Raw genomic sequence first — 57,671 nt, forward strand, 5'->3', positions numbered from 1 at the left:
AGTTTTAGATTGAAACATCCAATCACCTTTCGTTGATAAGTTACAGCTATTATAACAAATTAACGCGGTGATCTATTTAAAAAACAGAAAAAAATAAAAGCTGCCGAGACTTTCTCGACAGCCTGAGACGGCCCTTTAGGGTCGTCTGTTTTTTTGTGCCGGGATTCCGTGAGGGTTTTCGTTACGTTGGGAAGGGATTTCCGCTTCCGAAGGTAACGATTATCCCGGAATCGTGACGTTCGCGGGCAAAAGTTCAGGACGAAGGGAAGGATTCTCATCTTTTCGTTACCTTCACCCGGCGAAACGTTCTCCGAAGGTAACGATTCGGCACAATTTCCTTACCGGACAGGGCGCCTCTTCTTCACTCACGCCCTCCGGTAACGAATGTTTGTTCGCAGGAGGTTAGAATGATAAACTATTGTGGTAAACTATAGAGGAAAAGATAAGAACGGAGGTTTTTCTTCGTGGAACATACATTTGAACTGCATTCGGATTTTTCCCCGGAAGGTGATCAGCCGAAGGCGATCCAGGAACTGGTGGAAAGAATCAACAGTAATAAAAAACACCACACGCTCCTCGGTGCCACGGGTACCGGGAAGACGTTCACTATGTCAAACGTCATTCAGGAAGTGAAGAAGCCGACTCTCATTATCGCCCACAACAAGACGTTGGCCGGGCAGCTTTACAGCGAGTTCAAGGAATTTTTCCCGAACAATGCTGTCGAGTACTTCGTCAGTTACTACGACTATTACCAGCCGGAAGCTTACGTCCCCCAGACCGACACCTTCATCGAAAAAGACGCGAACATCAATGATGAAATAGATAAACTCAGGCACTCGGCGACATCTGCCCTGTTCGAACGGGACGATGTCATCATCGTATCCAGTGTCTCCTGTATCTATGGTCTCGGTTCCCCGGAAGAGTACAAAAGCATGGTACTCTCCCTCCGTATGGGTATGGAAAAAGACCGGGACGAACTGCTTCGGAATCTCGTCGACATCCAGTATGCCCGCAATGATATTGATTTTCAGCGCGGTACTTTTCGTGTGCGCGGAGATTCCGTTGAGATCATTCCGGCTTCCAGAGAGGAACACGCGATCCGGGTCGAGTTTTTCGGAGACGAGATCGACCGGATCCGGGAAGTCGACGTACTCACCGGTGACGTAATCGGTGACCGGGAACACGTCGCTATTTTCCCGGCATCGCACTTCGTAACGAGAGAAGAGAAGATGAAAAAGGCTATTGAAAATATAGAAAAAGAACTGGAAGAACAGCTGAAGATTTTCCGCGAAGAAGATAAGCTTCTCGAGGCACAGCGTCTGGAGCAGCGGACGAATTACGACCTGGAGATGATGCGGGAGATGGGTTTCTGTTCGGGGATCGAGAACTACTCGAGACATCTGACGTTCCGGGAAAAAGGAGCGACTCCGTATACACTGCTCGACTATTTCCCGGAGGATTCCCTCATTATGGTGGACGAGTCCCACGTGACTATCCCGCAGATACGCGGAATGTTCAACGGGGATAAAGCGAGAAAGCAGGTACTCGTCGATCACGGGTTCCGTCTGCCGTCCGCGCTTGATAACCGCCCGCTCATGTTCGAGGAGTTCGAAAAACACGTAAACGAAATCACTTATCTTTCGGCTACGCCGGGACCATACGAACTGGAACATACGGATAAAGTCACCGAACAGATTATCCGTCCTACCGGCCTGCTCGATCCGAAAATCGAGGTGCGGCCGATCCACGGACAGATCGACGATTTGATCGGAGAAGTCTACAAGCGGCAGGACAAAAACGAGCGGGTCCTCGTCACGACGCTTACGAAGAAAATGTCGGAGGATTTGACTGCCTATCTTAAAGAACTCGGCATTAAAGTGGCTTATCTGCACTCGGAGATCAAGACGCTTGAGCGTATCGAGATCATCCGTGATCTGCGGCTCGGGAAATACGATGTTCTCGTAGGGATCAACCTGCTGCGGGAGGGGATTGACATACCCGAAGTCTCGCTCGTCACCATCCTTGATGCCGATAAGGAAGGGTTCCTCCGTTCCCAGCGCTCGCTCATCCAGACGATAGGACGGGCTGCGAGGAACGACGATGGTACCGTTATTATGTATGCCGACAAAATCACCGATTCCATGCGGATCGCCATGGACGAAACGGAGCGGCGGCGTGAAAGACAGATCGCTTACAACGAAGAACACGGCATCACGCCGACGACGATCAATAAAGCGATCCGTGATGTCATTCAGGCTACGAGCGAGGCGGAAGAAGAGGAAAGTCCTCTATTCGATAAGAAACCGTCCGAAATGACGAAGCAGGAACGTCAGGAATTCATCGACAACATGGAAACAGAAATGAAGCAGGCAGCAAGGGACCTCGATTTCGAACGGGCCGCCGAGCTGCGGGACATACTGCTTGAACTAAAAGCGGGAGGATGACTTGCACATGCCAAGCAAATATATAAGCGTCAAAGGAGCAAGAGCACACAACTTAAAAGGTGTGGATATCGACATTCCGAAGAACAAGATGGTAGTGATGACCGGGCTGTCCGGCTCCGGTAAATCGTCTCTCGCGTTCGAAACGATTTATGCGGAAGGGCAGCGGCGCTACGTGGAATCATTGAGCGCTTATGCGAGACAGTTTCTCGGTCAGATGGACAAGCCGGATGTGGACTCGATCGAAGGACTGTCCCCGGCGATTTCCATCGACCAGAAGACGACGAGTAAAAATCCGCGGTCCACGGTCGGGACAGTGACGGAGATCTATGACTATCTCCGCCTGCTTTACGCCCGTATCGGCCGACCGGTGTGTCCGAACCACGGCATAGAGATTGATTCCCAGACGATTCAGCAGATGGTCGATCAGCTCACCTCCTACGAGGAACGGACGAAGATGCAGCTGCTCGCACCGATCGTATCCGGACGTAAGGGAGAGCATAAGAAGACGCTTGAGCGACTGCGTAAGGAAGGGTACGTGCGTCTCCGCATCGACGGGGAAATGAGAGAGGTCTCCGAAGATATCGAACTTGAAAAGAACAAAAAACACTCCATCGATGTTGTAGTGGACCGTGTAGTCGTAAAAGAAGGAGCGGAAGGACGGATCGCCGACTCTCTGGAAACGGCACTTGAACTCGGAGGCGGACACGTCACCGTCGACGTAGTCGGGCAGGAAGAAGTGAGTTTCAGTGAGCACCATGCCTGTCCGATTTGCGGATTTTCCGTCAGTGAACTGGAACCGAGGAAATTTTCCTTCAACAGCCCGTTCGGGGCCTGTGACAGATGTGACGGTCTCGGCGTGCAGCTTGAAGTGGATATAGATCTCGTCATCCCGAACTGGGACCTTTCCCTGAATGAGGGTGCGGTTGCCGCCTGGCAGCCGACGAGCTCCCAGTACTACCCGCAGCTCTTAAAAAGCGTATGCGCCCACTACGGAATCGATATGGGTATCCCGGTGAAAGATATTCCGAAACAGCAGCTGGAACGTCTCCTCTACGGAAGCGGGGAAGAGACGGTACATTTCCGCTACGAAAACGACTTCGGAAAAGTGCGGGATAACGATATATATTATGAAGGCATCATCCCGAACGTTTCGCGCCGCTACCGGGAGACTTCTTCCGACTTCATCCGCGAACAGATGGAAGAGTACATGGCGCAGAAACCGTGTCCGAAATGTAACGGCTACCGCCTCGGCAGGGAAGCCCTTTCCGTTAAAGTGAACGGCAAGCATATCGGTCAGGTGACGGATTTCTCCGTAACGGAAGCGAACAGTTTCTTTACGGATGTGCCGCTCACCGAAAAAGAAAGAACGATCGCCAACATGATTTTGAAAGAAATCAGTGAACGGTTGAGCTTCCTCGCAAACGTCGGTCTCGACTACCTGACGCTGTCCCGCTCCGCCGGTACACTTTCAGGCGGCGAGGCGCAGCGGATACGGCTGGCCACTCAGATTGGTTCGGCGCTGACGGGCGTACTGTACGTTCTCGATGAACCTTCCATCGGTCTGCACCAGCGGGACAACAACCGTCTGATCCAGACGCTGAAGCGGATGCGCGATCTCGATAACACGCTCATAGTGGTCGAACACGATGAAGATACGATGCTTGAAGCAGACTATATTGTCGATATCGGACCAGGGGCCGGAGAGAACGGCGGACAGATCGTCGCCATGGGTACGCCGAAACAGGTGATGAGGAGCAAGAAATCGCTGACCGGGCAGTACCTTGCCGGTAACCGGTTCATCCCCCTTCCGCTGAAACGGAGGAAACCGGACGGCCGGACCCTCAAAGTGAAAGAGGCGGAAGAAAACAACCTGAAGAAAGTGGACGCCGAAGTGCCGCTCGGGGTTTTCACCGCAGTGACGGGCGTATCCGGTTCCGGAAAAAGTACGCTTATCAACGACATACTGTACAAGTCGCTGTCCATGAAGCTTCATAACGGAAAACAGAAGCCCGGAGCGCACGGAACGATAGAAGGGATCGATCAGCTGGAGAAAGTGATTGAGATCAACCAGGCCCCGATTGGCCGGACGCCGAGGTCCAACCCGGCGACGTACACGGGAGTCTTCGATAACATCCGTGATATTTTCGCCGATACGAACGAAGCGAAAATCCGCGGGTACAAAAAAGGAAGATTCAGTTTCAACGTAAAAGGCGGCCGCTGCGAAGCCTGTCGCGGAGACGGTATCATCAAAATCGAAATGCATTTTCTTCCGGACGTATACGTACCGTGTGAAGTGTGCGATGGAAAACGTTATAATAGAGAGACACTGGAAGTGAAATACAAAGGGAAAAATATAGCGGATGTGCTGGAGATGACGATCAGTGAAGCGCTGGACTTTTTCTCCAACCTTCCGAAAATCAAGCGGAAACTGCAGACAGTGGAAGACGTGGGTCTCGGGTACGTAAGGCTCGGACAGCCCGCGACGACTCTCTCCGGCGGGGAAGCCCAGCGCGTGAAGCTGGCGAGTGAACTGCACCGGCGCTCCACCGGGAAGTCGTTCTACATTCTGGACGAGCCGACGACCGGTCTGCACGTCGATGACATATCAAGACTTCTGCAGGTCATCCAGCGGCTCGTAGACAATGGTGATTCGGTAGTGATCATCGAGCATAATCTCGATGTGATCAAGGAAGCGGATCATATCATCGATCTTGGCCCGGAAGGCGGAGACGGAGGCGGAAAAATCATCGCCACCGGTACGCCGGAAGCAGTGGCGGAAGAACCCGCTTCCTATACCGGCAAGTTTTTGAAACCGATTCTTGAAAGGGATCGTAAACGTATGGAAGAACGTATGCAACAGGGAGGCTGATGACATGGAACCGATTGTAAAGGAAGAAGCACAGAAAGAAATTGACAGATTCGCCGGGACACCGGTGTATGTACATCTGGAAACGACGAACGGGGCGTATGCGAGTCACTTTAACGCAAAGGCACACAACGTCGGTGCCTTCATCCGCAATGCGAACGTTACGTATGAACACGGAAAGATAATCAGCACCGGCGGCGGCTACCGCGTCGGGCTGAAGCTTGAACTCGGCTGGGTATACGCCGAGGGACTCACGGATTACGAAGTGGATGAACAGAACCGGCTGCTTATGGCCGGACATGACGAACAGGGACGGCTCATGGTAGCCCTTGAAATCAGCGAAACGCCGTTTGCCCACGAGGCTGATCACCATGAGTAAACGGGTCATCGTCATTTTTCCCCACCCCGATGATGAAACGTTCGGTGCCGGCGGGACGATAGCTTCTCTCGTGGAGGAAGGGGCACACGTCACGTACTGGTGCGGAACGCTCGGGGAAATGGGACGTAACATGGGGAATCCGGTGTTCGCCAACCGTGAAACGTTGTCCTCCCACAGGAAGAGAGAGCTCGAGGAAGCGGTGTCGGTGCTTGGTATTGACGTCGTCCACCTCGGCTACAGGGATAAGACGATCGAATTTGAACCGCTGGAGGAAATGGTGACGCATCTCCGGACGAAACTTGAAGAAGAGAGGCCGGACCTCGTTCTGACCCATTATCCGGGATATGCGGTCCATCCGGATCACGATGCTCTCGGACGGGCGGCGGTGGAAGCGGTGAAAGAAATGGAAGAGCCGCCGGAACTATGGCTGCACGCCATCTCGAACGATTCGGAGAAAGACCTCGGGGAGCCGGCCATCACCCGGGACATCAGCGACTACTGGGATACGAAATGGAAAGCGATCCGTACGCACCTTTCCCAGGCGGACGGGATGGTCGATCTGTTGAACAGGGAAGACCAGCTCGAACGGATGAAAACAGAACGTTTTTACACGGGAGATCAGCTCCGGTGATACCCGGTTCCGAAAAGGAGGAGTAGAGATGTCAGAAGAACGGATGAAAATACTTAAGATGATCGAACAGGGGGACATCAGTGCAGAGGAAGGAGCCAGACTTCTGGAATCCGTGAACGAGCCTGATAAAACCTATACGTGGAAAAGTTTTCTCGGCGACGCCGTGGATCGTGTCAAAAAAGGCGATTTCGATTTAAGCTTCGGCAATACGATCGATTTCGGGGAATCGACGGAAGTGGACGCCACCTCGTTTGAAGATATGGACATTCATATCAACAACGGTTCCGTCCGGATCCTAACGCACGAAAAAGAGACAGTGAAAGCGGAATACGAAGTGAAGATGTACCAGAGTTCTTCCGAGGAAGAGGCGAAGCAGCGTTTCCGGGAGGAAGTGCGTCTGGATACGTCCGCCGATCTGCTCCGGCTGTCGAGCCCTTCGAATAAAATCAAAGTATCCGCGACGCTGTATGTCCCGGCCCGTGCTTACGCTTTCGTGAAGACGAAAGTATTCAATGGCCGGGTCGATCTTTCGGCTCTGCGTGCGGACCAGGTGGAGACGAAAACGACCAACGGAGCCGTTACGCTGTCGGAAGTTCACGGGGAGAAAGCAAACGTGGAGACAGGCAACGGAAGCGTCGACTTTCAGAACTGTTCCTTTTCCCGGTGTGATGCCAGAACGGTTAACGGAAAAGTGACCGCCAGCGGTTCTTTCGTCAAGCTCGATCTGTCGACGGTCTCCGGCAGCATCAACGTCTCCGGGCAGGATCACCGGGCCGAACGCGGATTCTTCAAGACGTCCACCGGCTCGATCAATGTGCAGCTTCCGGAGGAGAAGCGTATCGAAGGGAATCTGTCTTCTGCTTTCGGCAAGTTGAGCTGCAAACTGGATAACTACAAACTGTTGTCCGATAAAAACGACTGGCTGACGAAAGAACTTAAATTTACGGCAAGAGAAGATTACGAGATGGTGTATTACGTGGACGCCGACGTAAAGTCCGGCGCCATAACTGTGTACTAAAAAGAAAGGAGGAGAGATGATGAAGAATGCATTACTGCACGTAATCGTAAACGCAGTCGCTCTGCTCGTCGTGAGTGTACTGTTTGATTCGATTCAGGTCGACGGGTTTACGGGAGCCCTCTTTGCGGCTCTTATCCTTTCGATTCTGAACGCCATCATCCGGCCGATACTCGTCGTGCTGACGCTGCCGATTACCGTGCTCTCACTCGGTCTCTTCCTGTTCGTCATCAACGCTATTACGCTCCTGCTCACAGATGCCCTTCTCGGAGGACTGTTCGAGATCGGAAGTTTCGGCGTCGCCATTCTGGCAGCCGTCCTTATCTCCATTGTGAACCTGGTGCTTAATAAATTGATACAGGATCTGTAATGATAAGCCTTCTCCGCGCGCTGCGGAGGAGGTTTTTTTAGTTTGGAGAGAGTTTCGTGACCTTCAGGCTGATAATCCGTGTCTGAAAGTAACGAAACAGGGGGAATCGTGCCCTTCAGCAGGAAAATGTACGGCCGAAGGGAACGATAACGCCGGAAAGGTTACGTTCAGCCGGAATACAGAGCGGTGAAGGTAACGAAAAGGAAACAGGTCGTTCACGAAAAGTACAAACCGGCCGATGAACATCATCTTCCGCTTTTCTGCCCAGTCATGCTACAATGAAAAGCAGCGATAATTGATCTAGGGGGCGATAGCGTGGCGAAGGTAATAACCCAGGAGCTGTTGGACAGATTTGAGTTAGAGTTACTGACCGGGGACTCGGGAGTACACAGAGAAATACATACGAGCGATATTTCAAGACCGGGCGTGGAGATGACAGGATATTTTAAATTTTATCCGAAAGAGCGTCTGCAGGTACTCGGAAAAACGGAAGTTTCCTATTTGAACGAGCTCACGCAGGAACAGCTGAGGGAACGGATGGATAATCTTTGCACCGATGTGACACCGGGCATCGTCGTTACGCGCGGACTCGACGTCCCGCAGGAACTTGTCGATGCTGCCGAAGCAGGCGGAGTGCCATTGATGAGCTCCCCTTACAAAACGACGCGGGTCATAAGCAGACTGACGAATTTTCTTGAGACGAAGTTCGCTCCGTTTACGGCTATCCACGGCGTGCTCGTCGATCTGTACGGAATCGGCGTGCTCATTACAGGGAACAGCGGAGTCGGGAAGAGTGAAACTGCTCTTGAACTCGTCAAACGCGGGCACCGGCTTGTTGCGGATGACAGCGTGGAAATCAGACAGGAAGATTACGATACGCTGATCGGGAACAGTCCGCCTCTCATCGAACATCTGCTTGAAATACGCGGCCTCGGGATCATCAACGTTATGACTCTGTTCGGTGCGGGCTCGGTACGGAGTCACAAGCGGATTACGATGGTCATCAACCTGGAACTGTGGAACGAAGAGAAACAGTACGACCGCGTCGGACTCGATGAGGAAACGATGCGCATCATGGATGTTGAACTTCCGAAGTCGACGATCCCCGTCCGCCCGGGGCGTAATCTGGCCGTCATCATCGAAGTGGCCGCCATGAACCTACGGCTGAAGCGCATGGGAATCAACGCTGCGGAGGAATTTTCCGAGCGGCTGACAAACGTTATAGAAACCGGGGAAGACCAGCCGCCTTCCCCCGAAGACCGTTCCGAAGATTAAGGAGGAAGAAGTATGACTTGTACGACAGACCCTCTCGACCCCATATTTCTGGAGCTGGGAGTACTTAATATTTACTGGTACGGGCTGATTATAGCGACCGGGGCCCTGCTTGGACTGTGGCTTGCGACTTATGAGTCGGAACGGCTCGGTCTAAAGAAAGATTATATGGTGGATCTTTTGATTTATGCGATTCCGATCGCGATTCTCTCCGCCCGTATTTATTACGTTATTTTTGAGTGGGAGCGGTATGCCGGCGAGCCGTTCTGGAAAGTTTTCGCCGTGTGGGAAGGCGGTATCGCCATCCACGGAGCGCTGATCGGTTCGGTACTGACGGCTATCGTGTATACGAAAGTGCGTAAATTATCGTTCTGGATGATGGCGGATATCGCTGCACCGAGTCTGATACTCGGTCAGGCCATCGGCCGGTGGGGGAACTTCATGAACCAGGAAGCGCACGGCGGCCCGGTCTCCGAAAGTTTTTATCAGAACGTCATGCAGTATCTTCCCGGTTTCATCAATCAGCAGATGTGCATCGACGGCACGTTGTATCACCCGACATTTCTGTATGAATCCTTATGGAATATTACGGGTTTCGTACTGCTTCTCCTTCTCGCAAGGAAAGTGAATCCCCGCCGCGGGGAAGTATTCTTAAGTTACGTCATCTGGTATTCGTTCGGCCGCTTCTTCATTGAAGCGATGCGGACGGACAGTCTGTATATCGTCGGCCAGCTGCGCACGGCCCAGGTCATCTCCATCGTCCTGATCATCGGTGCGATACTTGTGATCTGGTACAGACGCAGAACGAAACAGGCGGACCGGCATTATAACGGAAAAAAAGTGAGACAGTGAGGCGATAATGATGCAGGAAATTTTTAAAAGGGGGCTGAAACAGGGCCTCGTTCTGACGTGGGCCCTCGGGAAGATCATTTTCCCGATCACCCTCCTCATGACTATTGTGCAGTATACGCCCGTCTTCCCGTGGCTCATGGATAAAATAGCACCGCTCCTCAGCGCGATCGGACTCTCGGCGGAAGCTGCCGTACCGCTTGTCATCGGTAATTTCCTGAATTTATATGCCGGGATAGCAGCGATCATTTCTTTCGAGTTTACAGTGAAAGAAGTATTCATTATGGCGATTATGCTGTCGTTTTCGCATAATCTGATTCTGGAATCTGCCGTCGCCAAAAAAGTGGGGGTGAGCTGGTGGTTCGTAGTCGGCCTGCGGGTCGGGCTTGCTCTGTTCTCCGCCTGGATTATAAGCGTTTTCTGGCAGGGAGGAGCGCAACTGGCTTCTTACGGATTCGCAACTTCCGGCGGGACGGATCCGTCCGGGACTCTCGAAATCGCCTGGCACGGGGTGACAACTGCAGTGATGGGGATCGTTCAGCTCGCGCTGATCGTTCTGCCGCTGATGATCGTGATGCAGTACTTGCGCGAACTCGGCTGGATCAATACGTTCTCCTCCTGGATGGCTCCATTTATGAAAGTGCTCGGTATGAAACCGAACACGTCCACGACGGTTACGGCAGGACTTACGATCGGTCTTGCGTATGGAGCGGGTGTGATGATCCAGGCGGTGAAAGAAGATGGAGTTTCCAAAAAAGACATGTACCTCACAATGATTTTTCTCGTCTCCTGTCACGCCGTAGTGGAAGATACCCTTGTATTCATTCCGCTCGGTATTCCCGTGTGGCCGCTGCTGGCTATACGTCTGGTGACGGCCATCATACTTACGGCGGCTGTCGGACTGGTGTGGAACTGGAAACTGGACAAGAAAGAGGCCACACGTCATTCTTATCAGGGAGGGTGAGCTATGCGCCGTACAGACAGATATGTAGTAACCGGAGCGAATTCGCTGTGGCAGCTTTATAAGACCGTGCCTTTTTCGAAAGTCGCTCGAAACTTCATCGTACTGCAAATAGCCCGCTACACTCCTTTCATCCCCTGGAAAAACTGGATGTACCGCCGTTTTCTCGGGATGGAAGTGGGGAGCAGGACGGCGTTTGCACTGAAGGCTATGCCGGATGTGATGTTTCCGGAAAAAATAACTCTCGGCGCAAACTCGATCGTCGGCTATAATACGACGATCCTTACGCATGAGTATTTGACGAAGGAGTACCGGCTCGGGGAAGTGGTCATCGGTTCGGACGTGATGATCGGAGCCAACTGTACGATACTTCCCGGGGTGACGATCGGTGACGGAGCCGTCATAGGGGCCGGGTCGCTCGTCCATAAAGATGTGGCGCCCGGAAGCGTCATGGGCGGAAATCCTCTGAAACCGCTCGGGAAAGGAGAAGGCCATGATTGAACAACAGGTACTGCCGGCAGTACGCCGCATGAAAGATTTTGAAACTCTGCTCGAATCGGATACGGAGTACATGGTATTTCTGGAGACGAGGATCGGGCTGTTGAAAAGCATGGTCCGGGAAGCGAAGAAAAAGGGTAAAACCGTATTTATCCATGCCGATCTCGTTCAGGGACTGAAGACGGACGAATACGGAATGGAGTATCTGGGCCGGGAAATCCGTCCGGACGGCATCATCTCCACAAGATCCGGCGTCATCCAGCAGGCGAAACGGTACGGGATTACGTCGGTACAGCGGCTGTTTCTGATCGACAGCCAGGCCCTCCTTCAGAATAAAAAGCAGGTGCTGAAGACGGCCCCTGACTACATCGAACTCCTGCCGGGCATCCTCCCGGGGATGATCGCCGAAATAAAGCAGGAGCTTGAGATTCCCATCATTGCAGGAGGACTAATACGTACGGCGAGGGAAGTGGATGAAGCGCTGAGCGCAGGAGCCGTCTCGGTATCAACCTCCCAGCCTGAACTCTGGCGTTTTGCATAACGGTTGCTTTTCCGGAGAAACATCTGCTACAATGAACGTAAGTTAATAAATGGTCGGAGTGCAGGAGAGACCGCAGAACTTTACGCCCGGCGTAAAGTTGTCTGTGGTCTCTTTTTTTGTGGGCAGAAAAAATTCCTTTACCGCTCCTCTGCATAACTTCCGGTTTATTAGGGAATACACGTATCAGACAATGATAGCGAAGGAAAGGGGTATAATTACATGAGTTTTTCCAGTTATGAACGTAAAGAACAGTTCCGTAAACTTACAGAAGAACAGTGGGATGTATTAGTGATCGGCGGAGGTATCACCGGAGCCGGTATCGCTCTTGATGCTTCGAGTCGCGGTATGAACACGGCTCTTGTTGAAATGCAGGATTATGCAGCGGGTACATCTTCCCGTTCCACGAAACTTGTCCACGGGGGACTGCGTTACCTGAAGCAGTTCGAAGTGAAAATGGTGGCGGAAGTAGGGAAAGAACGTGAAATCGTTTATGAAAACGGCCCTCACGTAACAACTCCCGAGTGGATGATGCTTCCATTTTACAAAGAAGGTAACTTCGGTCCGTACTCCACGAACCTCGGACTGATGGTCTATGACTTTCTTGCAGGAGTGAAAAAGGCGGAGCGCCGCCGTATGTTCTCCCCTGAAGAAGCGATGGAGAGAGAACCGCTTGTAAACGGTGAGAACCTGAAAGGTGCAGGTTTCTACGTGGAATATAAGACGGATGACGCCCGCCTGACGCTGGACGTTATGAAAAAAGCGGAAGAATTCGGAGCTACGGCTGCGAACTATGCGAAAGTGACCGATTTCATCTACGAAAACGGCAAAGTGACCGGAGCCGTCGTGGAAGATACGATCACCGGCGATACGTATCAGGTGAAAGCGAAGAAAATCATCAACGCCGGAGGCCCGTGGGTCGACACGCTGCGTGAAAAAGACGGCTCGAAGAAAGGGAAATCGCTGAGACTGACGAAAGGGATCCATCTCGTTTTCGATCAGAGCACGTTCCCGCTCCACCAGGCCATTTATTTCGATAGCCCGGACGGCCGTATGATTTTCGCTATACCGCGCGACGGTAAAGCCTATATCGGAACGACCGATACGGTATACGAAGGAGATATCGCCCATCCGACGATGACAGTCGAGGACCGGGATTATCTTCTGCGGGCGCTGAAGAGCATGTTCCCTCACGTAAACGTAACAAAAGACGATGTGGAATCCAGCTGGGCCGGTCTGCGTCCGCTGATTTATGAAGAAGGGAAAGATCCTTCCGAGATTTCCAGAAAAGACGAAATCTTCGTTTCTGATTCCGGACTCATTTCCATGGCCGGCGGTAAACTGACCGGGTACCGTAAGATGGCGGAAGACGCTGTGAATCTTATCCGTGATCAGCTGGCGGAAGACTACGGTGTCTACTTTGGAGATACCGACACAGTCCACATTCCGGTTTCCGGCGGGGAAGTCGGAGGTTCCGAAGGTTTCGAGAAATTCCAATACGAAAAAGTGATCGAGGGTGTGAAACTCGGTCTTGAAAAAGAGGAAGCGGAGAGACTTGTAAGTTTCTACGGTGCCAACGTGGACAAACTTTATGCTCTGTATGAAGAGAACAAAGTGAAAGCAGGGGAAGAGGAGATCGATCCGGTCGTATTCACTCAGCTTATCTACGCTTTGAAGGAAGAACAGACGTACAAACCGGTAGATTTCTTCATCCGCCGGACCGGTGCCCTATTCTTCAACATCAACTTCGTGCGCGAGCACAAAGATAACGTAATCCGCTATATGGCGAAAGAACTTGAATGGACAGAGGATCAGACGAACGAATATAAAGAAGAACTGGAACAGCTGCTTATAGAAGCGGTGACGCCGGTGGAGTATGCACGATAACAGGAATGGACCTGCAGAGATATTATATCTTCTGCAGGTTTTTTTGTGCCGGAAGAGTCTTAGCTTTTTGCCGGAATTTTCTCTATAATGAAAGAAGAAAGGGGATGAGGGAATGGATTCGGTGGAAAGTCTCATTAAAAAAGAAGGAAGAAATCAGTGCCTGAGCGGGATCGCTCTCATGCTGGCCGGAGCCGGCATGCTCATGTTTTTTCTCATCGGTGAAGGAGGGATGGGGCTGATACTGATCTATGGAATTCCTGCTCTCGGTGTCGGTCTTTATTTCTTTCAGGCCGGATGGAAAGATCTCACGAAGATCGGCGGGTCAGCCGAACTGAAGAGGACGGGGGAACGTGCAGCATTTCCTGAAGTTCCGCGAACGATGTACCTCGGAACCGGGGAAGGAAGAGACGGCCGTTTTTACGATATGGAGGGAAACGCCATGGGGGACATTACAGAGAAAAAGACGACGATGAGCCGCACGGCCGGGCTGCTGTCACTTTCCTCGGCATCGGCCAGTCTTCCTTTACCCCGGGTGTACCAGGTGAGAGAAGATGGAGAAGTCCTTTACGAGGTGGAAAGGAAAGGATTTTCCCTTCGTCCGAAAGCTTACGTTAAAGGCAGCGAAGATACATACGTCGGACTGATGAAAGCGAAGAAAGATAAAGAGAGTAAACAGATGGTTTTTTCCTATCAGAAGAAAGATGAAACACTCTACTATACCTCGGGAGACCCTTATATCGGAAAATATTACATAAAAGACAGCCGGGACAGGACGCTTCTTACGCTGAAAAATGGTGCGATACCTGTAGGAGCTCCGGATAAACTGCAGCGGATGCACGGTTCTGTGATCGAATGGGAAACGACGGAAAACATTCCCTATACGCTGCTCTTATTCATTTTTTTCCTGTCGCACACGGAACAGTAACTATGGATTGACGCTATATCTTTATTTTGTTAGCATATTAGCATACTAAAGGATGAACGGGAGGACGGGCACGATGACGAAGAAACTCATGTTTGAGAAACCCCTGGGAATGCGCGACACGCTTCCTTTTTTCCATAATAAAAAAGAGCACGTAAGAAAAAATATGGCACAGGTCATCGAATCGCACGGTTATCAGTTCATGGATACACCTCTCGTGGAGTATCACGAAACTGTCGGGAAGATGAGCGCCACTCATGATACGCACCTGTTCAAACTTCTGGATCAGCAGGGGCACACTCTCGTCCTGCGTCCGGATATGACGGCGCCGATTGCACGGGTAGCGGCATCACAGCTGAAAAAAGAAGGGTTTCCGCTCAGGCTCGCCTACGACGGTTCCGTATTCCGTGCCCAGCAGTCGGAAGCAGGCAAACCCGCTCAGTTTGAACAGGTCGGAACGGAACTGATCGGCGACCATTCTTCATATGGAGATGCCGAGGTGATCGCTCTATTGATCGATTCCCTGAAACAGACGGGGCTCGAGGAGTTCGTGATCACTGTCGGTCACATCGGTTACGTCCGTTCTCTTTTTGAAGAACTTCTTCCCGGGGATCAGGACGCGGTGGCTGCGCTGCTTTCCTATCTGCACCGTAAAAACTACGTCGGATACGAAAAATATGTCCGGTCGCTCGGAGTATCGCAGGAAGCGAAAGATAACCTGAACGCTCTGCTTCGACTGCGCGGCGGAGAGGGAGTGTTCGAAGAGGCAAGAGCCCTATCCAAAGGACAGGCGGGTCTGAAGGCGATGAATGACCTTAAACAGCTCTACCGGACGCTTCAGGAGTATGAAGTGGCATCATTCGTACAGTTCGATCTGAATCTGATCAGCCACATGGATTACTACACGGGTATTCTGTTCGAAGGGTACGCTCCGAACGTCGGCGCTCTTCTCTGCAACGGCGGAAGATACGACACTCTGCTGCCGTCGTTTGAACTGAATGCTTCCGCGACCGGATTCGCCGTACACGTGGAACGACTCGTCGAAGCGCTGGACGGGGCATCGGATACGAAGGAAGGTCCGCTATGCCTTCTTGTCGATGACGCTACATTCAAAGCGGGACTTCAGGAAGCGGCACGTCTGCGGCAACAGGGAGAACAGGTGGTTATCCAGCATATCGACCAGGTCGCGGATGTGGAGAAATTTTCTCTGAAATTCAAAACAGCTAGAGAGATGTATAAGGAAGGGGGCGACAGGTGATGACGAAACCGTTGACGATCGCTATGCCGAAAGGCCGTATATTCGAAGAGGCAGCCGGGCTGATGCAGCAGGCGGGGTATGACATAGGTGCCGGGGCCGAAGAATCAAGGAAACTGATTCTCGAATTTCCGGAGCAGAATATCAACGTAATGATGGCTAAACCGATGGACGTCGTAACTTACGTGGAGTACGGAGCGGCCGATATCGGAATCGCCGGCAAAGACGTTCTTCTTGAACAGGACCGGGACGTCTACGAAGTGCTCGATCTTAAGATCAGTCCCTGCTACATTGCGGTGGCCGGGCTTCCGGACCAGCCGCTCAGCCGGATTGCGCCGAAAATCGCCACGAAATATCCGAAAGTCGCATCCGACTATTACCGCGAGCAGGGAGAGCAGATCGAAATCATCCCTCTGAACGGATCGATTGAACTCGCACCCCTGATCGGTCTCAGTGACCGGATCGTCGACATCGTTTCCACCGGCCGCACTTTGAAGGAAAACGGGCTCGTGGAATATGAAAAAATCACCGAAATCACTTCCCGTCTTATCGTGAATCCGGTAAGCTACCGGACGAAAAGTGAGCGGATCGACCCGCTGATCGAGAAGATGGGCGAACAGGTAGGAGTGAATTCATGAGAAGACTGACGAGAGAAGACATAAGAAAATGGAAGACGTCGCGCCAGGAGGATACGTCGGACATCCAGGGGAAAGTCAGTGACATCGTAAGTGACGTACGTAAACGGGGAGACGCGGCTGTAAAGGAATATACGGAGAGATTCGACGGTATTTCCTTATCCCATTTCCGGGTGACGCGTGAGGAGATAAGTGACGCTTATGAATCGTTGAGCGGTAAATATCTGGATATTATTCAGGAAGCGGCCGGGAATATTCGCCGTTTTCATGAAAAACAGCTGCCTGCTTCGTGGTTTGATACATCAAAAGACGGTTCGATGCTTGGCCAGAAATACTCCCCCATCGACAAAGCCGGTGTCTACGTGCCGGGAGGGACCGCGGCCTACCCTTCTTCGGTCATGATGAACATTATTCCGGCACAGGTGGCCGGGGTGGAACGGATAGCCATGGTTACTCCGCCCGGAGAGAACGGGCAGGTGCCGATCGGAGTACTTGCGACGGCCCAGATTCTCGGGGTAACAGAAATATACAAAATAGGGGGAGCACAGGCGATTGCCGCTCTTGCCTACGGGACGGAAACGATTCCTGCGGTGGATAAAATAACCGGACCCGGTAACATGTTCGTCGCTCTTGCCAAAAAGCAGGTGTTCGGCGACGTGGACATCGATATGATCGCCGGACCGAGCGAAATAGCCGTTCTCTGTGATCATACGGCCCGCGCCGGAGAAGTGGCGGCGGATCTGCTGTCGCAGGCGGAGCATGATGAAAGATCTTCAGCGGTATGCATCACTACGTCGCGTCAGCTGGCGGATGACGTGGACAGAGAAGTGAAAGAGCAGCTGAAACAGCTCCCGAGAAAGAATATAGCAGAAGCGAGCATCAACTTTTTTGGCGGTACAGTCGTCGTGGACACGATGGAAGAGGCCGTGGATACGGTGAATGAGTTCGCTCCCGAGCATCTGGAAGTGATGACGGAGAACCCTTATGAACAGCTCGGTGCCATCAGGCATGCCGGCGCTATTTTTCTCGGTCCGTACAGTTCGGAACCTGTCGGCGACTACTTCGCAGGACCCAACCACGTCCTGCCGACGAGCGGCACGGCCCGGTTCTCAAGTCCGCTGAACGTACATGACTTCATGAAGAAATCGAGTGTCATTTCCTACAGCGCAGCTGCGTGGCACAGGAATGTCGATAAAATTGCAAGTTTTGCCCGGCTCGAAGATCTCGAAGGGCACGCCCGGGCGGTGGAGAAAAGAAAGGAGCGATTTGATGACTAGATCGGGGAGCGTAACGAGAAAGACGAGAGAGACGGAGATCGACCTGAAGCTTGAGGTGGACGGAGAGGGCGAAGCGGACCTGGACGTACAGGTACCTTTTCTTTCCCATATGCTGGAGCTGTTCACGAAACACGGACTGTTCAATATGACACTCACCGGTAAGGGGGATGTGGAAGTGGATGACCATCACCTTACGGAAGATATAGGCATCTGCCTCGGCCAGGCGCTCCATCAGGCTATCGGTGATAAGCACGGTATGAAGCGGTACGGATCGATGATGCTTCCGATGGATGAAGCGCTTGTCACGGTAGCCGTCGATATGTCGGACCGGCCTCATCTCGAGTGGCACGCGGACATCCCTTCTCAGAAAATCGGAACGTTCGATACGGAAAATGTTCACGAATTTTTCTGGAAACTGGCTCTGGAAGCGAGAATGAACTTACACATCATCGTCCACCACGGTCATAATTCCCACCATATCGTCGAGGCTATGTTCAAGGCGCTCGGCCGGGCTCTTGACGAAGCGACCCGGGTCGACCCCAGGGTCAAAGGGGTGCCGAGTACGAAAGGAAGTCTGTCATGATCGGAATCATCGATTACGGAATGGGGAATCTTTTCAGCGTATCAAAAGCACTGGAACGCCTGGATGTGGAGTACTGCATAGGAGACAGGCCGGAGCAGCTTGAGCATGCGGACGGACTTATACTGCCGGGTGTCGGTGCTTTTCCGGATGCGATGAAAGCTCTCGGAGAGCACGGTTTCCGCCGGTTCATATTAGAAAAAATCGACCGGGGCGTACCGTTTTACGGAATCTGCCTCGGGATGCAGCTGCTGTTCGAAAGCAGCGAAGAAGGCGGCTTCACGGAAGGACTGGGAGTTTTCGAAGGAACGATCAAGCGCTTCCGGGGCGTGACGGATGCAGGGAAGAAGTATAAGGTGCCTCATATGGGGTGGAACCGGCTGACACTTCATCACCCCGGCCACTTCGTACTTGAAAATGTCGGAGAGGAATACGTCTATTTCGTTCATTCCTACGTAGTGGAGACGGAGGATGAAGACGTTCTGCTGGCTTCCGCCGATTATCACCGGGAGGTACCGGCCATCATCGGGCGCGGCAATGTCGTGGCCAGTCAATTTCATCCGGAGAAAAGCGGCAGGGCCGGAATCCAGCTGCTGGAGAATTTCTGCAGCAAAGTGGAGAACCGGAACGTCACCCGCAGATAAGCGGTAATTATACAGGGAGAGCAGGTGGAAATATGAGTTTTACCATTTATCCTGCGATTGATATGCGCAACGGCAAATGCGTACGTCTCGAGCAGGGAGACTTCAGCAGAGAAACGATTTATGGCGACAGCCCGTTCGACGTCGCCCGCGATTTTTCGGAAAAAGGGGCTTCCTGGATACATATGGTGGATCTGGACGGCGCGAAAGAAGGGTCGAGGAAAAATGCCCGGGACGTCATCCGTGCAGCCGGGGAGCTGGACAGCCGGATTCAGGTCGGCGGCGGTATCCGTTCCATGGAAGATGCAGCCTTTTATCTTGATGCCGGCGTGGACCGGGTCATCATCGGCTCGCTCGCTGTGAAAGATCCGGAGCTGACGAAAGAACTTCTCCGTACGTACGGCTCCCGCATCGTCATCGGACTTGATGCAAAGGACGGGTACGTCGCGACGGAAGGATGGCTTGAAACCTCGGAGATCAGGGCGGCGGACATTGGCCGGGAGTTGCAGAAATCGGGTGCTGCGACTTTCATCTATACGGACATTGCGCGTGACGGCATGCTCGCCGGTCCGAATACGGAGGAAATAGCGGCACTCGCTAAAGAGACGGGCGCCGAAGTGATCGCCTCGGGCGGCATTCAGGGGCTTGCGGATATACGGGAGCTGAAGAATCACGAAAATATCAGCGGTACGATTATCGGGAAGGCTCTTTATACCGGACGCTTCACACTTACGGAAGCGCTGAAGGAGGAAGTGTAATGCTCGCAAAGCGCATCATTCCCTGCCTCGATGTCAAAGAGGGAAGAGTCGTAAAAGGTATACAGTTCGTCGACATCCGTGATGCGGGTGACCCGGTGGAACTGGCGAAGGTATATGACGAAGCCGGCGCGGACGAGCTTGTTTTTCTTGATATTTCAGCAACGCACGAAGGACAGAAAACGATGATCGATGTGGTAAGGGAAGTAGCCTCCGAACTTCTCATTCCGTTCACCGTCGGCGGCGGAATCCGGACTATCGCGGATATGCGGGAAACACTGCGGAACGGGGCGGATAAAGTAGCTGTCAACTCGGCGGCCGTAAAAAGGCCGGCTCTCATAAGAGAAGGTACGGATTATTTCGGGTCCCAGTGTATCGTCGTCGCCATTGACGGAAGATGGGATGAAGAAAAAGGAGAATGGTTCGTCTACACTGCGGGCGGCCGTCACCGGACCGAACGGACGGTCACGGCATGGGCCGAGGAAGCGGAGCGTCTCGGAGCGGGAGAGATTCTTCTCACCTCCATGGACCAGGACGGTGCGAAGACGGGCTTCGATCTTGCAATGCTCAAAGCCGTGCAGGACATAGTGACAATCCCGGTTATAGCCTCCGGAGGCGCCGGGAACAAAGAACATTTCCATGAAGTGTTCACGGAAGTGGACGCCGATGCCGCCCTCGCAGCCTCTATTTTCCATTACAAAGAAACGTCGATTGAAAATGTGAAAGACTATCTGAGAAATAAAGGAGTGGAAGTACGTTGAAAACAGAAGATGTCGTATTCGATGAAAAAGGGCTGGTCCCGGCCATTGTCCAGGACGCCCGTTCCAAAACAGTGCTGACACTCGCCTACATGAATGAAGAGGCACTGAAACAGACGCTGCAGAAAAAAGAGACGGTTTTCTACAGCCGGTCCCGGCAGGAGCTGTGGCATAAAGGGGAAACATCCGGAAATACCCAGAAGGTGGAAGCCATTTCGTATGACTGTGACCAGGACGCCGTGCTCGTACAGGTGACTCCGGCAGGACCGGCCTGTCATACCGGCAGTTACAGCTGTTTCAATGATGCGCTGTACTCACAGGACTCGGACCGTTACCGGATGCTGACAGAGCTCGGAGAACTTCTCGCCAAAAGAAAAGCGGAACTTCCGGAAGAATCGTATACGTCGAAGCTGTTCCAGGAAGGGGTCGACCGGATCGCGAAGAAAATCGGGGAAGAAGCCGGGGAAGTCATAATCGCCGCAAAGAATGATGACCGCGAAGAACTCGCCCTGGAATCGGCCGATCTGCTTTTCCACTTATTGATGCTGCTGACAGACAGGAACGTACCTCTGGACGACGTTCTTGCCGTCCTCGAGGAACGCCACAGTAAGTGATTCACCCGTCCTTTTGCCTTAAATGAAAAAACCTCTCACCACCTGCTCCGTTTTATGATATACTGCATAATTGGTAGTATTTTTGATACGGAACGAAAAACAGGAGGCAATTTATGACGACGATGGTAGAGGAAGAAAGTAAAGTCATTCCCTTTGTCCCGACCAGCAGTTTTTATTTCAGCCACGGAGTACAGGCTTTTCAGAACCGGTATTTCGACCGGGCGGTGCGCTGGTTGCGGAAAGCGATAGAAATAAATGAAAACGAACCATTGTATAAATGCCAACTTTCCGTCGTCTATACGGAGGTTGGTTCTTATCATGCAGCGAATCAGCTGCTGACGGATGTCCTCCGCGATAAAGGGGACGCCTATCCGGACTGTTATTATCTCATGGCGAACAACTACGCTCATCTCGGGCTTTTTCAGGACGCCAGCAGGCACCTCGACACGTATATGGAGAAAGACGAAGACGGGGAGTTCCGGGAAGCGGCGGAACAGCTTAAGGAAATGATCGATTCCCTGGAACCGGAAGAACGCGAAGAATTTCAGTTCGATGAAGAGGACGAGCTTCTCGTCTACCAGGAAACGGTACATTACCACCTTGAACATCACGAGTGGCAGGAAGCCCTTGCGCTTCTCGATGAAATGATGGAACTGTTCCCTTCCTTTCCGCTGACGAAGCATCAGTATGCTTACGCACTTTTCCATACCGGGAAACAGGAAGCCGCGGTGGAGATGGAACGGGACTGGGCGGAAGAGTCACCGGAGGATATCCATTGTCATATCAACCTGGTAACTTTTTACGTAGAGATGAACCAGTTCGAACTCGTGAAACACCACATTCATCAGTTGAAAAATGTCTTCCCGATGCATGAAGAACAGCAGCTGGCCGTGGCGACGGCTCTTACGAGAGCGGGTGAATATACGGAAGCGGCAGAACGGTTCCGGAAGCTCGGTAAGAAAGCTGTGAAAAACCGGTATCAGTATATGAAATGGTACAGCATCGCCTCTTTCCACACCGGAGATCCTCATAAAGCGGAAGAACTGTGGAAGAAGGGACGAGCCCGATTCCCTGTCCTGACGGAAACGGAAGGCCCTTGGATCATCGGATAAGCAAATAAATAGACGGACTGTGACAAATTTACTATGATGATGAAAGATTGAAAGACAAAGGAGTGAATAACCATGAATGAGGAGAACATTTATGACGTTATTATTATCGGTGCAGGGCCGGCGGGGCTGACATCGGCTGTTTATACTTCACGGGCGAACATGAGCACACTGATCATTGAACGCGGAATTCCGGGCGGTCAGATGGCGAACACGGAAGATATAGAGAACTATCCGGGATACGAAAGCATTCTCGGTCCGGATCTTTCCAATAAAATGTTCGGCCACGCGAAGAAATTCGGTGCCGAATACGCCTACGGAGATATTAAAGAAATCATCGATGGCAAGGAGTACAAGACGATAGTAGCCGGAAAGAAAGAGTATAAAGCGCGCTCTATCATTCTCGCTACCGGTGCCGAATACAAAGAACTCGGCGTCTCCGGAGAAAAAGAGCTCGGAGGCCGCGGCGTATCCTATTGTGCCGTATGTGACGGTGCCTTTTTCCGCGATAAGGAAATCGTTGTTGTCGGCGGCGGCGACTCTGCTGTGGAGGAGGGTGTTTATCTTACACGCTTCGCCAGCAAAGTTACCATCATCCACCGTCGTGACGAACTCCGGGCTCAGAAGATTCTTCAGGACCGGGCTTTCGATAACGATAAAATCGACTTTATCTGGGATACGACTGTCAGTTCCATCAACGATGTGAACGGTAAAGTAGGCAGCGTCACTCTTTATGATAAGAATGAAGAAAGAGAGTACGAGATGAAAACGGACGGAACATTCGTCTATATCGGTCTCATCCCGCTCAATACTCCATTCCTTAACCTCGGAGTTACGAATGAGGAAGGGTACGTCGAGACGGATGAAAGAATGGAGACGAAGGTACCGGGCATTTTTGCTGCCGGGGATATCCGTGATAAAGAGCTCCGTCAGATTGTGACAGCTACAGGAGATGGCAGTATTGCCGCCCAGTCTGCGCAAAACTATATCGAGAACCTGATGGAAGAACTTGAAAAAGTGGGTTCCTGAGAAAAGCACGGACTGGAGTAATGGTTCTCCCGCCGCGCTGCCGCCCTTTTTAAGGTATATCTTTATGGCGCAGGTGTTTATCACCTGCGCTTTTTTGTATCAAGTTGCGAAAACGTAGTATAATGAGGAAGAATAGAAAGCAACGTACCGATAAGGGGGAAAAGTATGGATCCGCAAGCATATAAAGCGAAACTTGTCATTATCACCGGTATGTCAGGTGCCGGGAAGACGGTGGCTGTTCAGAGTTTTGAAGATCTCGGCTACTTCTGCGTGGACAATCTGCCTCCGGCTCTTCTTCCGAAATTTCTGGAACTGATGAAGGATCCGAGTAACAATATCCAGAATGTCGCTCTCGTCATGGATCTTCGCGGAAGAGAATTTTTCGACTCGCTGATCGAGTCACTTGATGCTCTGAGCCAGGAAGAGTGGGTCGAGGATCATATACTTTTCCTTGATGCCGAAGATCAGGAACTGGTGTCGCGTTACAAAGAAACGAGAAGGAGCCACCCGCTCGAGCCGAAAGGGCTTCCGCTTGAAGGCATAAAAAAAGAAAGAGAAATGCTGGATGAGCTGAGGGGAAGAGCGCAGACCATATTCAATACGACGGATCTGAAACCGAAGGCGCTGCGCGGAGATATACTCCAGACGTTCAAAGAGAAAGAGCAGCAGGTGTTCTCCGTGCAGATGGTGTCTTTCGGTTTTAAACACGGGGTGCCGATTGATGCGGATCTTATGTTCGACGTGCGTTTTCTTCCGAATCCCCATTACGTGGAAACGATGCGTCCGAAAACCGGCCTCGATGATGAAGTGGTGCAGTATGTATTCAAATGGGCCGAAACGAAACAGTTCCTCGATAAACTGAAAGATCTGCTGGCTTTCATGCTTCCCCGCTACCGTAAAGAAGGGAAGTCCCAGATTGTCGTGGCGATCGGATGTACGGGAGGACAGCACCGGTCTGTGGCAATCGCCGAATTTCTGGCTCAGCATTTCGGGGAGGATTTCCTTACGAAAGTGACGCACAGGGACATCGAAAAGAGAAAGGAACTTTCCTGATGGGACAGCCGGAGAACAAAGTGCTCGTCGTCGGAGGAGGAACGGGGATGCCCGTTCTTCTCAGAGGCCTGAAAAAGCAGCCTATTTCCCTGTCTGCTCTGGTGACAATCGCTGATGATGGAGGAAGTTCCGGAAAAATACGCTCGGAAATGGAAATCCCTGCTCCCGGGGATATCAGGAACGTGGTTGCCGCTTTATCGGAAGCGGAACCGATTCTGCTCGATCTTTTTCAGCACAGGTTTCCTGATGGGAACGGCCTGTCCGGCCACTCGATGGGAAATCTTCTTCTCGTCGCACTGACCAACATGACGGGTGATTTTTATGATGGTATCAAGCAGCTCTCCCGCGTCCTTAACGTGAAAGGGAATATTTATCCCGTATCCAAGTATTCGATGAACCTCCATGCCGAAATGGATGATGGAACGATCGTTTCCGGAGAGTCGAAGATACCGGAGGCGAACAAACGGATCAAACATCTGTTCCTGAGTCCGACACCGGCCGAACCTCTGCCGGAAGCGATTGATGCTATTATGGATTCCGAACTGATCGTCATCTCGCCGGGCAGCCTTTACACAAGCATACTCCCGAATCTGATCATTCCCGAAGTGAAAGAGGCGCTCCGCGAAACAAAGGCGACTGTGACGTATGTGTGTAACGTAATGACCCAGGAAGGGGAAACTTCCCACTATACAGCCGCCGATCATCTGCAGGCGATCCACGATCACATCGGGGATGACGTGGTGGATTCGATTATTGTGCACAATAAGCCGATCCGCTCCGAGATGCGTGAACTTTACGCAAAAGAGAACGCACAGCCGGTCAGCTACGACCTCGACCGCCTGCGATCGATGAATATAAAGATTATCGAAGAAGACATCATTGACAGAACAAAACAGGTGATCCGTCACGACCCTGAGAAGCTGTCCAAATTGCTGTACAACATGATAAACGACCGCAGCGTTTAGAAAGGAGGGATGACGATGTCCTTCGCCTCTGAAATAAAGAAAGAACTTACGAATATGAAAGAAGACCTCGAAGCCAATGAAGCGGAACTCGCAGCCCTTGTAAGAATGAACGGCACTTTTTCGCTCAGAAACAAACAGTATCTGCTGGACGTACAGACGGAAAACGCAGCGATTGCCCGCCGTATTTATACGCTGATGAAGCAGCTGTTCCCTTACCCGGCCGAACTGCTCGTCCGTAAGAAGATGCGTCTGAAGAAAAACAACGTCTACATCGTCCGGATGAAAGAGAATGCCGAAGTGATCCTGAAGGAACTGGAAATACTGGAGGGGCCGCTTTCCGTCAACAAAAAGATTCCCGCTAAGTATTCCGGTACGACGAAAGGAAAAAGGGCTTATCTGCGTGGAGCTTTCCTTGCCGGAGGGTCCGTCAATAACCCGGAAACGTCTTCCTATCATCTGGAAATCAATTCGTCGGATGAGTATCACAACGAGGAACTGTGCAAAATGATGAACACGTTCGACCTTCACGCCCGTACGCTGGAGAGAAGAAACGGTTTCATCACTTATTTGAAGGAAGCGGAGAAAATAACCGAATTTATCAGTAATATCGGCGCTCACCAGGCTCTTTTCAAGTTTGAAGACGTGAGAATCGTCCGTGATATGAGAAACTCGGTGAACCGTCTCGTCAATTGTGAAACGGCCAACCTCAACAAAACGATCGGAGCCGCGTTCCGTCAGGTGGAAAACATCCGTTTCATCAATAAAACCGTAGGTCTCGACGCGATGCCGCCGAAGCTGAGAGATCTGGCCCGGGTGCGCCTCGAGCATCAGGACGTCTCGCTGAAGGAGCTCGGTGAACTGGTTCAGGGCGGCAAGATAAGTAAATCGGGAATCAATCACCGTCTGAAAAAAATCGATGAATTCGCTGAAAAAGTAAGGCGGGGGGAAGTCTCCCAGACTTCGGGGAGGACCTGATGTATTAAAACGGTTTTCATGCTATAATGAAAACCACTGGAAACGTCACCCTTTCCCCGGGGACGTTTTTTTCGAACAGACTGTATGCGCTTTCAAAATAGATTATAAGAAGGAGGATGACCGGTGATAGAAAAAAAGGTGAAAGTCGAATTATCCACGGGACTGCAGGCAAGACCTGCCGCCCAGTTCGTCCAGCTGGCGAATCGTTTCAGCTCGGACGTCTTCATTGAAAAGAACGAAAAGCGGGTAAATGCCAAAAGTATAATGGGACTGATGAGTCTGGCCGTAGCAGGTGATGAGGAAGTAGTGCTTGTCACGGATGGCCATGATGAAGAAGAAGCCATGACGAAGCTTGAGGAATTTGTAAAAGAGGCATAAACGCTCAGTTGAAAAAATATACATACAGATAAAAGACTGCGGGGCAGAAGAAAAGAAGTCTGTATCCAAACTGAATATCACACATGAAACCGGACGGTCCGTGACGTCCGGTTTTTTACATTCAGAGAAGAGGGTCCGCACTGCCCGGTCATGGTGTCAGGTGCCGGGGGGGGTTCATTATCCTTCCCTTCGGCCCGCTTCGTTCTCTCCGAAAGGAAGGAAAAAGGGGCACCAAATAAAAAAGCGGACGGTATGGAAAAGATCCATACTGCCCGCTCTTAAAGTGCTTTCTAATATAGTGTCGTAATAGTGAGATTAGTTCTCCATTACTTTGTCGATCAGACCGTAGTCCACTGCTTCATGAGCATCCATGAAGTTGTCACGGTCCGTGTCGCGCTGAATAACTTCATAAGGTTGACCGGTACGCTCGGAGAGAATCTTGTTCAGTTTCTCTCTCATTCTGATGATTCTGTTGGCATGGATTTCGATGTCGGAAGCCTGACCCTGAGTACCGCCGAGTGGCTGGTGGATCATTACTTCACTGTTCGGAAGTGCGTAGCGCTTGCCTTCCGTACCGGCGTTAAGCAGGAAAGCACCCATGGAAGCTGCCATACCTGTGCAGATAGTGGAAACGTCCGGTTTAATGAACTGCATCGTATCAAAGATAGCCATACCGGCAGTGATGGAACCGCCCGGAGAGTTGATGTACAGGGAGATGTCTTTATCGGGATCGTCCGCAGCCAGGAATAGAAGCTGGGCTACGATCGAGTTCGATACGTTATCGTCGATCGGACTGCCGAGCATGATGATCCGGTCTTTTAACAGCCGGGAATAAATATCGTAAGCCCGTTCCCCGCGGTTCGTCTGTTCAATTACTGTTGGTACTAGATTCATAATGTATTCCTCCTCATTACATTCTCAATGAATGATTTTGTATGTTCATCATACCTTTATGGTCAATGAAGGTCAAACAATTTACTTTCGTATCCACGAATATTGTTTCCCTAACCCGTTTGAAATAAACATATAAAGGGGTCTTGCGTTCTGAAGATATACCCTTTATAATGGTTTTTGTGTCGATATGCGCCCGTAGCTCAGCTGGATAGAGCGATAGATTCCGGTTCTATAGGTCGGGGGTTCAAGTCCTCTCGGGCGCACTTGTATATACCGGAAAGCTCTCCAATATCATTTGGAGGGCTTTTTTGTTATAATGTAAGCAGTGAAATCATTGGTTTTCTTCATTCAGGAAAGTTCAGACAGCCGGAACTGTTAGACTTGAAAGTCGTGCAGACGTGCGGCTGAATCGCTTCGGACCAAGGAGGTACTGCTATGGCGAAAGTTATCCGCTTTACGATTTTATGGACGGAACAGTTGATGGAGAGCCGGAGAATTCATCTGTTCGATATGAAGACACAGAGCAGAATTTCTTTCAATCATGAACTGATAGAACGGGCTCCCAAATGGACGGTGGAAAAAGAACTGATCACGTTCCTTCAATCGAAAGAAAGAAAAATAGACAGCGGTTATTACGATGGAAAGAAGCATGCTTCCTAGCTGCTTCTTTTTAAGTGAAAAACCTTTCCCTCAGTGGTAAGATGAAGAGGAAGCGAAGGTGGGGTGGAGATGAACGAAATCATTCTGTTTTCAAGAAATAACTGTCCGCTTTGCGAAGAAGTGAAAGTCTGGATAGATCTGCTCGCTTATGATTATTCTTTTGAATTTCGGGAAAAGGACATAGAGGAGGACGATGATCTTCATGAAAAGTACGCCCTCCAGATTCCGGTCGTACATGTGAATGGCGAGGAACTCATTTTTCCGCAGTTGAGCGAAAATGCTGTAAGAGAGCGCTTGCAGAAGTATTAAGCTTGCACTTTTCACCAGCAGTTGGTAGTATAGTTTGTGAAGGAAATATTTTTTTGCTCCTAGCGGGACACAAAATGATGCAGTGGGACGATATTGCCCCAATCTTCTTTTTAAACTGAAGGAGCAATGTTTATGAAAGAATGGATAGAATTACAGAAGAAACTTTATCCGGATGTTCTGGAAATTATTCAGAACAGATATCGGCTTCTCCATTACGTTTCACTTATGGAACCGATCGGACGCAGGACGCTTGCGGATAACCTGAATCTCAAAGAGCGCAGCATACGCTCCGAAGTCACCTTTCTGCAAAACGGCGGAATGGTTGAGGTGACAACGAGGGGGCTGTTGCTTACCGGGGAAGGCAGATCCCTGCTTGAGAATATGGCCCCTTACATGAGAGAAGTTTCAGGGGTGAGGGTTTTAGAAGACCGTTTAAGGGAAAAACTAAAACTGAAGTCTGTCATCGTCGTACCCGGGGACAGCGACGAGTCCGAGTGGGTAAAAGAAGAAATGGGGAAAGCGTGCGTAACGTACCTGCAGTCCATTTCCAGACCCGGTCAGACGCTTGCAGTGACCGGAGGGACGACGATGGCCTCCGTGGCTTCGAGGATGACCCCTTCGGCCGGAATGGAAGACTGGCTCTTCGTTCCGGCACGGGGAGGTCTCGGAGAACGGGTGGAACATCAGGCGAATACGATTTGTGTGGAAATGGCCAAAAAAGCGATGGGGAACTACCGTCTGCTTTATGTGCCGGATCCGATCAGTGAAGAATCGTATCAGAACATTATCGAGGAACCTTCCGTCAAAGACGTCCTCGGTATCATCCGCTCTTCCGACATCGTCATCCACGGTCTCGGAGATGCACTTACGATGGCTAACCGCAGAAAGACCCCCGATGACCAGCTTGCCGTAATCAAAGAAAGGCAGGCGGTAGGGGAAGCGTTCGGGTACTACTTCAGCCAGTCGGGTGAAGTGGTGCATAAGGTGAGAACGGTCGGTCTTCAGCTCGAGGACCTGGAAGGAGACAGAGAGGTGATTGCCGTCGCAGGCGGCAGTTCCAAAGCGGATGCCATCTCTTCCTACTTCCAGCCCGGCAAGAGCAGCGTTCTCATTACCGACGAAGGCGCAGCGAAAGAGTTGATAAGGGATACGTCCCTTTAAATAATTAAATGTAATATTCTAAGGAGGAATTCAGCATGACAGTAAAAGTTGGTATTAACGGTTTTGGACGTATCGGACGTAACGTATTCCGTGCTGCTCTGAAAAACGATGAAGTGGAAGTAGTAGCTGTAAACGACCTTACAGATGCGAATATGCTGGCTCACCTTCTTCAGTATGATACCGTTCACGGTACGCTTGAAGAAGAAGTTGAAGTCAACGGCGAGAACCTCGTAGTAGGCGGTAAAGAAATCATCGTGAAATCCGAAAAAGATCCGGCACAGCTAGGCTGGGACGACCTGGGCGTAGAAGTGGTCATCGAATCGACCGGACGCTTCACACAGCGTGACGATGCCAAGAAACACATTGATGCAGGAGCTAAGAAAGTAATCATCTCCGCACCTGCCAAAGGTGAAGATCTTACAGTAGTTATGGGTGTTAACGAAGGTGACTACGATCAGGACAGCCACCACGTTATTTCCAACGCATCCTGCACTACGAACTGCCTGGCACCATATGCGAAAGTACTCCATGACAAATTCGGAGTTAAGCGCGGTATGATGACTACAGTTCACTCTTACACGAACGACCAGCAGATCCTTGACCTGCCGCACAAAGACTATCGTCGTGCCCGTGCTGCAGCTCAGAACATCATTCCAACAACTACAGGCGCAGCTCAGGCAGTTACAAAAGTTCTTCCTGAACTCGAAGGCAAGCTGAGCGGTATGGCTATGCGTGTTCCGACACAAAACGTATCCATCGTTGACTTCGTGGCGGAACTTGACAAAGACGTAACTGTAGATGAAGTGAACAGTGCATTGAAAGAAGCTGCAGAAGGCGATCTTAAAGGAATTATGGGTTACAACGAAGAGCCGCTTGTATCTTCCGACTATAACGGTAATACGAACTCTTCCGTAATCGATGCCCTTTCCACATTGAGCCTTGAAGGCAACATGGTGAAAGTAGTATCCTGGTACGACAACGAGTTCGGTTATTCCAGCCGTTGTGTAGACCTTGCTGCTTACCTTAAAAAACAAGGAATCTAAGCTTTAATCACTAAAAGGAGGAGGTCCTGTATCCTCCTCCTTTTCTTCATTTGCTGAAGAAAAAAATTAATGTGTTTCCGCTGATATCTTTAGTGGAAACATACATACCAGACAGATCAAAGGAGGTTCTCGGAAGATGAATAAACAGACGATCAGCGATATAGAAGTGGATGGTAAGACGGTTTTCTGCCGTGTGGACTTCAACGTGCCCATGAAGGACGGAGAAGTGACGGACGATACGAGAATCAAAGCGGCCCTGCCGACAATCCAGCATCTTACAGGTAACGGAGCGAAAGTTATTCTGGCAAGTCATCTGGGACGTCCGAAAGGGGAAGCCCATGATGAATTGAGACTGGATCCGGTAGCGGAGCGTCTCAGTGATCTGCTTGGTGCGGAAGTGCTGAAGTCGGATGAAGTGTACGGTCAGGAAGTGACAAAAGCGATTTCCGAAATGGAACGCGGAAAAGTCCTTCTTCTTGAGAACGTGCGGTTTGATCCCGGCGAAGAGAAGAACGACGCAGAACTTGCGAAGCACTTTGCCGACATGGCTGACCTTTACGTCAATGATGCGTTCGGAGCGGCTCACCGTGCCCATGCTTCCACAGCAGGGGTGGCGGAGTACATCCCGGCAGTAGCCGGTTTCCTCATGCAGAAGGAACTGGAAGTGCTCGGGAATGCCCTCACCGACCCGGAACGTCCGTTTACAGCTATTATCGGTGGTGCTAAAGTTAAAGATAAGATCGGTGTCATCGATAATCTTCTCGACAAAGTCGATAACCTCATCATCGGAGGCGGACTCGCCTACACGTTCGTGAAAGCACAGGGGTATGAAATCGGCAAGTCGCTTCTCGAGGAAGATAAAATCGATCTTGCCAAACAGTACATGGAGAAAGCGAAAGAGAACAATGTGAATTTCGTTATGCCTGAAGACGTCATCGTTGCGGACGATTTCAGTGAGGATGCGAATACAAAAGAAGTAAGTATCGAAGAAATTCCGGAAGACTGGGAAGCTCTCGATATCGGGCCGAAAACCCGACAGACGTATGCAGATCTCGTCAAGGATTCGAAACTCATTATCTGGAACGGGCCGATGGGCGTTTTTGAAATGGATACGTTCGCCGGCGGTACAAAAGCTGTCGCAGAGGCCCTCGCCGGTACAGAAGGATATACAGTGATCGGCGGCGGAGATTCCGCAGCGGCAGTCGAAACGTTCGGCTATGCCAGTGATATGGACCACGTGTCCACAGGCGGAGGCGCTTCTCTTGAATTCATGGAAGGGAAAGAACTTCCGGGAGTAACGGTTCTGAACGATAAATAATCTGAAGAGGTGATGAATATGCGTAAGCAGGTAATCGCAGGAAACTGGAAAATGAACAAAACGCACAAAGAAGCGGAATCTTTCATCAACGAAGTGAAAGGAAAAGTACCTTCGAAGGAAAGCGTGGAATCCGTCGTTTGTGCACCGTTCCCTTTTCTTCAGAAACTTGTGGAAGAGACGAAAGACTCGGATGTCGAAATAGGTGCACAGAACATGCACTTTGAAGAAAACGGTGCATTCACAGGCGAAGTCAGCCCGGTAATGCTGAAAGAACTCGGAGTAACGTACGTCGTGCTCGGACACTCCGAACGTCGTGACGTTTTCGGTGAGACAGATGAAATGGTGAACAAAAAAGTCCATGCGGCTTTCGACCATGACCTCACTCCGATCGTCTGTGTAGGAGAGTCTCTCGAACAGCGTGAATCGGATGAGACGATGAACCATATCGAGAGTCAGATTACGAAAGCTGTCGAAGGGCTTACAGATGACCAGGTGAAACAGCTGATCATCGCTTACGAACCGATCTGGGCCATCGGCACCGGCCGTACTGCATCGAGCGAGCAGGCGAATGAAGTATGCACCCATATCCGTAAAGTAGTCGGAAAGCTCTCCGGTGACGAAGCTGCAGAAGCAGTACGCATCCAGTACGGAGGAAGTGTCAAACCTGCAAACGTGGATGAACTGCTTTCCCAGTCGGATATCGACGGAGCTCTCGTAGGAGGAGCAAGTCTTGAAGCCGACTCCTTCCTGAAACTTGTGGAGGCAGGTAAACATGAGTAAACAGCCTTTAGCAGCACTGATCATTCTCGATGGTTACGGACTGCGTGATGAAGAATACGGGAACGCCGTAAAAGCGGCGAATACGCCGAATTTCGACCGTTACTGGAGTCGCTTCCCCCATTCTCAGCTGACCGCCTGCGGAGAAGCGGTCGGTCTTCCGGAAGGACAGATGGGTAACTCGGAAGTGGGACATTTGAACATCGGAGCCGGCAGAGTGGTTTATCAGAGTCTGACCCGTATAAACATGGCTATACGGGAAGGAGACTTCTACGAGAATGAAACACTTCTCGGAGCTGTCCGTCATGCCAAGAACAACGATAAAGCGCTGCACGTGTTCGGACTTCTTTCAGACGGGGGCATCCACAGTCATAACAGTCACATGATGGCTGTGATCGAACTCGCGGCAAAAGAGGGGCTTGAAGACGTATATCTTCATGCTTTCCTGGATGGCCGTGACGTCGGTCCACAGTCCGCGAAGAAATACCTGAAGGACACAGAGGAAAAACTGAAAGAGCTCGGTACAGGAAAAATTGCCACCGTATCCGGACGCTACTATGCCATGGACCGGGATAAACGCTGGGACCGTGTGAAAAAAGCGTACGACGCCATCGCCCATGGTGAAGGAAAACAGGCTGTGGATACCGTTGAAGCAGTGGAACAGTCCTACGAAGAGGATATACACGATGAATTCGTGCTGCCGATTGTAATGACGGATGAGAATGGTACGCCGGTTGCTCAAGTGGAAAGTGAGGATGCCATCGTGTACGCAAACTTCCGTCCGGACCGTGCGATTCAATTGTCCCAGGCTTTTGCGAACGATGATTTCGAATACTTCGACCGTGGTGATGCACCGAAAAATATCTATTTCGTCTCGATGACGGAATATAGTGAAACGGTGGATACAGATAAAGTCATCTTCCCGCCTAATGAACTGAAAAATACGATCGGTGAGGTTCTCGCGAAGAATAATATGACTCAGTTGCGCATCGCCGAAACGGAAAAATATCCTCACGTCACGTTCTTCATGAGCGGCGGCCGTGAAGAGGAGTTCGAAGGGGAAGACCGTATTCTCATCAATTCCCCGGATGTGGCAACGTATGACCTGAAACCGGAAATGAGCGCCTACGAAGTGACGGACGCGTTACTCGAGGACCTGGATGAGGAGAAACACAATGCAATCATCCTGAACTTCGCCAACCCGGACATGGTCGGTCACTCCGGTATGCTGGAGCCGACGGTCAAAGCGATTGAAGCGGTGGACGAGTGTCTCGGTAAAATCGTCGATATAATCATCGATAAAGGCGGATCGGCCATCATAACTGCCGATCACGGGAACTCTGATGAAGTGACGACGACCGAAGGGGATCCGATGACCGCCCATACGAAAAACCCGGTACCGGTCATCGTGACGAAAGAAGGAGCAGAGCTTACAGAAGACGGAATTCTCGGCGACCTTGCCCCGACTCTTCTCGATCTGCTGAATGTCGAAAAACCGGAAGATATGACCGGAAACTCGATCATTAAGAAATAACTAAACTACAATGACTGAAGGAGAGATTTTCATGCCATATATTACTGATGTTTATGCACGCGAAGTACTGGATTCCCGCGGGAACCCGACAGTGGAAGTGGAAGTGTACACGGAATCCGGAGCGTTCGGCACAGCTCTTGTTCCGAGTGGCGCTTCCACCGGAGAATACGAAGCAGTAGAACTACGTGACGGCGATAAAAACCGTTACCTCGGCAAAGGCGTTCAGAATGCCGTTGAAAACGTAAACGAAAAAATAGCTCCGAAACTGCTCGGTATCGACGTAACCCAGCAGGTTATCATCGATAACCTTATGAGAGAAATCGACGGATCCGACAACAAAGGCAACCTTGGTGCAAACGCCATTCTCGGTGTTTCCATGGCAGTTGCCCGGGCGGCCGCAGAGTATTCCGAACTGCCGTTGTACAAGTATCTCGGCGGATTCTTCGCTCACACGCTTCCGACACCGATGATGAACATTCTTAACGGTGGAGAGCATGCGGATAACAACGTGGACATCCAGGAATTCATGATCATGCCTGTAGGTGCTCCGACATTCAAGGAAGGTCTCCGCATGGGTGCTGAAATTTTCCACGCGCTTAAGAAAGTTCTTAAGAACAAAGGGTATAATACTGGCGTCGGGGACGAAGGCGGATTCGCTCCGAACCTGAAATCCAACGAAGAAGCCCTCTCCACGATCATCGAAGCGATCGAAGAGGCAGGATATAAGCCTGATGAAGAAGTGCAGCTTGCTATGGACGTAGCGGCTTCCGAAATTTACGAAGACGGTACGTACAACCTGAAAGGGGAAGGCGTAACGCGGACTTCGGAAGAAATGGTCGACTGGTATGAAGAACTGATCGGCAAATATCCGATCGTTTCCATTGAAGACGGACTTGACGAAAACGACTGGGAAGGCACGAAGCTGCTCACGGACCGTATCGGTGACAAAGTACAGCTTGTCGGGGATGATCTGTTCGTTACCAACACAGAAAAACTCTCCCGTGCTATCGAGCAGGGTGTAGGTAACTCCATCCTTATCAAAGTGAACCAGATCGGTACGATGACGGAGACGTTCGACGCTATTGAAATGGCGAAACGTGCCGGCTATACCGCAGTCATCTCCCACCGTTCCGGAGAGACGGAAGATGCAACGATCGCTGATATCGCAGTTGCCACAAACGCCGGTCAGATCAAAACAGGGGCACCGTCCCGTACGGACCGCGTTGCGAAGTACAACCAGCTTCTGCGCATCGAAGATCAGCTGCTTGATACAGCCAAATATGCAGGGAAGACAGCTTTCTACAACCTGAATAAATAATACAGAATGACCGGCTCCCGGTTTTACGGAGTCTGAAGGCCTTCGGGGTGTGCACCCCGAAGGTTTTATTTTTATCTTTCTTCTGTGGAAGTATCTTTATCTTTTGCAAATACCACCCCACGTAGTATTATGAGAAGACGAACGTACAGCGAAGGAGAAAAACTATGAAAAGAATCATCCAGTTATTAATAATGATAGCCGTCGTGTTTGCAGCCGTCAGCGCCTGGCAGGTGTGGACGTACGGTGTGGAAGGGGAAAAGAAGGTGGATGCAGCCATCGTCCTTGGAGCGGCGCAGTGGGGCGGGAAACCGAGCCCGGTGTTTGAAGGAAGGATCCGTGAAGCGGTCGATCTGTATGAAGAAGGGCAGGTCGATTATCTGATTTTTACCGGGGGCAAGAGCGAAAAAGCGGAATTCTCCGAAGCGGAAGTAGGCAAGGGCAGAGCTATGGAAGCAGGAGTTCCGGAGGAAGATATATTACTGGAAGAAAGTTCACTGGAGACGAAAGAGAATCTCTCTGAATCAAAGAAAATTCTGAAGGAGAAATCGATAGCCAGCTTTTATCTCGTCAGTGACCGGTTCCACTTAAAACGGGCCACGGCTATGGCAAAAGATATGGGAATCGACGCTGAGGGGGTGCCGACGGAATATTCCGCGTATCAGTCACTGGAGACGAAGCTCCCGTTCTTTTTCGAGGAATGGCTCCATTATATGTGGTATGAAGTCGGCAGCTGGGTGAACCCTGAGTGAGCCGGAGACAATAAAATAAAGCTGCCGGGGATTCCGGCAGCTTCAGCTGAACCTGTAAGGGTTCAGTTTTTTTGTGAAGAAGAATCTCTATCCTGTTCCGGATGAGCATCGATCGTGTGTTTGTAGTCATATCCTTTGGAAATGACCGTGCCGAACGCTGCGGCTACACCGATGATGATAGCAATTGATACCAGCATTACGATAGTGAAGGTCATCAACAGTCCTCCTTTACTGCTTCTTCCGAAAACAGCCTATTCAAGACCTGCTTTCTCTTTCACGAAAGCGACGACGTCTTCAGACGTATTCATGGATAGAAGTTCATCTTTGAAAGAACTCATTTCTGATTTGGAAAGCCCGAGAATCTGAGTTCTTGCCGGAAGGATGGAAGAGGAACTCATGCTGAATTCATCAAGTCCAAGACCGAGAAGAATCGGAATGGCGATTTCATCCCCTGCCATCTCGCCGCACATGCCGGCCCATTTTCCTTCTGTGTGGGCTGCTTCAATGACGTTGTTTACGAGATTGAGGATAGCCGGGTTATAAGGCTGATACAGGTAGGAAACGCGTTCATTCATCCGGTCGGCGGCCATCGTGTACTGAATAAGGTCATTCGTACCGATACTGAAAAAGTCGACCTCTTTGGCGAACTGCTTGGCCATTACGGCTGTCGCAGGGATTTCCACCATGATACCGACCTCAATGTCGTCGGCAACCTCTTTTCCTTCCCGGGTAAGATTTTCTTTCTCCTCGGTCAGAATAGCTTTCGCCTCGCGGAATTCGTCGAGCGTTGCAATCATCGGGAACATGATCTTCAAGTTTCCGTGTACGCTCGCCCGCAGCAGTGCCCGGAGCTGAGTACGGAAAATGTCGTCACGCTCAAGGCAAAGCCGGATAGCGCGGAAGCCGAGGAACGGGTTCATTTCATCAGGAAGGTCGAGGTAGTCGAGCTCTTTATCTCCCCCGATGTCGAGTGTGCGCACTACGACGGGCTTGTCTTCCATCTGCTTCAGTACGGAACTGTAAGCATCAAACTGTTCATCTTCTGTCGGAAGCTGATTTTTGCCCATGTAGAGGAACTCGGTCCGGTACAGTCCGATTCCTTCGCCGCCGTTTTCAAGGACACCTGACACATCGTCCGGCGTACCGATATTGGCAGCGAGTTCCACATGCTCGTTATCGCTCGAGACGGTGGTCTCATCTTTCAGTTTTGCCCACTCCTGTTTTTTCTCTTCAAATTCCGAACGCTTCTGCTTGTACGATTCGATCTGCTCATCAGTAGGGTCGACGATTACGTCACCGCTCAGACCGTCTACAATTACCGTCACACCTTTCTCCGCCTGTTTCGTAATCTCTTTCGTACCGACGACTGCCGGGATTTCGAGAGATCTCGCCATAATGGCCGAGTGGGAGGTGCGGCCCCCGATATCGGTAGTGAAGCCCTGGACGAACTCTTTGTTCAGTTGAGCGGTATCGGAAGGTGTAAGATCTTCTGCCACAATGACGACCTGCTCATCGATGAGGGCAGGATCCGGAAACTCGGCATCCAGAAGGTGGGCGAGCACGCGCTTAGTAACGTCATGGATGTCCGCGGCACGTTCTTTCATGTATTCGTTGTCCATGTTTTTGAACATGTCGATGAACATATTGGCAGTTTCATCGAGAGCGGCTTCCGCATTGACGCTGTCCGTTTTGATTTTGTTTTCCATAGGCTGGATCATTTCAGGGTCACTGAGCACGAGAAGGTGAGCGGAGAAGATTTCTGCGTGTTCATCTCCGAGAGACTTCTTCGTATGTTCTTTGATTTTTTCCAGTTCCGACTTGGAAATCTCCAGAGCGTCGTGGAGACGTTTGATTTCTTCGGCAGGTTCATTCACCGTCGTTTTGTCATAGGATAGGTCAGGCGCCTCCAGACGGTATGCTTTTGCAATCGCAATACCGCTAGAAGCCGCTATACCCTGAAGCTGTGTCATTTCGTTACTCCCCCAAGCCTTCATTTTGCATAGTCTGTGTCAGATGATCGACTGCTTCCTGCTCATCGTCACCTTCTGCTGTAATTTTGATTTCTGCTCCGGCCGGGATGCCGAGGCTCATGATTCCCATGATGGACTTCAGATTCACTGATTTCTCTTTATAGTGAAGATTGATGTCTGATTCGTATTTCCCTGCGTTCTGTACAAGTACTGTCGCCGGACGTGCATGCACACCGTCAGCGGATGTGACTTTGAATGTTTTTTCTACCATGATAGTTTCCTCCTCAAAAGTGAAAATATATACTTGTTCTAACTACACTATTTTAAGCCTTTCGTACATCCTTTTTCAAGAATCCGAGCATAATTGCCGAAATTATCGAACCGGCCGCGATGGCAAGGATGTAAAGGGCTGCTCCCGTGAATCCTCCTTCGACGAGACCGATGACGAAAATACCTCCGTGGGGAGCGGTAAGACCGATACCGAAGAGCATAGTGAGCGCTCCGGTCGCTGCCGATCCGACTACCGCCGAAGGAATCACCCGGGCCGGGTCCGCAGCGGCGAAAGGAATGGCGCCTTCCGTGATGAAGCAGGCCCCGAGAGCGTAGGCCGTTTTGCCGGCCTCCCGCTCTTCTTTCGTAAATTTATTTTTGAAAAATGTGCTGGCAAGCGCCAGGCTGAGCGGAGGCACCATACCCCCGGCCATCGCTGCTGCAATGATCGAATAGTTGCCGGCATCAAGCGTGGCAAGACCGAACGTATACGCTGCTTTGTTGACGGGACCGCCCATGTCAACGGCCATCATGCCGCCTACAATGATGCCGAGTATGGCGACGTTGGCACCGCTCAGTCCTTCAAGCCAGCTCAAGAGCCCGGTATAGACGCCCGTCAGCGGTGGGTTGATAAGAAGCATGATCATTCCTGTACCGAAGATGGCGAGGACAGGATAGAACAGAACCGTCTTCAATCCGTCCAGCCAGGCAGGCAGACCTTCCAGGCCTTTTTTCACGGCAAGAGTCAGGTAACCTGCCAGGAACCCGGCAATCAGACCGCCGAGGAAGCCGGAACCGCCGTCCGTCGCACCGGAGGACACTGCAATGTACCCCCCGACGACACCTGGTGCGAAACCGGGACGATCGGCGATACTCGAAGCGATGAACCCTGCGAGAATCGGGACGAGGAAGAAGAAGGCGTTACCGCCGACGGTATCGAGCATTTCTGCAAACCTGTTGTACTGATCGCTCTCAGGATCCGCTGCGTTGATACCGAAAAAGAAGGAGAATGCAATCAGAATACCTCCGCCTACGACGAAAGGAAGCATGTTGGAAACACCGTTCATTAGATGTTTGTAAATGCCGGAGCGTCCTTTGGAATCTTCCCCGTCTTCCTTTTTACCGTCGGAATGATGGACAGGAGCGTCCTTTTGCAGTGCCCGGTCCAGCAGTTTGTCCGGCTCGTGGATGGCTTTTGAGACCGGTACTTCAATGACGTGTTTCCCGTCAAAACCGCTCATATCAACTTTCGTATCTGCGGCAACGATAATTACGTCGGCCCGTTCAATATCGTCAGGGGTAAGACGGTTCTTCACGCCGCTTGAACCGTTCGTCTGTACTTTGATCGGAATACCCCTCTGTCCGGCTGTATCTTTCAGTTTATCTGCCGCCATGTACGTATGGGCAATTCCTGTGGGACAGGCAGTCACAGCAAGAATCAGGTCCTCGGAGGCCTCTGTCGTTTCTTCCTCCTCTTCTCCGTCTTCTTCCCGTTCTTTCGTATTGATGATTTCCATGACTTCCTCTTCGGATTCGGCTTTCAGCAGGTTTTCCCGGAAATCCGTATCCATCAGAAAGGAAGAAAGGCGTGATAGAGCCTCCAGGTGAGTGTTATCGGCACTGTCGGTTGCCGCAATCATAAAAAAGAGGTGAGCCGGCTGACTATCGAGTGATTCGTATTCGATTCCTTCGCGGGAACGGGCGAAAGCGATGGCCGGTTCTTTTACTGCTTCCGACTTTGCGTGGGGGATGGCGATCCCGTCTCCCACCCCCGTTGTACTCTGGTCTTCTCTCGCCTGAATAGCTTCGCGGAATTTGTCGCGGTCGTTCAGACGTCCGGCGGTCTCAAGCTTCGCCGTCAGTTCGTCCAGAATCCCTTTTTTATCGGATGCGTCCGTGGAGAGAAGCATTGTGTCTTTTTTCAAAAGGTCTGTAATTTTCATTATCTCTCTCCTTCCTTATATATGTGAATGGAATCGTACAGGGCTTCTGCTTCCTCTTTCGTACATAAATCTTCTCCGAACGCTGTGGCACTTCCGCAGGCCACGCTCTTTCTGAAAGCCTCTTCGTCGGTGAGATGAGCTTCTTTCGCAGCCAGGAATCCGGCAACCATGGAATCCCCCGCTCCCACAGTGTTGACGACCGGGCCTTCCGGCGCTTCTGCGAACCAGGTACCTTCACGATTCGCATATACGGCTCCGTCACCGCCGAGGGAGATGAGAACGTTCCGGCAGCCTTCTTCCACCAGTTTTTTTGCGTAGCGGGCGACGGTCCGCTGATCTTCCATCGTTTCCCCGAACAGTTCTTCAAGCTCCTGCCTGTTCGGCTTGATGAGGTAGGGGTGGTAGGAAAGAAGGTCTTTCAGTGCTCGTCCGGAAGTATCCACGGCCATCGTTGCCCCTTTATCTTTCAGGTTCTCCGCAATTTCCCGGTAGAAATCCCCGGGGAGAGAAGAGGGGATGCTGCCTGCGATCAGCAGAACGTCCTCCGGAGCGAGCGTATGGAGCTGTTCGAGCAGACGCCCTTTAAGCGAGTCCGAAAGTTCAGGGCCCGGGCCGTTTATTTCCGATTCCCTTCCGTCTTTCAGCTTCACGTTGATTCTCGTCGGTTCGTCTGTTTCTATAAAAGCTTCATTTACTCCCTTTTCTTTGAGGGACGTTCTGATGAACTCCCCGGTGAATCCTCCGATGAAGCCGAGCGCCGTCGACGGAACGGACAGATTCGAGAGCACACGGGAAACGTTGATCCCTTTCCCGCCGGGATAATAAGCCGTTGCTGAAGAACGCGTCAGCCCGCCCGGCTGTAAGTTGTCCACGTGCATAATGTAGTCGATGGAAGGGTTGAGTGTCAGTGTGTAAATCATGGAAGCATCACCTCTATGTCTTTGTTATTCTGCATGGCCGTCACAACAGGGCCGGAAGAGTCGGTCACCAGTATGGCGTCTTCCGCTCCGGCGAAAGTTATGAAAGTCCTTTCTCCGAACTTGGAATGATCCGCAAGGACGTATCTGTTCATAGACTGATGAAGCACTTTTTTCTTGATGGCTGCTTCTTCCGGATCGGGTGTTGTGAGCCCGTCTTCCTCCGTCACTCCGTTGACTCCGAGAAAACAGCGGTCGAACCGGTACTGTTTCAGATTTTCTACTGCATTGGCGCCGACGACGGCTCTGGTTCCCGGCTTGACGAATCCTCCTATGACGTAGGTGGTTATGCCGCGTTCCGCCAGATGCGGCAGATGTTCCGGTCCATTCGTGACTACAGTGACTGAAGGGTCCAGATAAGGGATCATCAGGGTCGTAGTCGATCCGGCGTCCAGAAAGATGGTTTCTTTTTTACTTATCGTTCCCGCAGCAAGGGAAGCTATTGTTTTTTTCTCTTCGTGATACTGGGCAGTTTTTTCACTCATCGGCGCTTCTTCCCTGGAAGCTGCAAGAGAAGATGCGCCCCCGTGCACCCGCTTTAAAGCGCCCTGCTGCTCCAGTGTGTCCAGATCCCGACGTATCGTGGAGTCGGAGGCGTTCGTCCGGTCGCTCAGTTCCTGGAGACGGACGGTTTTCTTCTCCGCCAGCAGGGACAGGATGAGCTGATGCCTTTCCGTCGTAAGCATAAGCGTTCCTCCTTTAATGAATGACTTCATTATAAGGGAAGCGTTTGCAACATTCAATCAAAAACAATCGTTTTTTGTGCAATTTCGTTCAAAACATTTCAAAAATCATTCAAAAAACGGCGCCGGTAATTACACCTTGTAGGGAAAAAAGATGTATGCTATATTTGTTCTAGTCATTTGTCCGTTCCAGGAGGTGCAACAAAAACTATGCAAACACTTACGGTTTCATTACTTATTATTGATACAATTGCTTTAATCACACTTGTGCTGTTGCAGTCCGGTAAGAGTGCCGGTCTGTCGGGAGCGATTTCCGGCGGAGCCGAGCAGGTTTTCGGTAAGCAGAAGGCAAGAGGAATAGATAAAGTTCTTCACCGTGCCACTATCGTCACCGGTGTCCTGTTCTTCGTGCTGGCATTTATTTCCGGGTATCTTATAGGATAATGTTCGTAAGCCGCGCCTTGAGCGTGGCTTTTTCGTTTTTATTGCGGCACGTTTTCCCCGTGGTGAGGGGAGACGTTTCAGAGTGCTGGCAGCAATTGAATGTTTCTGTCAGATGAATATGGGTAGTACATCAACAGTAAAGAAAAAAAGGAGAGAGGAAGTCATGAAAATAAAACCGCCTGAGCCATTTACATTCGAAGGTGGAGGAGATCGTGCTGTGCTGCTGCTTCACGGCTTTACAGGTAATTCAACAGATGTGCGCATGATGGGAAGGTTTCTCGAAAAGAACGGATATACGACTCATGCCCCGATTTACCGGGGGCACGGCAAGGAACTGGAAGCACTGAGCGATGCGACTCCGGACCAGTGGTGGGAAGACGTACAGAACGGTCTTCAGCACCTTCGGGACCTGGGATATGAAAAGATAGCTGTCGCGGGTCTGTCTCTCGGTGGAGTTTTAGGATTGAAACTCGCATACTGCGAGAAGATTCAGGGTATTATACCGATGTGTGCCCCGATGTTTTTCGATAACGAAGAACAGCTTAAGCAGGGATTCCGGTTCAAAGCGAAACAATACAAACAACTCGAAGAAAAAGACGAAGCGACCATTAAGAAAGAAATGAATGAATTAGAAGAACAATCAAAGGACATGTTCACTCAGTTAGGACAGTTCATCAACGAAGTACACGACCACGTGGATGAGATTTATACTCCCGTCTTTGTCGTCCAGGCTTCGAAGGATGAGATGATCAACACGGAGAGCGCTCCATATATCTATGAGACGGTGGAATCCGATCACAAAGATATCAAATGGTACGAAAACTCCGGTCACTTCATTACAGTGGATAAGGAAAAAGACGAACTTCAGCAGGACGTACTGGATTTTCTTAATTCATTGGACTGGTCATAAGCGAACAGAAGACATGTCCTAATAATGAATAGGAGGACTATTATGTCTGTAGAAAGAAAACGAATACTTGATTATTTCAGAGAAGCGGCTTCCCGCCCTTTATCTGTCAATGAACTCGAAGAAGAATTAGGTCTCACCGGAAGTGAAGACCTGAAAGAATTAATGAATGAACTGAACGCTCTGGAAGAGGAAGGGGATCTCGTCCGTACGAGAAAGAACCGCTTCGGTCTTCCGGAGAAGATGAATCTTATCAAAGGTCGGATACAGATGAACGCGAAAGGTTTCGCCTTTTTGCTTCCGGAGGAGGAAGATAAGGACGACGTCTATCTTCACCATTCCGACCTGAACAGTGCAATGAACAATGACAAAGTTCTCGTACGCGTCGAAAAACGGCGGGACGATGGACAGCGCCCGGAAGGAACCGTCATAAGGATTCTTGAACGCGCCCAGGCGAGACTCGTCGGTACCTATGATGCGAACGGCAACTTCGGTTTCGTCATCGCTGATGATAAACGGGTACCGAACGATATCTTCATCCCGAAAGGAAAAGAGAATGGAGCGGCTGATGGACATAAAGTGATAGTCGAAATCACGAAATTCCCTGAAGGCCGCATGAGCGCCGAAGGGGAGATTACAGAGATTCTCGGACATAAAAACGATCCGGGTATCGACATCATTTCCATTATCCATAAGCACGGAATCCAGGTGGATTTTCCGGAAGAAGTGATTCAGCAGGCAGCCGACACACCGGATGAGATAAGCGAATCGGAAATAGAAAATCGTCGCGATCTCCGTTCCGAGCAGATTGTGACCATCGATGGTGCCGACGCGAAAGACCTCGATGATGCCGTTCAGGTGAAGAAACTCGATAACGGTAACTATAAGCTCGGGGTCTACATTGCGGACGTTTCCTATTATGTCGATCAGGAATCGCCGATTGATAAGGAGGCAGCGGAGAGAGCCACTTCCGTCTACCTCGTCGATCGCGTCATTCCGATGATTCCGCACCGTCTGTCGAACGGTATCTGTTCCCTGAACCCTCAGGTGGATCGCCTGACGCTCTCCTGTGAAATGGAGATAAACGAGGACGGAGAAGTCGTGAACCATGAAATTTTCCAAAGTGTCATCAGAACGGATGAGCGGATGACGTATAAAGATGTAAACGGAATTCTGGCCGATGGCGATGAAGAACTGATGAAGCGCTTCGAACCGCTCGTACCGATGTTCAAAGACATGGAAGATTTAGCGCAGATTCTGCGTGAAAAACGTTTTGACCGTGGCGCCATCGATTTCGATTTCAAAGAAGCGGGCGTCATCGTGGATGAAGAAGGAAAAGCGAAAGACGTGCAGCTTCGCGAGAGATCGGTCGGGGAGAAACTCATCGAAGAGTTCATGCTCGCAGCCAACGAAACAGTAGCCGAGCATTTCCACTGGCTTGATGTTCCGGCGATTTATCGTATTCACCAGGATCCGGACTCCGCTAAACTGCAGAACTTTTTCGAGTTCGTTGCAAATCTCGGATATTCGGTGAAAGGGACGTCCGATGATGTACACCCTCAGGCGCTTCAGAAAGTGCTTGAAGAAGTGAAAGGGACCCAGGAAGATCTCATCATTTCGAAACTGATGCTCCGTTCCATGCAGCAGGCGAAATATGACCCTTCAAACGTCGGACACTTCGGACTGGCGACGAACTTTTACACCCACTTCACATCACCGATCCGCCGGTATCCGGATCTGATTGTACACCGTCTGATCCGTACGTATATCATCCAGAAAGATCTGAGCCAGGAAACGACGAAGTACTGGAAAGATCACATGCCTGAAATCGCCCGTCATTCTTCGGAGAAAGAACGTGCATCCATCGATGCGGAACGTGAGACGGATGATCTGAAGAAAGCGGAGTATATGCAGGATAAAATCGATGAAGAGTATGAAGGGATCATCAGTTCCGTCACGAGCTTCGGTATGTTCGTGGAACTGCCTAATACGGTGGAAGGACTGGTACACGTCAGTACGCTGACGGATGACTACTACAACTTCATGGAGAAACAGTACGCTCTCATCGGCGAACGTACGGCGAATATGTACCGGATCGGGGACGAAGTGAAGGTGAAAGTCGTCAACGTCAATCTCGATGAAAAGGTCATCGACTTCGAAATCGTAGGTATGAAGCCAAAACGTGATAAGAAGCAGCGCCGGGAACAGCCGAAACAGATCAAGGCCAGCGCCAAGAAGAAAAAGAAACAAAAAGGGAACAAACCATTTTACAGAAATAAAGGAGTCCCTAAAAAGAAAAAGTGAGCAAATGAAAAAACACGCCGTTTTCCGCGGGCACGGCCTGGCGGGGGTCCGATCAGTTGAACTCCCGGCTCGTGCTGTTTCCGCAGGAAACGTCGTGTTTTTCTTCTGCCCGGCTCTACCGGACTACTTTTTGTACAGTACCCATTCACCTCTGGATTCGACGGAGAATGGGAGAGGGGTATCACTGTAGTGCTGATTGAACCAGGCGCCGTAGTGTCCGGGGTTGTTCTGTATCTCTTTCTTTACGAGATTCAGCACGTCCCGGTCGCTTCCGGCATCGGCAAAAGGGTAAATGACGTTGGTGTACGTTTCTCCTTTTATATCTTCCCTCATAAGAAGATACCGCCGCTCATCGGGTGACAGAAACATACGGGCTTTCTGCAGAGGGAATTCCTGAAGCAGATTTCCGGAAAGAGGAAAAGGGTAGTAGCATTCGAACGGAAATAATCGGCCGGATGGGTGGAGAGTGCGGATCCACCGCATTTTTTCGGAGTCCGGGCTGATTTCCGTCCATGCGTGGGCGGCTTCTGGAAGCTTCTCCAGTTCCGTTCTTGGCACTACGTTATATCGTAAGGGGTCGGAAGGGGTCATCCCGATTTTCTCGAGGACGCGCCGGGCCCGAAGATTCTTCGTTTCCGTATTCGCCCCGATCCAGCGGATGGCCGGGTCGTTTTCAAGTTCGGCGACGACGTGATGGAGAATTTCGGTTACGAACCCGCGGCCCCGGTACTTCCGGTCGCTGCGGAAACGCCCGAGCATCGCATAAGTCCCTTCCGCGAACAGGCTGTAGCCCGCCGTCGAGACGAGTTTCCCCTGATAGAAAAGACCGTAAAGAGTGTGGAAATCAGACGTGACGAGACGGTCGAAGATACGGGCTATGTAATCATCCTTTATTCCGTTGTCCATGGACATAAACATCGGTTTATCGCTTTGGGTCAGCAGTTTCAGGGTTGAAGTCATTGTCTCATCCTCCTTATCAGTTAATACTATCTCACATGCTTATTTGTGCTGTCTAATCAAATATCTTTTTCATTAGCACAGGGAATTTGATAGAATGAATACCAGAGAAAGAAGGAGTGGTCAGGATGCCAAGAGGAGATGGACGGGCGATTGCCCAGAACAAAAAAGCAAGGCACGATTATTTTATAGAGGAAACATTCGAAGCGGGTATCGTCCTGCAGGGGACGGAAATCAAATCGATCCGTAACGGCCGGATCAACCTGAAGGACAGCTTCGCCCGCGTGAACAGACATGGAGAAATGTATATCCACAACATGCATATTTCTCCCTACGAACAGGGAAATATCTACAATCACGACCCGACCCGGGCACGTAAACTGCTGCTGCACCGGAAAGAGATCGACAAATTGATTGGGCAGACACAGCAGAAAGGGTATTCGATCGTACCTTTGAAAGTCTACATCAAGAATGGAGTAGCCAAAGTTCTCATCGGTCTCGCCCGCGGTAAGAAAAAGTACGACAAGCGGGAAGCGCTGAAACAGAAACAGGTGAAACGGGAAATGGACCGGGCGATCAAGGACAGTTTGCAAAAGTAGTGAAATATGGTATAATAATTTAAGTAAATGCAGCAATTACTGTAACGGGGACGTTACGGATTCGACGGGGATAGTTCGAACTCGGGCTGCAGGTCGAGGCGACGACTCGACAACGTCATTTGCCTAAATATAACTGGCGAATCTGAAGACAACCTAGCTCTAGCAGCGTAAGCTGGCTTGAGCGATCCTTCCCGGCATCGCCTGTGTGCCGGTGCAAGGGTCTCAAACTGAAGCAGGCTACGCGTTTCTCCACCATCTGAGGAGAAACGAAGAGACTAATCAGATTAGCGTCTGCGATAAGCCGGTCGATAGGCTGAGCAGTTCGCGAATCAGAATATATCGACTAAGCTTGTAGATGCCCGAGTGCCGATATCTCCGGACGCGGGTTCGACTCCCGCCGTCTCCACCAATACATATTATTGGTGGTTTTTTATTGCAAAAAACATCATTTGTTACCTGGAATATAATTATGTAAACTAAAATACAGGACACCGGTATCAGAAGTGGAAATCGGAATGAATCGCTCACTGATACTCGCTCCATCCCTACATACGAAAAAGCCTGGAGGTTCCTTCCTCCAGGCTTTTACTTTATTACTATTTTTTATCTTCTCCGATGACTCTTACTTCCCGCTCGAGATCCACGCCGAAGTTCTTTTTGACGGTCTTCTGTACGTGTTCGATCACGGCGATATAATCGGCCGTCGTCGCATTGTCTTTATTGACGATGAATCCGGCATGCTTCGTGGATACTTCGGCACCGCCAATGTTCGTACCCTGAAGCTTGCTGTCCTGGATGAGTTTTCCGGCGAAATGTCCAGGGGGACGTTTGAATACGCTGCCGCAGGACGGGTATTCGAGCGGCTGCTTGGATTCCCGCCTGTAGGTGAGATCATCCACGGTAGCTTTCACATCTTCGTATTTTGCCGGGGTCAAATCGAAGGTGGCTTCCACAACGATGTCCCCGTTCTCGGGAATATTGCTCGTACGGTAGTCGAAGCCGAGCTCTTTGGCATTCCGTTTCACCAGTTCCCCGTGTTTGTCCACGACGTAGGCGTAATCGAGTACATCCTTGATTTCCCCGCCGTAGGCACCTGCGTTCATATATAGGGCACCTCCGACCGTACCCGGGATGCCGCAGGCGAACTCGAGACCCGACAGGCTCTCGTTCAGAGCGTGACGGGAGACGTCGATGATTCTTGCTCCGCTCTGGGCTACGACGGTCTCTCCTTCACTGCTGATATCGTTCAGATACTTCAGATTCATCACTACGCCGCGGATTCCGCCGTCTTTGATGATCAGGTTCGATCCGTTTCCGAGAAGCGTGTGTTTGATACCGGCACGATTAGTGAACCTGACGACTTTCTGGACTTCTTCGAAGGTCGTCGGCATTACGAGGTAATCCGCTTTCCCGCCGAGCTGGGTATACAGGTGATTTTTCAATGGTTCATCCATTTTTACATATTCGGATTTAACGATATTTATAAGTCCGTTGTAGATTTCGTTCTTTTCCATACAGGTACACTTCCTCATCGATAGTCTGGTCTTAGGCAAGTGTATAACAATCTGTCTTTTATGGAAAGGGAGAAAGCCCTTATTTTGATGAATGAGATAAACAGGGACATTTGGGAAAGTTTTCTCTATTCAGAATATTCATTGCTAAAATACCAGTTTGCTAGTATCATCATGGTAAACTTATTTCTGAAAGGGTGCTGGACAATGGATGAAAGCAAAGATTTGCGGATAAGAAGTAACGTGATCAGTGATGATGAGAACAGAGTGGCGAACCGGGCGATGCTTCGGGCTGTAGGGTTCGAAGATGAAGATTTCAAAAAACCGATGATCGGGATCGCCAGCACGTGGAGTGAAGTCACCCCGTGTAACGTACATATCGATGAACTGGCCCGGAAAGCGAAAAGCGGCGCCGGCGGTAACGGAGGCGCTCCGATGATTTTCAATACGATTACCGTTTCGGACGGTATCGCCATGGGCCACGAGGGGATGCATTATTCCCTGCCGAGCCGTGAAATCATTGCGGATTCCATTGAAACGGTGACGAATGCTGAGCGTCTGGACGGCGTAGTGGCCATCGGCGGGTGTGACAAGACGACACCGGGATGCCTGATTGCTCTCAGTCGTCTCAATCTTCCGTCGGTCTACATATACGGAGGCACGATACAGCCAGGGAAACTTGACGGAAAAGACATTGATATCGTTTCTTCGTTCGAAGCAGTCGGTAAATATCAGAGCGGAGAAATCGATTCCGAAGAGCTGCACCGCGTGGAATGTAACGCCTGCCCGGGAGCAGGAGCGTGCGGAGGTATGTATACGGCTAATACGATGGCGGCAGCCGTGGAAGCTCTCGGTATGAGCATACCGGGTTCTTCCTCCACTCCTGCGATCAATGATTATAAAGAGGAGGAGTGCCGGCAGGCGGGGGAACTCGTCGTAGAGCTTCTTAAAAAAGACATTTACCCTAAAGATATCATGACGAAAAAAGCGTTCGAGAACGCGATTACTGTAGTCATGGCACTCGGCGGTTCGACCAACGCGTTCCTTCATCTGACGGCGATGGCCCACGCAGCGGAGGTCGACATCTCTCTTGATGATTTCGAACGGATCCGCCGCAACGTACCTTTCCTTGCTGACATGAAGCCGAGCGGTACTTACGTAATGCAGGACCTTTACGAAGCCGGCGGGGTCCCGGCCGTGATGAAGCTGCTCCATGATAACGGCTACCTGCACGGGGACTGTCTGACGGTCACGGGACAGACGCTGGCCGAGAATCTGGAAAATGTCGACCCTCTTAAGGACGGGCAGAAGGTGATCCGTCCTCTCGACAATCCGATCAAAGCGGAAGGTTCCCTCGTACTGATGAAAGGAAATCTTGCCCCGGACGGAGCGGTGGCGAAGATGTCAGGGCTGAAGATCACGAATTTCGAAGGCCCGGCCAAAGTGTATGACAGTGAAGCGGAAGCGACATCAGCGATTTCCGGAGGTGACGTGAAAGAAGGGGATGTTGTCGTTATAAGAAACGTCGGCCCTAAAGGCGGGCCGGGCATGCCCGAAATGCTTTCCATTACAGCGATGCTCGTCGGCCAGGGGCTCGGCGGTAAAGTGGCACTGCTCACCGACGGCCGTTTCTCGGGAGGAAGTCACGGATTCGTCATCGGGCACATTTCTCCCGAAGCTTACGTCGGCGGTCCCATCGGTCTTCTCGAAAACGGGGACATTGTGAATATCGACAGTAGTACGCAGGAAATCAACATGAAAGTAAGCGAAGAGGATCAGGAAGAACGGAAGAGCCGCTGGAAGCGCCCGGAACCGAAATTCAGGCGCGGAGTACTTGCCAAATATTCGAGGCTCGTCTCCTCCGCTTCCAAAGGAGCAGTGACAGACGACCCTGACGAATGAAGTGGCTGATTCCGGAACATAACTGAATGCCGTACGCCGAAAACCGGGCCCCAGGGTCCGGTTTTTGTGTTTTCGGGCCCGGTGATTCCGTTTTCCTTCCCTTCAGAGAGCCGGGACCCTGCTGAAGGTAACGAAAGAACCGTTTTCCTGACCATGGGGAGAAACCAGGAGCAGTGAAGGTAACGATTAAGGCATAATCGTTACCTTCACCTTGAAATTCAGTGCGTGAAAGGCACGAAAAGGCGGGGAACGTAATGCCTTCCTCTTATCAACAGCATTCCGGAGCCCGATATAAGCGTCTTCACACAGAAGTTTTCACTTCTTTATATAATATGTTTAACGCTCTTTTATTTAGGAAACATAGAAATTAAACAAGTAATTAAGGAGTGAAGTGCTTTGGATTTGAAAAAAGAAATAACTAAACTGGAAAACGTACATTTAATGAAACCTGAGAAGGTATTTACTATGTATTTAAATACAGACCCGGCCGATCCCGACCAGCAGGGCGGCGAATGGAAAATTCACCTGAAAAACGGTCTGAATAACTTCGAACATTATCTTCAGGAAGACGGAGATTCTGATGAGAAGCGGAACTACTGGGCAGTAAAAGAAAAAGTTCAGAATTATATTGATGAAAACGAACAGCACTTTGGTAAAAGCGTAGTAATCATCGCTTCCGCCGATGAAACAGTGTGGTTCGCCGAAAGATTCCAGATGCCTGTAGAAACAGCGTTCTACTGGGAAGAACAGCCGGTAGTCGATCAGCTGAAGGAAATGTACAAACAATTTCCGAAAACGGGTATCATTCTTACACAGAAAGAAAACATTAAACTGATTGATGCAGAGCTTGCTCAACTGAAAGATACGAAAGTTTATGAGCTTGATCTGAATACGGAAGACTGGAGACTCCACCAGGGCGGTCATGCAGCCGGTGCCTCCACAGGAAGCGGCGGAGCGAAGCAGTCCAAGTCCGATCAGTACAACGAGCGGTTCGAAGCCAACCGTTACCGCTGGTATAAGAGTGTCGCTCCTAAACTGGACAAACAGGCGAAAGAGCACGGCTGGGAGCAGATTATCATGGTAGGCGACAAAGAAGAAGTCGATGACCTGCGTGATAACATGAACAAAGAAGTAGATAAAATCGTAAACAAAAACCTGCTTGATCATGAAGAAATGAAAGTGATCGACCAGGTAGTATACGAAGAATAGAATAATATAATTCATCCTGTGATCTTTACATAAGATCACAGGTTTTTTTATGTGGGACACCCGGCAGGTCCAGAGAAAGAAATCTGCAAAAGGATGTGTTAAAATGAGTAGCAGTGCAGTGATAGAGGAGAGTGGAAGAATGTATGTTGTCGATTCTAAAGTGACGGTTCCTGATCACAAGGCGGACGATCTGATCTCCATCTATCAGACCCGTTCCCGGCTCGTTGATGAGCAACCGGGTTTCCTTTCGTTTCAGCTTCTGCAGAACGAACATCGGCCTGGAGAGCTTACAGTACATATGGAATGGGAAAATAAACAGGCGTATCTGGCCTGGGCCCGCAGTGAACAGTTCCGGAAGATCCACGAACTTGAAAAGAACTATCCGGATCAGGAACTTCAGGGCTACGTTCCGAAAGTTTATAAATATGAGGTTGTTGCCACATGAAAACGGAAGCGAAACAGTACATTACGGATAAAGTGACCGAGGAGTTCTACGCCAGATACCCCTGGCTCGATGAGAAATTCGGAGATAAAGGCAGGAAACATACGAGAGAGGATAATGATCATCATCTGAATCACCTGGAGCTCGCCTATGAGAGGAAAGATGAGTCATTTTTCAATGAGTATACCATCTGGCTCAATGACGTCCTCGTCTCCCGGGGGGTCGGTACGAAGCTTATTATCGAGAACTATGAAATGATAGAGCGGTATCTTCAGGAAGTGGAAGTGGACGAAGAAGAGCGCGATTATTATATCCGCCTGCTGGAATCGTCGATAGCACATTTGAAACGCATAACGGACACGGGGTGAACAACGAATGGAAGAGGTTTACAAACAATTGACCGGTTACCTGCTGGAGGGCGAAGAACAGGAAGCTCTGCAGCTGGTACAAAAGTGGGTGGGCGAACGATCTTTACTGGAAGTGCATGAGGAAATCATAACACCGGCGATGTACCACGTAGGAGAACTGTGGCAGACGAACCGTATTTCCGTGGCAGATGAGCATCTGGCCACGGCGACCTGTGATTACATTATGACGTTGATATCGCCGCGGAAAGGCACCTCGAACGGAAAGAAGGCTATTTTTTTCAATGTCGAAGAAGAAGAACACCATCTGGGACTGAAAATGGCAGCGGATATCTTCCGCGAAGAAGGCTGGGAGTCCAGATTCCTCGGGACAGGTGTACCTGACGATCACGTTCTGCAGCAGATAGAAAAGTTCTGCCCGGATGTCATATGCATTTCTGCCGCTCTTTCCTACAGAGTGCCCGAGATGCATAACATAATCGATGTTCTGAAAAAGCGTATGCCCGGCTCCGTCATACTTATCGGAGGCCGTATTGTTAAAAATCACGGTATGAATGAATGGAATGAGGCACACGTGCACACAATGAGTTCACTGACCGCCGTAAAAGAATGGCTTCAGAACGTGAAGGAGGGACGCAGGCAATGAAACGGGTGGAAGCTATTTTCCCGCTCCCTTATTTTGAGATAGACGCAGCCTGGAATATAGTCGCTTATTCACAGGAAGCGGAAGAACTGTTCGGTCTGCCGGATAATCTCACCAAAATAGTCGATGAAGGAACGTATGATAAGGCACGGGAGTGGGTTGATTTTCATCACAGAAAAACTGTTATTGAAATGAACGTCATCAAAGAGAACAGCGACGTAATTTTAGCGGACGTTTATATTACGTGGACGGACGAAGAGAAAGCGGAACTTCTCCTGATACCGAAAGATTCGCAGGTGGACAAAGTGGCTGCGAGTCTCAAAACGCTGCAGAGTGAGCTGTTGAAGACGAAAACAGAACTGATTGAAGAAAAGGAGCGGGCGGAGCAGGTAATCGAACAGAATAATAAACTGTCAGCCCCCTTCATTTCACTGAATAAGGAAACGGCGCTTGTCCCGTTATTCGGTGATGTGAGTTACGAGAAAATGATGAGCGTCGAACAAAACCTTCTCTCGGCCGTGCGTGAAAGTGAAGCGGACGAACTCCTTTTTGATTTCACGGCAGTCGGCGACATCGAGAAAGAAGGCTTCAACTATCTGGCGTCTGTAATTAAAGCTCTCAGTCACATGGGGCTCGATCTTTTCGTCATCGGGCTCAGACCCGGACACGTTCCGAATATTTTCAAATGGTCCCTTCCGGAAGACGTCCGTTTCATGCAGTCACTGGAGCAGGTGATTTCAAATAAGAGGACCCGTCGGGATAATGAAAGAATCAGGCAAAAGGAGACGTAATCGTTCTTCTTTTGTTTTTTTCTGCTGGCCGGATAATTGTGGAAATCGATAAATAATGATTGCGAAAAGTCTGAAAGTAATTTATAGTAAAAGAAGAAAACGTATCCTATTTTTTTGAACTAAAAATGAATGAGTATTCATTCAAAGAACGCAAGGGGGATTTGTAATGACTCAAAAAATCAGGCGTGCCGCAGTTCTCGGTTCCGGAGTGATGGGAGCGGGAATAGCTGCACATTTGGCTAACGTCGGTATACCGGTGCTTATGCTCGATATTGCACCGAAAGATGTAACGGATAAAGAAAAGAAACAGGGTCTTACCACGGAAGACAGACAGGTAAGAAACCGGATAGCGATGTCCGGGAAGGAAGGGCTCAAAAAGCAGAAGCCCGCACCACTTACATCAAAAGAAAATCTCCATCTTATAGAAGTAGGTAACATGACGGATGATATGGACAAACTATCGGAAGTGGACTGGATCATCGAAGTAGTCGTTGAAAACCTCGATATAAAGAAATCCGTATTCCGGGAAGTGGATAAATACAGAAAAGAAGGTTCCATCGTAAGTTCCAATACGTCCGGAATCTCCATTGAAGCTATGTCCGAAGACTGCAGCGAGGATATGAAGAAACACTTCCTCGGCACTCACTTTTTCAACCCGCCTCGCTATCTGAAACTGCTTGAGGTGATTCCGACTTCGAGTACGGATAAGGACGTCCTTGATTTCATGAAGAAGTTCGGGGAGGATACACTCGGAAAAGGAGTTGTGGAGGCGAAAGATACTCCGAATTTCATCGCCAACCGCATCGGAACGTACGGCCTGTTAGTGACGGTGAGAGAGATGCTCGAGCAGAACCTGAGCGTCGGAGAGGTGGATTCCGTAACCGGACCGATGATCGGGCGGCCGAAAAGCGCAACATTCCGGACGCTTGACGTTGTAGGGCTCGATACGTTCATCCACGTGGCAAATAACGTCCACGATCAGGTTGAGGGTCAGGAAAAAGAGGTCTTCGAAATACCGGAATTTATGCAGGACATGAATGATAAAGGATGGATCGGTCAAAAAGCCGGTCAGGGATTTTTCCTGAAGAAAAAGAGTAAAGAAGGCTCCGAAATCCTTCAGCTGAATCCGGAGACGATGGAGTATGAAAAACGCGGCAAGCTGAAAACGAAAGCTGTCGAAGCTGCGGGACAGGAGAAGGGACCGAAACGGAAACTGGCCTCTCTCGTCAAAGCGAAAGGAGATCAGGCGGGAGATTTTGTCTGGTCGATCGTAAAACCCGTTCTCCTCTACTCCGCAGAACTTACAGGGGAAATTGCGGATGATATCGTCTCCATCGACGAAGCGATGCGCTGGGGATTCGGATGGAACCTCGGTCCGTTTGAGATGTGGGATGCCATCGGGGTGCAAAAGTCCGTGGAACGGATGAAGGAAGAAGGAGAAACCGTCCCCGAATGGATAGACGACATGCTGAAGAACGGAAATGAATCTTTTTATAAAAAAGAAAATGGAAACGTTTACTACTACCATGACGGTGATTATAAGCAACAGGGATTCAACGCCAAAGATATCAATCTGCGCCTGCTGAAGGAAACGAAGGAAGTACTTGCGAAAAATGCCGGAGCGAGCGTCATCGATCTTGGAGACGGAGTGGCAGGGCTTGAATTCCACTCCCGGAGTAATGCCATCGGTATGGACGTCATCCAGATGATCAATAAAGCGGTCGATATCGTCGATGAGGATTTCGAAGGACTCGTCATCGGAAACCAGGGGAATAATTTCTGCGTCGGTGCGAACCTCGGCATGATGCTTATGGAAGCTCAGGACCAGAACTTCTTCGAAATCGAACTCGTCGTCAAACAGTTCCAGCAGGCGATGATGCGCATCAAATACTCCGACAAGCCCGTCGTTGCCGCTCCATTCGGAATGGCGCTCGGCGGAGGGGCGGAAGTATGCCTGCCGGCTGCTGCGATCCAGGCTTCGAGTGAGACGTACATGGGGCTCGTGGAACCGGGTGTCGGACTCATCCCGGGCGGAGGCGGAAACAAAGAACTTTATCTGAAGCATCTGAACAATATGCCTGAGAGTGTAGACTTCGACCTTCAAAAGGTTTCCAATAGCGTATTCCAGAAAATCGCTACCGCCAAGACGTCGACTTCCGCCGAGGAAGCACGTCAGAACGGATTCCTCGATCAGATGGATGCCATTTCCTTCAATCAGGATCACCTGCTTCACGATGCGAAGCAGAAAGTACTCGGGCTTGCCCGGGCCGGATACCAGGCACCGAAACGTAAACCTGTTCCGGTGACCGGAGAATCAGGTTTTGCGACGATGCTTCTCGGTGCGAAAGAAATGCACTACGGCGGCTTCGCTTCGGATCATGATCTGAAAATCGCCGAAAAACTTGCATTCGTATTGGCCGGAGGACGTGTGAAGGAAGGATCGAAAGTGGATGAGCAGTACCTTCTGGATCTCGAAAGGGAAGCTTTCCTCAGTCTGATCGGTGAAGCGAAAACACAAGAGAGAATGCAGCATATGTTACTTAAAGGGAAACCACTTCGTAACTAAAGGGGGAGAAAGTTGTGAGAGAAGCAGTAATTGTGGCCGGTGCACGTACGCCGGTCGGTAAAGCGAAGAAAGGCACGCTTGCAAGCAGTCGCCCGGACGATCTTGCGGCACTGACAATCAGGGAAACGCTGAAAAGAGCAAATAACTACGACGGGCCTATTGACGATGTCATTATCGGGTGCGCGATGCCTGAGGCTGAACAGGGGATGAATATGGCACGGAGTATCGGAGCTCTTGCGGGTCTGCACCACTCCGTTCCGGCGATTACAATCAACCGCTACTGTTCATCCGGACTTCAGAGTATCGCCAATGCCGCCGAGAAGATTATGCTCGGACATTCGGAAGCGGCGATTGCCGGAGGCGCGGAATCGATGAGTCTCATCCCTATGGGAGGACACGTCATCAAGCCGAACGTAGAGCTTGTAGAAAACGCACCTGAGTACTATATGTCGATGGGTCACACGGCAGAGGAAGTGGCGAACCGCTTCAACATTTCCCGGGAAGACCAGGATGCTTTTGCGGCCAGAAGTCATGAGCGGGCGGCTAAAGCTCTCGAAGAAGGGAAGTTCGACGAGGAAATCGTTCCTGTCGAAGTGACCGAAAATGTCCCGGGGCCGGACAACACTACCAGAAAAGTGACGCGTACGCTCGAGCGGGATGAAGGGGTCCGTCACGGTACGACGACCGAAACTCTTGCCAAACTGAAGCCTGCTTTCCACGTAAAGGGATCGGTTACAGCAGGAAACTCGTCCCAGATGAGCGACGGAGC

57 protein-coding genes, 1 tRNA gene and 1 other RNA gene (1 of these 59 running past the window's edge) are annotated in these 57,671 nt (G+C 50.6%); 50 read left to right on the forward strand and 9 right to left on the reverse strand.

Annotated features, from left to right (window positions below; all coding sequences use genetic code 11):
- Positions 1-464: 464 nt before the first annotated feature.
- The 27 genes from uvrB (at position 465) to CKW00_RS04155 (ending at position 26,656) form a co-directional block, all read left to right on the forward strand.
- Positions 465-2,444, forward strand: a complete 1,980-nt coding sequence (gene uvrB, locus CKW00_RS04020) for an excinuclease ABC subunit UvrB (RefSeq protein WP_095821500.1) — start codon at positions 465-467, stop codon at positions 2,442-2,444.
- Positions 2,445-2,451: 7 nt separating this feature from the next.
- Entirely contained in the window at positions 2,452-5,313 is a 2,862-nt protein-coding gene (gene uvrA / locus CKW00_RS04025; RefSeq protein WP_095821501.1) for an excinuclease ABC subunit UvrA, read from the forward strand.
- Between the two features lie 4 nt (positions 5,314-5,317).
- Entirely contained in the window at positions 5,318-5,689 is a 372-nt protein-coding gene (locus CKW00_RS04030) for a YojF family protein (RefSeq protein ID WP_095821502.1), read from the forward strand.
- Positions 5,682-6,320: a bacillithiol biosynthesis deacetylase BshB2 gene (bshB2, locus tag CKW00_RS04035; RefSeq protein ID WP_095821503.1), complete on the forward strand. Its 639-nt coding sequence runs from the start codon at positions 5,682-5,684 to the stop codon at positions 6,318-6,320. Before CKW00_RS04030 ends, bshB2 begins: the two co-directional genes overlap by 8 nt.
- A gap of 28 nt (positions 6,321-6,348) precedes the next feature.
- Positions 6,349-7,338 (forward strand): DUF4097 family beta strand repeat-containing protein, encoded by a 990-nt coding sequence (locus CKW00_RS04040; protein ID WP_095821504.1) that lies wholly within the window; start codon positions 6,349-6,351, stop codon positions 7,336-7,338.
- Between the two features lie 19 nt (positions 7,339-7,357).
- Positions 7,358-7,705: a phage holin family protein gene (locus tag CKW00_RS04045; RefSeq protein ID WP_008587077.1), complete on the forward strand. Its 348-nt coding sequence runs from the start codon at positions 7,358-7,360 to the stop codon at positions 7,703-7,705.
- A 315-nt stretch (positions 7,706-8,020) separates the two neighbouring features.
- Positions 8,021-8,980, forward strand: coding sequence for an HPr(Ser) kinase/phosphatase (gene hprK, locus CKW00_RS04055; RefSeq protein ID WP_093107282.1), 960 nt, complete (start codon positions 8,021-8,023; stop codon positions 8,978-8,980).
- 12 nt (positions 8,981-8,992) lie between these two features.
- Positions 8,993-9,829 carry a prolipoprotein diacylglyceryl transferase gene (lgt, locus tag CKW00_RS04060; RefSeq protein WP_095821506.1) on the forward strand — a complete coding sequence of 279 codons (837 nt, stop codon included), beginning with the start codon at positions 8,993-8,995 and terminating at the stop codon, positions 9,827-9,829.
- 10 nt (positions 9,830-9,839) lie between these two features.
- The gene (locus CKW00_RS04065; RefSeq protein WP_095821507.1) at positions 9,840-10,790 is read left to right on the forward strand and encodes a nucleoside recognition domain-containing protein; all 951 of its coding nucleotides are present in this window, start codon (positions 9,840-9,842) and stop codon (positions 10,788-10,790) included.
- Between the two features lie 3 nt (positions 10,791-10,793).
- Positions 10,794-11,288, forward strand: a complete 495-nt coding sequence (locus tag CKW00_RS04070; RefSeq protein ID WP_095821508.1) for an acyltransferase — start codon at positions 10,794-10,796, stop codon at positions 11,286-11,288.
- Entirely contained in the window at positions 11,281-11,826 is a 546-nt protein-coding gene (locus tag CKW00_RS04075; protein WP_095821509.1) for a glycerol-3-phosphate responsive antiterminator, read from the forward strand. Before CKW00_RS04070 ends, CKW00_RS04075 begins: the two co-directional genes overlap by 8 nt.
- A 219-nt stretch (positions 11,827-12,045) precedes the next feature.
- A complete protein-coding gene (locus tag CKW00_RS04080; protein WP_095821510.1) occupies positions 12,046-13,710 on the forward strand; it encodes a glycerol-3-phosphate dehydrogenase/oxidase in 1,665 nt (554 codons plus the stop codon).
- Positions 13,711-13,822: 112 nt separating this feature from the next.
- Complete coding sequence (locus tag CKW00_RS04085; protein ID WP_095821511.1) at positions 13,823-14,635, forward strand: hypothetical protein; 813 nt, start codon at positions 13,823-13,825, stop codon at positions 14,633-14,635.
- 73 nt (positions 14,636-14,708) lie between these two features.
- On the forward strand, positions 14,709-15,890 hold the full coding sequence (locus CKW00_RS04090; protein ID WP_095821512.1) for an ATP phosphoribosyltransferase regulatory subunit: 1,182 nt from the start codon (positions 14,709-14,711) through the stop codon (positions 15,888-15,890).
- Positions 15,890-16,525, forward strand: coding sequence for an ATP phosphoribosyltransferase (hisG, locus tag CKW00_RS04095; RefSeq protein WP_008587095.1), 636 nt, complete (start codon positions 15,890-15,892; stop codon positions 16,523-16,525). The genes CKW00_RS04090 and hisG overlap by 1 nt, the downstream gene beginning before the upstream one ends.
- Positions 16,522-17,799 (forward strand): histidinol dehydrogenase, encoded by a 1,278-nt coding sequence (gene hisD / locus CKW00_RS04100; RefSeq protein ID WP_095821513.1) that lies wholly within the window; start codon positions 16,522-16,524, stop codon positions 17,797-17,799. Before hisG ends, hisD begins: the two co-directional genes overlap by 4 nt.
- Positions 17,792-18,382 carry an imidazoleglycerol-phosphate dehydratase HisB gene (gene hisB / locus CKW00_RS04105; protein WP_095821514.1) on the forward strand — a complete coding sequence of 197 codons (591 nt, stop codon included), beginning with the start codon at positions 17,792-17,794 and terminating at the stop codon, positions 18,380-18,382. Before hisD ends, hisB begins: the two co-directional genes overlap by 8 nt.
- On the forward strand, positions 18,379-19,023 hold the full coding sequence (gene hisH / locus CKW00_RS04110; protein WP_095821515.1) for an imidazole glycerol phosphate synthase subunit HisH: 645 nt from the start codon (positions 18,379-18,381) through the stop codon (positions 19,021-19,023). The genes hisB and hisH overlap by 4 nt, the downstream gene beginning before the upstream one ends.
- A gap of 32 nt (positions 19,024-19,055) precedes the next feature.
- Positions 19,056-19,778, forward strand: a complete 723-nt coding sequence (gene hisA / locus CKW00_RS04115; RefSeq protein WP_095821516.1) for a 1-(5-phosphoribosyl)-5-[(5-phosphoribosylamino)methylideneamino]imidazole-4-carboxamide isomerase — start codon at positions 19,056-19,058, stop codon at positions 19,776-19,778.
- Entirely contained in the window at positions 19,778-20,536 is a 759-nt protein-coding gene (hisF, locus tag CKW00_RS04120; RefSeq protein WP_095821517.1) for an imidazole glycerol phosphate synthase subunit HisF, read from the forward strand. The genes hisA and hisF overlap by 1 nt, the downstream gene beginning before the upstream one ends.
- Positions 20,533-21,147 carry a bifunctional phosphoribosyl-AMP cyclohydrolase/phosphoribosyl-ATP diphosphatase HisIE gene (gene hisIE, locus CKW00_RS04125; RefSeq protein ID WP_095821518.1) on the forward strand — a complete coding sequence of 205 codons (615 nt, stop codon included), beginning with the start codon at positions 20,533-20,535 and terminating at the stop codon, positions 21,145-21,147. The genes hisF and hisIE overlap by 4 nt, the downstream gene beginning before the upstream one ends.
- Before the next feature lie 113 nt (positions 21,148-21,260).
- On the forward strand, positions 21,261-22,259 hold the full coding sequence (locus tag CKW00_RS04130) for a tetratricopeptide repeat protein (protein WP_095821519.1): 999 nt from the start codon (positions 21,261-21,263) through the stop codon (positions 22,257-22,259).
- 72 nt (positions 22,260-22,331) lie between these two features.
- Positions 22,332-23,285 carry a thioredoxin-disulfide reductase gene (gene trxB / locus CKW00_RS04135; RefSeq protein WP_095821520.1) on the forward strand — a complete coding sequence of 318 codons (954 nt, stop codon included), beginning with the start codon at positions 22,332-22,334 and terminating at the stop codon, positions 23,283-23,285.
- Positions 23,286-23,450: 165 nt separating this feature from the next.
- Complete coding sequence (gene rapZ / locus CKW00_RS04140) at positions 23,451-24,338, forward strand: RNase adapter RapZ (protein ID WP_095821521.1); 888 nt, start codon at positions 23,451-23,453, stop codon at positions 24,336-24,338.
- On the forward strand, positions 24,338-25,303 hold the full coding sequence (locus CKW00_RS04145; protein WP_095821522.1) for a gluconeogenesis factor YvcK family protein: 966 nt from the start codon (positions 24,338-24,340) through the stop codon (positions 25,301-25,303). The genes rapZ and CKW00_RS04145 overlap by 1 nt, the downstream gene beginning before the upstream one ends.
- 15 nt (positions 25,304-25,318) lie before the next feature.
- The gene (whiA, locus tag CKW00_RS04150; protein ID WP_095821523.1) at positions 25,319-26,278 is read left to right on the forward strand and encodes a DNA-binding protein WhiA; all 960 of its coding nucleotides are present in this window, start codon (positions 25,319-25,321) and stop codon (positions 26,276-26,278) included.
- A gap of 123 nt (positions 26,279-26,401) precedes the next feature.
- A complete protein-coding gene (locus CKW00_RS04155) occupies positions 26,402-26,656 on the forward strand; it encodes an HPr family phosphocarrier protein (RefSeq protein ID WP_008587120.1) in 255 nt (84 codons plus the stop codon).
- Between the two features lie 315 nt (positions 26,657-26,971).
- Here the strand turns inward: CKW00_RS04155 and clpP are convergent, their stop codons facing one another.
- Positions 26,972-27,550 (reverse strand): ATP-dependent Clp endopeptidase proteolytic subunit ClpP, encoded by a 579-nt coding sequence (clpP, locus tag CKW00_RS04160; RefSeq protein ID WP_008587122.1) that lies wholly within the window; start codon positions 27,548-27,550, stop codon positions 26,972-26,974.
- Between the two features lie 189 nt (positions 27,551-27,739).
- Here clpP and CKW00_RS04165 point away from each other — a divergent pair.
- The 10 genes from CKW00_RS04165 (at position 27,740) to CKW00_RS04210 (ending at position 36,419) form a co-directional block, all read left to right on the forward strand.
- Positions 27,740-27,813: transfer RNA gene (locus CKW00_RS04165), tRNA-Arg, on the forward strand.
- Between the two features lie 172 nt (positions 27,814-27,985).
- The gene (locus CKW00_RS04170) at positions 27,986-28,210 is read left to right on the forward strand and encodes a hypothetical protein (protein WP_095821524.1); all 225 of its coding nucleotides are present in this window, start codon (positions 27,986-27,988) and stop codon (positions 28,208-28,210) included.
- A gap of 69 nt (positions 28,211-28,279) precedes the next feature.
- Positions 28,280-28,519 (forward strand): glutaredoxin family protein, encoded by a 240-nt coding sequence (locus CKW00_RS04175; protein WP_095821525.1) that lies wholly within the window; start codon positions 28,280-28,282, stop codon positions 28,517-28,519.
- A gap of 132 nt (positions 28,520-28,651) precedes the next feature.
- A complete protein-coding gene (locus CKW00_RS04180) occupies positions 28,652-29,680 on the forward strand; it encodes a sugar-binding transcriptional regulator (protein WP_095821526.1) in 1,029 nt (342 codons plus the stop codon).
- Between the two features lie 35 nt (positions 29,681-29,715).
- A complete protein-coding gene (gap, locus tag CKW00_RS04185) occupies positions 29,716-30,723 on the forward strand; it encodes a type I glyceraldehyde-3-phosphate dehydrogenase (RefSeq protein WP_095821527.1) in 1,008 nt (335 codons plus the stop codon).
- Between the two features lie 136 nt (positions 30,724-30,859).
- Complete coding sequence (locus CKW00_RS04190; protein WP_095821528.1) at positions 30,860-32,041, forward strand: phosphoglycerate kinase; 1,182 nt, start codon at positions 30,860-30,862, stop codon at positions 32,039-32,041.
- An 18-nt stretch (positions 32,042-32,059) separates the two neighbouring features.
- Positions 32,060-32,821 (forward strand): triose-phosphate isomerase, encoded by a 762-nt coding sequence (tpiA, locus tag CKW00_RS04195; RefSeq protein ID WP_095821529.1) that lies wholly within the window; start codon positions 32,060-32,062, stop codon positions 32,819-32,821.
- The gene (gene gpmI, locus CKW00_RS04200) at positions 32,814-34,352 is read left to right on the forward strand and encodes a 2,3-bisphosphoglycerate-independent phosphoglycerate mutase (RefSeq protein ID WP_095821530.1); all 1,539 of its coding nucleotides are present in this window, start codon (positions 32,814-32,816) and stop codon (positions 34,350-34,352) included. The genes tpiA and gpmI overlap by 8 nt, the downstream gene beginning before the upstream one ends.
- Before the next feature lie 31 nt (positions 34,353-34,383).
- A complete protein-coding gene (eno, locus tag CKW00_RS04205) occupies positions 34,384-35,670 on the forward strand; it encodes a phosphopyruvate hydratase (protein WP_095821531.1) in 1,287 nt (428 codons plus the stop codon).
- 164 nt (positions 35,671-35,834) lie between these two features.
- A complete protein-coding gene (locus tag CKW00_RS04210) occupies positions 35,835-36,419 on the forward strand; it encodes a YdcF family protein (RefSeq protein ID WP_095821532.1) in 585 nt (194 codons plus the stop codon).
- A gap of 62 nt (positions 36,420-36,481) precedes the next feature.
- Here the strand turns inward: CKW00_RS04210 and ytzI are convergent, their stop codons facing one another.
- The 6 genes from ytzI to CKW00_RS04240 are packed head-to-tail and all read right to left on the reverse strand — an operon-like array spanning position 36,482 to position 42,265.
- Positions 36,482-36,634, reverse strand: coding sequence for a YtzI protein (gene ytzI / locus CKW00_RS04215; protein ID WP_095821533.1), 153 nt, complete (start codon positions 36,632-36,634; stop codon positions 36,482-36,484).
- A gap of 36 nt (positions 36,635-36,670) precedes the next feature.
- Positions 36,671-38,389, reverse strand: a complete 1,719-nt coding sequence (ptsP, locus tag CKW00_RS04220; protein WP_095821534.1) for a phosphoenolpyruvate--protein phosphotransferase — start codon at positions 38,387-38,389, stop codon at positions 36,671-36,673.
- A gap of 4 nt (positions 38,390-38,393) precedes the next feature.
- On the reverse strand, positions 38,394-38,660 hold the full coding sequence (locus tag CKW00_RS04225) for a phosphocarrier protein HPr (protein WP_076570925.1): 267 nt from the start codon (positions 38,658-38,660) through the stop codon (positions 38,394-38,396).
- Between the two features lie 52 nt (positions 38,661-38,712).
- Positions 38,713-40,602 (reverse strand): PTS fructose transporter subunit IIABC, encoded by a 1,890-nt coding sequence (locus CKW00_RS04230; protein WP_095821535.1) that lies wholly within the window; start codon positions 40,600-40,602, stop codon positions 38,713-38,715.
- On the reverse strand, positions 40,602-41,522 hold the full coding sequence (gene pfkB / locus CKW00_RS04235) for a 1-phosphofructokinase (protein WP_095821536.1): 921 nt from the start codon (positions 41,520-41,522) through the stop codon (positions 40,602-40,604). The genes CKW00_RS04230 and pfkB overlap by 1 nt, the downstream gene beginning before the upstream one ends.
- Complete coding sequence (locus CKW00_RS04240; protein WP_095821537.1) at positions 41,519-42,265, reverse strand: DeoR/GlpR family DNA-binding transcription regulator; 747 nt, start codon at positions 42,263-42,265, stop codon at positions 41,519-41,521. The genes pfkB and CKW00_RS04240 overlap by 4 nt, the downstream gene beginning before the upstream one ends.
- Positions 42,266-42,472: 207 nt before the next feature.
- Between CKW00_RS04240 and secG the strand changes: the two genes are divergently transcribed.
- The 3 genes from secG (at position 42,473) to rnr (ending at position 45,917) form a co-directional block, all read left to right on the forward strand.
- Entirely contained in the window at positions 42,473-42,706 is a 234-nt protein-coding gene (secG, locus tag CKW00_RS04245) for a preprotein translocase subunit SecG (protein WP_008587158.1), read from the forward strand.
- A gap of 163 nt (positions 42,707-42,869) precedes the next feature.
- Entirely contained in the window at positions 42,870-43,616 is a 747-nt protein-coding gene (locus CKW00_RS04250; RefSeq protein WP_095821538.1) for an alpha/beta hydrolase, read from the forward strand.
- Between the two features lie 42 nt (positions 43,617-43,658).
- Entirely contained in the window at positions 43,659-45,917 is a 2,259-nt protein-coding gene (gene rnr, locus CKW00_RS04255) for a ribonuclease R (protein ID WP_095821539.1), read from the forward strand.
- A gap of 123 nt (positions 45,918-46,040) precedes the next feature.
- Here the strand turns inward: rnr and CKW00_RS04260 are convergent, their stop codons facing one another.
- Positions 46,041-46,877: a GNAT family N-acetyltransferase gene (locus CKW00_RS04260; RefSeq protein ID WP_095821540.1), complete on the reverse strand. Its 837-nt coding sequence runs from the start codon at positions 46,875-46,877 to the stop codon at positions 46,041-46,043.
- A 125-nt stretch (positions 46,878-47,002) separates the two neighbouring features.
- Between CKW00_RS04260 and smpB the strand changes: the two genes are divergently transcribed.
- Together smpB and ssrA are read left to right on the forward strand one after the other, a co-directional pair.
- A complete protein-coding gene (gene smpB / locus CKW00_RS04265) occupies positions 47,003-47,473 on the forward strand; it encodes an SsrA-binding protein SmpB (protein ID WP_008587166.1) in 471 nt (156 codons plus the stop codon).
- Between the two features lie 46 nt (positions 47,474-47,519).
- Positions 47,520-47,882: a transfer-messenger RNA gene (gene ssrA, locus CKW00_RS04270) on the forward strand.
- A 187-nt stretch (positions 47,883-48,069) separates the two neighbouring features.
- Here the strand turns inward: ssrA and murB are convergent.
- Positions 48,070-48,987 (reverse strand): UDP-N-acetylmuramate dehydrogenase, encoded by a 918-nt coding sequence (gene murB, locus CKW00_RS04275; protein WP_095821541.1) that lies wholly within the window; start codon positions 48,985-48,987, stop codon positions 48,070-48,072.
- 204 nt (positions 48,988-49,191) lie between these two features.
- Between murB and ilvD the strand changes: the two genes are divergently transcribed.
- The 8 genes from ilvD to CKW00_RS04315 all read left to right on the forward strand — a co-directional run.
- Complete coding sequence (gene ilvD / locus CKW00_RS04280; RefSeq protein WP_095821542.1) at positions 49,192-50,886, forward strand: dihydroxy-acid dehydratase; 1,695 nt, start codon at positions 49,192-49,194, stop codon at positions 50,884-50,886.
- Between the two features lie 396 nt (positions 50,887-51,282).
- A complete protein-coding gene (locus CKW00_RS04285; protein ID WP_095821543.1) occupies positions 51,283-52,095 on the forward strand; it encodes a VLRF1 family aeRF1-type release factor in 813 nt (270 codons plus the stop codon).
- Between the two features lie 139 nt (positions 52,096-52,234).
- Positions 52,235-52,540, forward strand: coding sequence for an antibiotic biosynthesis monooxygenase family protein (locus CKW00_RS04290; RefSeq protein ID WP_095821544.1), 306 nt, complete (start codon positions 52,235-52,237; stop codon positions 52,538-52,540).
- On the forward strand, positions 52,537-52,905 hold the full coding sequence (locus CKW00_RS04295) for a hypothetical protein (RefSeq protein WP_095821545.1): 369 nt from the start codon (positions 52,537-52,539) through the stop codon (positions 52,903-52,905). The genes CKW00_RS04290 and CKW00_RS04295 overlap by 4 nt, the downstream gene beginning before the upstream one ends.
- Positions 52,906-52,912: 7 nt before the next feature.
- Positions 52,913-53,548, forward strand: a complete 636-nt coding sequence (locus tag CKW00_RS04300) for a cobalamin B12-binding domain-containing protein (RefSeq protein ID WP_095821546.1) — start codon at positions 52,913-52,915, stop codon at positions 53,546-53,548.
- Positions 53,512-54,336 (forward strand): STAS domain-containing protein, encoded by an 825-nt coding sequence (locus tag CKW00_RS04305; protein WP_143544224.1) that lies wholly within the window; start codon positions 53,512-53,514, stop codon positions 54,334-54,336. The genes CKW00_RS04300 and CKW00_RS04305 overlap by 37 nt, the downstream gene beginning before the upstream one ends.
- Before the next feature lie 166 nt (positions 54,337-54,502).
- Positions 54,503-56,902, forward strand: coding sequence for a 3-hydroxyacyl-CoA dehydrogenase/enoyl-CoA hydratase family protein (locus CKW00_RS04310; RefSeq protein WP_095821548.1), 2,400 nt, complete (start codon positions 54,503-54,505; stop codon positions 56,900-56,902).
- Between the two features lie 14 nt (positions 56,903-56,916).
- On the forward strand, positions 56,917-57,671 hold the 5' portion of the coding sequence (locus CKW00_RS04315) for an acetyl-CoA C-acetyltransferase (RefSeq protein ID WP_095821549.1). 424 nt of this gene lie beyond the right edge of the window; only the first 755 of its 1,179 coding nucleotides appear in the window; its start codon is at positions 56,917-56,919; its stop codon lies beyond the right edge, outside the window.

The sequence above is a fragment of the Salimicrobium humidisoli genome (assembly GCF_002295105.1).
Classification (GTDB): Bacteria; Bacillota; Bacilli; order Bacillales; family Halobacillaceae; genus Salimicrobium; species Salimicrobium humidisoli.

Coding starts and splice junctions, on each gene's coding strand:
- uvrA (WP_095821501.1), top strand. CDS start 2,452: ATGCCAAGCAAATATATAAGCGTCAAAGGAGCAAGAGCACACAACTTA.
- CKW00_RS04030 (WP_095821502.1), top strand. CDS start 5,318: ATGGAACCGATTGTAAAGGAAGAAGCACAGAAAGAAATTGACAGATTC.
- bshB2 (WP_095821503.1), top strand. CDS start 5,682: ATGAGTAAACGGGTCATCGTCATTTTTCCCCACCCCGATGATGAAACG.
- CKW00_RS04040 (WP_095821504.1), top strand. CDS start 6,349: ATGTCAGAAGAACGGATGAAAATACTTAAGATGATCGAACAGGGGGAC.
- CKW00_RS04045 (WP_008587077.1), top strand. CDS start 7,358: ATGAAGAATGCATTACTGCACGTAATCGTAAACGCAGTCGCTCTGCTC.
- lgt (WP_095821506.1), top strand. CDS start 8,993: ATGACTTGTACGACAGACCCTCTCGACCCCATATTTCTGGAGCTGGGA.
- CKW00_RS04065 (WP_095821507.1), top strand. CDS start 9,840: ATGCAGGAAATTTTTAAAAGGGGGCTGAAACAGGGCCTCGTTCTGACG.
- CKW00_RS04070 (WP_095821508.1), top strand. CDS start 10,794: ATGCGCCGTACAGACAGATATGTAGTAACCGGAGCGAATTCGCTGTGG.
- CKW00_RS04075 (WP_095821509.1), top strand. CDS start 11,281: ATGATTGAACAACAGGTACTGCCGGCAGTACGCCGCATGAAAGATTTT.
- CKW00_RS04080 (WP_095821510.1), top strand. CDS start 12,046: ATGAGTTTTTCCAGTTATGAACGTAAAGAACAGTTCCGTAAACTTACA.
- CKW00_RS04085 (WP_095821511.1), top strand. CDS start 13,823: ATGGATTCGGTGGAAAGTCTCATTAAAAAAGAAGGAAGAAATCAGTGC.
- CKW00_RS04090 (WP_095821512.1), top strand. CDS start 14,709: ATGACGAAGAAACTCATGTTTGAGAAACCCCTGGGAATGCGCGACACG.
- hisG (WP_008587095.1), top strand. CDS start 15,890: ATGACGAAACCGTTGACGATCGCTATGCCGAAAGGCCGTATATTCGAA.
- hisD (WP_095821513.1), top strand. CDS start 16,522: ATGAGAAGACTGACGAGAGAAGACATAAGAAAATGGAAGACGTCGCGC.
- hisB (WP_095821514.1), top strand. CDS start 17,792: ATGACTAGATCGGGGAGCGTAACGAGAAAGACGAGAGAGACGGAGATC.
- hisH (WP_095821515.1), top strand. CDS start 18,379: ATGATCGGAATCATCGATTACGGAATGGGGAATCTTTTCAGCGTATCA.
- hisA (WP_095821516.1), top strand. CDS start 19,056: ATGAGTTTTACCATTTATCCTGCGATTGATATGCGCAACGGCAAATGC.
- hisF (WP_095821517.1), top strand. CDS start 19,778: ATGCTCGCAAAGCGCATCATTCCCTGCCTCGATGTCAAAGAGGGAAGA.
- CKW00_RS04130 (WP_095821519.1), top strand. CDS start 21,261: ATGACGACGATGGTAGAGGAAGAAAGTAAAGTCATTCCCTTTGTCCCG.
- trxB (WP_095821520.1), top strand. CDS start 22,332: ATGAATGAGGAGAACATTTATGACGTTATTATTATCGGTGCAGGGCCG.
- rapZ (WP_095821521.1), top strand. CDS start 23,451: ATGGATCCGCAAGCATATAAAGCGAAACTTGTCATTATCACCGGTATG.
- CKW00_RS04145 (WP_095821522.1), top strand. CDS start 24,338: ATGGGACAGCCGGAGAACAAAGTGCTCGTCGTCGGAGGAGGAACGGGG.
- whiA (WP_095821523.1), top strand. CDS start 25,319: ATGTCCTTCGCCTCTGAAATAAAGAAAGAACTTACGAATATGAAAGAA.
- clpP (WP_008587122.1), bottom strand. CDS start 27,550: ATGAATCTAGTACCAACAGTAATTGAACAGACGAACCGCGGGGAACGG.
- CKW00_RS04170 (WP_095821524.1), top strand. CDS start 27,986: ATGGCGAAAGTTATCCGCTTTACGATTTTATGGACGGAACAGTTGATG.
- CKW00_RS04175 (WP_095821525.1), top strand. CDS start 28,280: ATGAACGAAATCATTCTGTTTTCAAGAAATAACTGTCCGCTTTGCGAA.
- CKW00_RS04180 (WP_095821526.1), top strand. CDS start 28,652: ATGAAAGAATGGATAGAATTACAGAAGAAACTTTATCCGGATGTTCTG.
- gap (WP_095821527.1), top strand. CDS start 29,716: ATGACAGTAAAAGTTGGTATTAACGGTTTTGGACGTATCGGACGTAAC.
- CKW00_RS04190 (WP_095821528.1), top strand. CDS start 30,860: ATGAATAAACAGACGATCAGCGATATAGAAGTGGATGGTAAGACGGTT.
- tpiA (WP_095821529.1), top strand. CDS start 32,060: ATGCGTAAGCAGGTAATCGCAGGAAACTGGAAAATGAACAAAACGCAC.
- gpmI (WP_095821530.1), top strand. CDS start 32,814: ATGAGTAAACAGCCTTTAGCAGCACTGATCATTCTCGATGGTTACGGA.
- eno (WP_095821531.1), top strand. CDS start 34,384: ATGCCATATATTACTGATGTTTATGCACGCGAAGTACTGGATTCCCGC.
- CKW00_RS04210 (WP_095821532.1), top strand. CDS start 35,835: ATGAAAAGAATCATCCAGTTATTAATAATGATAGCCGTCGTGTTTGCA.
- ytzI (WP_095821533.1), bottom strand. CDS start 36,634: ATGACCTTCACTATCGTAATGCTGGTATCAATTGCTATCATCATCGGT.
- ptsP (WP_095821534.1), bottom strand. CDS start 38,389: ATGACACAGCTTCAGGGTATAGCGGCTTCTAGCGGTATTGCGATTGCA.
- CKW00_RS04225 (WP_076570925.1), bottom strand. CDS start 38,660: ATGGTAGAAAAAACATTCAAAGTCACATCCGCTGACGGTGTGCATGCA.
- CKW00_RS04230 (WP_095821535.1), bottom strand. CDS start 40,602: ATGAAAATTACAGACCTTTTGAAAAAAGACACAATGCTTCTCTCCACG.
- pfkB (WP_095821536.1), bottom strand. CDS start 41,522: ATGATTTACACACTGACACTCAACCCTTCCATCGACTACATTATGCAC.
- CKW00_RS04240 (WP_095821537.1), bottom strand. CDS start 42,265: ATGCTTACGACGGAAAGGCATCAGCTCATCCTGTCCCTGCTGGCGGAG.
- secG (WP_008587158.1), top strand. CDS start 42,473: ATGCAAACACTTACGGTTTCATTACTTATTATTGATACAATTGCTTTA.
- CKW00_RS04250 (WP_095821538.1), top strand. CDS start 42,870: ATGAAAATAAAACCGCCTGAGCCATTTACATTCGAAGGTGGAGGAGAT.
- rnr (WP_095821539.1), top strand. CDS start 43,659: ATGTCTGTAGAAAGAAAACGAATACTTGATTATTTCAGAGAAGCGGCT.
- CKW00_RS04260 (WP_095821540.1), bottom strand. CDS start 46,877: ATGACTTCAACCCTGAAACTGCTGACCCAAAGCGATAAACCGATGTTT.
- smpB (WP_008587166.1), top strand. CDS start 47,003: ATGCCAAGAGGAGATGGACGGGCGATTGCCCAGAACAAAAAAGCAAGG.
- murB (WP_095821541.1), bottom strand. CDS start 48,987: ATGGAAAAGAACGAAATCTACAACGGACTTATAAATATCGTTAAATCC.
- ilvD (WP_095821542.1), top strand. CDS start 49,192: ATGGATGAAAGCAAAGATTTGCGGATAAGAAGTAACGTGATCAGTGAT.
- CKW00_RS04290 (WP_095821544.1), top strand. CDS start 52,235: ATGTATGTTGTCGATTCTAAAGTGACGGTTCCTGATCACAAGGCGGAC.
- CKW00_RS04295 (WP_095821545.1), top strand. CDS start 52,537: ATGAAAACGGAAGCGAAACAGTACATTACGGATAAAGTGACCGAGGAG.
- CKW00_RS04300 (WP_095821546.1), top strand. CDS start 52,913: ATGGAAGAGGTTTACAAACAATTGACCGGTTACCTGCTGGAGGGCGAA.
- CKW00_RS04305 (WP_143544224.1), top strand. CDS start 53,512: ATGGCTTCAGAACGTGAAGGAGGGACGCAGGCAATGAAACGGGTGGAA.
- CKW00_RS04310 (WP_095821548.1), top strand. CDS start 54,503: ATGACTCAAAAAATCAGGCGTGCCGCAGTTCTCGGTTCCGGAGTGATG.